At 52.9% G+C, this 53,507-nt stretch carries 48 protein-coding genes, 2 tRNA genes, 4 pseudogenes and 1 riboswitch (1 of these 55 only partly in view); of the genes and pseudogenes, 20 read left to right on the top strand and 34 right to left on the bottom strand.

The window, feature by feature from the left end; genetic code table 11:
• From A936_RS02605 to trpA, 4 genes and pseudogenes are all read left to right on the top strand, one after another.
• A pseudogene (locus A936_RS02605) lies at nt 1-217 on the top strand (bifunctional glutamine amidotransferase/anthranilate phosphoribosyltransferase); the annotation flags it as partial.
• Between the two features lie 4 nt (nt 218-221).
• Nucleotides 222-1,583 (top strand): bifunctional indole-3-glycerol-phosphate synthase TrpC/phosphoribosylanthranilate isomerase TrpF, encoded by a 1,362-nt coding sequence (trpCF, locus tag A936_RS02600; protein WP_008454294.1) that lies wholly within the window; start codon nt 222-224, stop codon nt 1,581-1,583.
• Nucleotides 1,584-1,595: 12 nt separating this feature from the next.
• Nucleotides 1,596-2,786: a tryptophan synthase subunit beta gene (gene trpB, locus A936_RS02595; protein ID WP_008454293.1), complete on the top strand. Its 1,191-nt coding sequence runs from the start codon at nt 1,596-1,598 to the stop codon at nt 2,784-2,786.
• Nucleotides 2,786-3,592, top strand: coding sequence for a tryptophan synthase subunit alpha (gene trpA, locus A936_RS02590; protein ID WP_008454291.1), 807 nt, complete (start codon nt 2,786-2,788; stop codon nt 3,590-3,592). Before trpB ends, trpA begins: the two co-directional genes overlap by 1 nt.
• Nucleotides 3,593-3,664: 72 nt before the next feature.
• On the opposite strand, the gene A936_RS02585 is transcribed toward trpA, so the two are convergent.
• Both A936_RS02585 and ompW read right to left on the bottom strand, forming a co-directional pair.
• Nucleotides 3,665-4,090 carry a PH domain-containing protein gene (locus tag A936_RS02585; RefSeq protein ID WP_008454289.1) on the bottom strand — a complete coding sequence of 142 codons (426 nt, stop codon included), beginning with the start codon at nt 4,088-4,090 and terminating at the stop codon, nt 3,665-3,667.
• Between the two features lie 128 nt (nt 4,091-4,218).
• The gene (gene ompW, locus A936_RS02580) at nt 4,219-4,851 is read right to left on the bottom strand and encodes an outer membrane protein OmpW (protein WP_008454288.1); all 633 of its coding nucleotides are present in this window, start codon (nt 4,849-4,851) and stop codon (nt 4,219-4,221) included.
• Nucleotides 4,852-5,136: 285 nt separating this feature from the next.
• On the opposite strand from ompW, the gene A936_RS02575 reads away from it, so the two are divergent.
• From A936_RS02575 to yciA, 4 genes are read left to right on the top strand one after another with little or no spacing between them, the layout of a single operon-like run.
• Nucleotides 5,137-5,547: a YkgJ family cysteine cluster protein gene (locus A936_RS02575; protein ID WP_008454286.1), complete on the top strand. Its 411-nt coding sequence runs from the start codon at nt 5,137-5,139 to the stop codon at nt 5,545-5,547.
• 28 nt (nt 5,548-5,575) lie between these two features.
• Complete coding sequence (locus A936_RS02570) at nt 5,576-6,319, top strand: YciC family protein (protein ID WP_008454284.1); 744 nt, start codon at nt 5,576-5,578, stop codon at nt 6,317-6,319.
• A 59-nt stretch (nt 6,320-6,378) separates the two neighbouring features.
• A complete protein-coding gene (locus A936_RS02565; protein WP_008454282.1) occupies nt 6,379-6,915 on the top strand; it encodes a septation protein A in 537 nt (178 codons plus the stop codon).
• On the top strand, nt 6,915-7,310 hold the full coding sequence (gene yciA, locus A936_RS02560; RefSeq protein WP_008454281.1) for an acyl-CoA thioester hydrolase YciA: 396 nt from the start codon (nt 6,915-6,917) through the stop codon (nt 7,308-7,310). The genes A936_RS02565 and yciA overlap by 1 nt, the downstream gene beginning before the upstream one ends.
• A gap of 38 nt (nt 7,311-7,348) precedes the next feature.
• On the opposite strand, the gene A936_RS02555 is transcribed toward yciA, so the two are convergent.
• Entirely contained in the window at nt 7,349-8,275 is a 927-nt protein-coding gene (locus A936_RS02555; protein WP_008454279.1) for a LysR family transcriptional regulator, read from the bottom strand.
• A gap of 78 nt (nt 8,276-8,353) precedes the next feature.
• Between A936_RS02555 and A936_RS02550 the strand changes: the two genes are divergently transcribed.
• Together A936_RS02550 and A936_RS02540 are read left to right on the top strand one after the other, a co-directional pair.
• A complete protein-coding gene (locus tag A936_RS02550) occupies nt 8,354-9,007 on the top strand; it encodes an SDR family oxidoreductase (protein WP_008454276.1) in 654 nt (217 codons plus the stop codon).
• 617 nt (nt 9,008-9,624) lie between these two features.
• A pseudogene (locus tag A936_RS02540) lies at nt 9,625-9,744 on the top strand (transposase); the annotation flags it as partial.
• A 329-nt stretch (nt 9,745-10,073) separates the two neighbouring features.
• Here the strand turns inward: A936_RS02540 and A936_RS02535 are convergent.
• A complete protein-coding gene (locus A936_RS02535) occupies nt 10,074-10,373 on the bottom strand; it encodes a hypothetical protein (protein ID WP_008454271.1) in 300 nt (99 codons plus the stop codon).
• A 285-nt stretch (nt 10,374-10,658) separates the two neighbouring features.
• Here A936_RS02535 and A936_RS23165 point away from each other — a divergent pair, with 285 nt between their 5' ends.
• A complete protein-coding gene (locus A936_RS23165) occupies nt 10,659-11,099 on the top strand; it encodes a SymE family type I addiction module toxin (protein WP_008454269.1) in 441 nt (146 codons plus the stop codon).
• Here the strand turns inward: A936_RS23165 and A936_RS23370 are convergent.
• The 5 genes and pseudogenes from A936_RS23370 to tonB form a co-directional block, all read right to left on the bottom strand.
• Nucleotides 11,050-11,514 (bottom strand): DUF6572 domain-containing protein, encoded by a 465-nt coding sequence (locus A936_RS23370; RefSeq protein WP_157141364.1) that lies wholly within the window; start codon nt 11,512-11,514, stop codon nt 11,050-11,052. The two genes, A936_RS23165 and A936_RS23370, sit on opposite strands and share 50 nt — an antisense overlap.
• Nucleotides 11,515-11,636: 122 nt before the next feature.
• Nucleotides 11,637-11,996: a hypothetical protein gene (locus A936_RS02525; protein WP_008454267.1), complete on the bottom strand. Its 360-nt coding sequence runs from the start codon at nt 11,994-11,996 to the stop codon at nt 11,637-11,639.
• A complete protein-coding gene (locus A936_RS02520; protein WP_008454265.1) occupies nt 11,996-18,820 on the bottom strand; it encodes a hemagglutinin repeat-containing protein in 6,825 nt (2,274 codons plus the stop codon). Before A936_RS02520 ends, A936_RS02525 begins: the two co-directional genes overlap by 1 nt.
• A pseudogene (locus tag A936_RS02515) lies at nt 18,793-19,575 on the bottom strand (ShlB/FhaC/HecB family hemolysin secretion/activation protein); the annotation flags it as partial. The gene A936_RS02520 and the pseudogene A936_RS02515, both read right to left, overlap by 28 nt.
• Nucleotides 19,576-19,860: 285 nt before the next feature.
• Complete coding sequence (gene tonB / locus A936_RS02510) at nt 19,861-20,595, bottom strand: TonB system transport protein TonB (protein ID WP_202801379.1); 735 nt, start codon at nt 20,593-20,595, stop codon at nt 19,861-19,863.
• 215 nt (nt 20,596-20,810) lie between these two features.
• Between tonB and A936_RS02505 the strand changes: the two genes are divergently transcribed.
• On the top strand, nt 20,811-21,107 hold the full coding sequence (locus tag A936_RS02505) for a YciI family protein (protein ID WP_008454262.1): 297 nt from the start codon (nt 20,811-20,813) through the stop codon (nt 21,105-21,107).
• A gap of 43 nt (nt 21,108-21,150) precedes the next feature.
• On the opposite strand, the gene A936_RS02500 is transcribed toward A936_RS02505, so the two are convergent.
• The 3 genes from A936_RS02500 to A936_RS02490 form a co-directional block, all read right to left on the bottom strand.
• Complete coding sequence (locus tag A936_RS02500; protein ID WP_008454261.1) at nt 21,151-21,912, bottom strand: EAL domain-containing protein; 762 nt, start codon at nt 21,910-21,912, stop codon at nt 21,151-21,153.
• A 26-nt stretch (nt 21,913-21,938) separates the two neighbouring features.
• On the bottom strand, nt 21,939-23,468 hold the full coding sequence (locus A936_RS02495) for a sensor domain-containing diguanylate cyclase (RefSeq protein ID WP_008454260.1): 1,530 nt from the start codon (nt 23,466-23,468) through the stop codon (nt 21,939-21,941).
• A 179-nt stretch (nt 23,469-23,647) separates the two neighbouring features.
• The gene (locus A936_RS02490; protein ID WP_008454259.1) at nt 23,648-23,827 is read right to left on the bottom strand and encodes a YciY family protein; all 180 of its coding nucleotides are present in this window, start codon (nt 23,825-23,827) and stop codon (nt 23,648-23,650) included.
• Between the two features lie 146 nt (nt 23,828-23,973).
• Here A936_RS02490 and cls point away from each other — a divergent pair, with 146 nt between their 5' ends.
• Together cls and A936_RS02480 are read left to right on the top strand one after the other, a co-directional pair.
• A complete protein-coding gene (gene cls / locus A936_RS02485) occupies nt 23,974-25,434 on the top strand; it encodes a cardiolipin synthase (protein WP_008454258.1) in 1,461 nt (486 codons plus the stop codon).
• 37 nt (nt 25,435-25,471) lie between these two features.
• Entirely contained in the window at nt 25,472-25,801 is a 330-nt protein-coding gene (locus tag A936_RS02480; RefSeq protein WP_008454257.1) for an HI1450 family dsDNA-mimic protein, read from the top strand.
• A 33-nt stretch (nt 25,802-25,834) separates the two neighbouring features.
• Here A936_RS02480 and A936_RS02475 read toward each other — a convergent pair whose 3' ends face one another.
• From A936_RS02475 to A936_RS02445, 7 genes are all read right to left on the bottom strand, one after another.
• The gene (locus A936_RS02475; protein ID WP_008454256.1) at nt 25,835-26,680 is read right to left on the bottom strand and encodes an ion transporter; all 846 of its coding nucleotides are present in this window, start codon (nt 26,678-26,680) and stop codon (nt 25,835-25,837) included.
• Nucleotides 26,681-26,731: 51 nt separating this feature from the next.
• Entirely contained in the window at nt 26,732-27,736 is a 1,005-nt protein-coding gene (gene oppF, locus A936_RS02470; RefSeq protein ID WP_008454255.1) for a murein tripeptide/oligopeptide ABC transporter ATP binding protein OppF, read from the bottom strand.
• A complete protein-coding gene (locus A936_RS02465) occupies nt 27,733-28,746 on the bottom strand; it encodes an ABC transporter ATP-binding protein (RefSeq protein WP_008454253.1) in 1,014 nt (337 codons plus the stop codon). Before A936_RS02465 ends, oppF begins: the two co-directional genes overlap by 4 nt.
• Nucleotides 28,747-28,757: 11 nt before the next feature.
• Nucleotides 28,758-29,666, bottom strand: coding sequence for an oligopeptide ABC transporter permease OppC (gene oppC, locus A936_RS02460; RefSeq protein ID WP_034807489.1), 909 nt, complete (start codon nt 29,664-29,666; stop codon nt 28,758-28,760).
• Nucleotides 29,667-29,678: 12 nt separating this feature from the next.
• Entirely contained in the window at nt 29,679-30,599 is a 921-nt protein-coding gene (gene oppB / locus A936_RS02455) for an oligopeptide ABC transporter permease OppB (protein WP_008454251.1), read from the bottom strand.
• 108 nt (nt 30,600-30,707) lie between these two features.
• Nucleotides 30,708-32,339, bottom strand: a complete 1,632-nt coding sequence (gene oppA, locus A936_RS02450; protein ID WP_008454249.1) for an oligopeptide ABC transporter substrate-binding protein OppA — start codon at nt 32,337-32,339, stop codon at nt 30,708-30,710.
• 802 nt (nt 32,340-33,141) lie between these two features.
• Entirely contained in the window at nt 33,142-33,789 is a 648-nt protein-coding gene (locus A936_RS02445; protein WP_008454247.1) for a YchE family NAAT transporter, read from the bottom strand.
• 476 nt (nt 33,790-34,265) lie between these two features.
• Between A936_RS02445 and adhE the strand changes: the two genes are divergently transcribed.
• Nucleotides 34,266-36,938 carry a bifunctional acetaldehyde-CoA/alcohol dehydrogenase gene (gene adhE / locus A936_RS02440; protein ID WP_008454246.1) on the top strand — a complete coding sequence of 891 codons (2,673 nt, stop codon included), beginning with the start codon at nt 34,266-34,268 and terminating at the stop codon, nt 36,936-36,938.
• Between the two features lie 120 nt (nt 36,939-37,058).
• Here adhE and tdk read toward each other — a convergent pair whose 3' ends face one another.
• Entirely contained in the window at nt 37,059-37,664 is a 606-nt protein-coding gene (tdk, locus tag A936_RS02435; protein WP_008454243.1) for a thymidine kinase, read from the bottom strand.
• 554 nt (nt 37,665-38,218) lie between these two features.
• On the opposite strand from tdk, the gene hns reads away from it, so the two are divergent.
• On the top strand, nt 38,219-38,626 hold the full coding sequence (hns, locus tag A936_RS02430) for a histone-like nucleoid-structuring protein H-NS (protein ID WP_008454242.1): 408 nt from the start codon (nt 38,219-38,221) through the stop codon (nt 38,624-38,626).
• Between the two features lie 754 nt (nt 38,627-39,380).
• On the opposite strand, the gene A936_RS02425 is transcribed toward hns, so the two are convergent.
• The 4 genes from A936_RS02425 to rssA form a co-directional block, all read right to left on the bottom strand.
• Nucleotides 39,381-40,721 carry a UDP-glucose dehydrogenase family protein gene (locus tag A936_RS02425; protein ID WP_008454239.1) on the bottom strand — a complete coding sequence of 447 codons (1,341 nt, stop codon included), beginning with the start codon at nt 40,719-40,721 and terminating at the stop codon, nt 39,381-39,383.
• Between the two features lie 24 nt (nt 40,722-40,745).
• Complete coding sequence (gene galU, locus A936_RS02420) at nt 40,746-41,654, bottom strand: UTP--glucose-1-phosphate uridylyltransferase GalU (protein ID WP_008454237.1); 909 nt, start codon at nt 41,652-41,654, stop codon at nt 40,746-40,748.
• Nucleotides 41,655-41,856: 202 nt separating this feature from the next.
• Nucleotides 41,857-42,870 carry a two-component system response regulator RssB gene (gene rssB, locus A936_RS02415; protein WP_008454235.1) on the bottom strand — a complete coding sequence of 338 codons (1,014 nt, stop codon included), beginning with the start codon at nt 42,868-42,870 and terminating at the stop codon, nt 41,857-41,859.
• Between the two features lie 81 nt (nt 42,871-42,951).
• Nucleotides 42,952-43,860, bottom strand: coding sequence for a patatin-like phospholipase RssA (rssA, locus tag A936_RS02410; protein ID WP_008454233.1), 909 nt, complete (start codon nt 43,858-43,860; stop codon nt 42,952-42,954).
• Between the two features lie 113 nt (nt 43,861-43,973).
• Here rssA and A936_RS02405 point away from each other — a divergent pair, with 113 nt between their 5' ends.
• From A936_RS02405 to A936_RS02390, 4 genes are all read left to right on the top strand, one after another.
• Nucleotides 43,974-44,429, top strand: coding sequence for a YchJ family protein (locus A936_RS02405; RefSeq protein WP_008454231.1), 456 nt, complete (start codon nt 43,974-43,976; stop codon nt 44,427-44,429).
• Between the two features lie 63 nt (nt 44,430-44,492).
• Nucleotides 44,493-45,335 carry a formyltetrahydrofolate deformylase gene (gene purU, locus A936_RS02400; protein ID WP_008454230.1) on the top strand — a complete coding sequence of 281 codons (843 nt, stop codon included), beginning with the start codon at nt 44,493-44,495 and terminating at the stop codon, nt 45,333-45,335.
• Between the two features lie 157 nt (nt 45,336-45,492).
• Nucleotides 45,493-45,577: transfer RNA gene (locus A936_RS02395), tRNA-Tyr, on the top strand.
• Between the two features lie 26 nt (nt 45,578-45,603).
• Nucleotides 45,604-45,688 (top strand) — tRNA-Tyr (locus A936_RS02390).
• A gap of 241 nt (nt 45,689-45,929) precedes the next feature.
• Here the strand turns inward: A936_RS02390 and crcB are convergent.
• The 10 genes and pseudogenes from crcB to A936_RS02340 all read right to left on the bottom strand — a co-directional run.
• Nucleotides 45,930-46,307: a fluoride efflux transporter CrcB gene (gene crcB, locus A936_RS02385; RefSeq protein ID WP_008454228.1), complete on the bottom strand. Its 378-nt coding sequence runs from the start codon at nt 46,305-46,307 to the stop codon at nt 45,930-45,932.
• Between the two features lie 54 nt (nt 46,308-46,361).
• Nucleotides 46,362-47,651, bottom strand: a complete 1,290-nt coding sequence (eno, locus tag A936_RS02380) for a phosphopyruvate hydratase (RefSeq protein ID WP_008454226.1) — start codon at nt 47,649-47,651, stop codon at nt 46,362-46,364.
• A gap of 10 nt (nt 47,652-47,661) precedes the next feature.
• Nucleotides 47,662-48,093, bottom strand: coding sequence for a universal stress protein (locus A936_RS02375; protein ID WP_008454225.1), 432 nt, complete (start codon nt 48,091-48,093; stop codon nt 47,662-47,664).
• Entirely contained in the window at nt 48,090-49,001 is a 912-nt protein-coding gene (locus A936_RS02370; RefSeq protein WP_008454223.1) for a DHH family phosphoesterase, read from the bottom strand. Before A936_RS02370 ends, A936_RS02375 begins: the two co-directional genes overlap by 4 nt.
• A gap of 80 nt (nt 49,002-49,081) precedes the next feature.
• Nucleotides 49,082-49,151, bottom strand: a riboswitch (Fluoride riboswitch).
• 36 nt (nt 49,152-49,187) lie between these two features.
• Nucleotides 49,188-49,466 (bottom strand): annotated as a pseudogene (locus A936_RS02365) (ArsC/Spx/MgsR family protein); the annotation flags it as partial.
• 97 nt (nt 49,467-49,563) lie between these two features.
• Nucleotides 49,564-49,905 (bottom strand): metalloregulator ArsR/SmtB family transcription factor, encoded by a 342-nt coding sequence (locus A936_RS02360; protein ID WP_008454220.1) that lies wholly within the window; start codon nt 49,903-49,905, stop codon nt 49,564-49,566.
• A 133-nt stretch (nt 49,906-50,038) separates the two neighbouring features.
• Nucleotides 50,039-50,716 carry a respiratory nitrate reductase subunit gamma gene (narI, locus tag A936_RS02355; RefSeq protein WP_008454218.1) on the bottom strand — a complete coding sequence of 226 codons (678 nt, stop codon included), beginning with the start codon at nt 50,714-50,716 and terminating at the stop codon, nt 50,039-50,041.
• Nucleotides 50,716-51,420, bottom strand: a complete 705-nt coding sequence (narJ, locus tag A936_RS02350) for a nitrate reductase molybdenum cofactor assembly chaperone (protein WP_008454216.1) — start codon at nt 51,418-51,420, stop codon at nt 50,716-50,718. Before narJ ends, narI begins: the two co-directional genes overlap by 1 nt.
• Nucleotides 51,417-52,955, bottom strand: a complete 1,539-nt coding sequence (gene narH / locus A936_RS02345) for a nitrate reductase subunit beta (protein ID WP_008454215.1) — start codon at nt 52,953-52,955, stop codon at nt 51,417-51,419. The genes narJ and narH overlap by 4 nt, the downstream gene beginning before the upstream one ends.
• Nucleotides 52,952-53,507, bottom strand: the 3' end of a protein-coding gene (locus tag A936_RS02340) for a nitrate reductase subunit alpha (protein ID WP_008454214.1). The gene runs 3,191 nt beyond the window's last position; 556 of the gene's 3,747 nt are visible here — the last part of the coding sequence; the start codon falls outside the window, past its right edge; the stop codon is at nt 52,952-52,954. The genes narH and A936_RS02340 overlap by 4 nt, the downstream gene beginning before the upstream one ends.

Here is a 53,507-nt window from a genome sequence, read left to right as displayed (position 1 = left end):
GGCGGGCGGCACGCCGCAAGAAAACCGTGACATTCTGACTCGCCTGCTACAAGGTAAAGGTGAGACCGCGCACGAGTCTGCCGTCGCGGCTAACGTTGCGATGCTGATGCGATTGCACGGCCATGAAGACTTGAAGGCTAACGCCAAAAAAGTGCTGGATGTATTGCGCAGCGGGGCCGCATATGACCGCGTCACCGCGCTCGCAGGAAGAGGATAAGGGAATGCAGGAGACCGTTTTAAACCGCATCGTGGCTGACAAAGCGCTGTGGGTCGAAGCCCGCAAACAGCAGCAGCCGCTGGCGAGCTTCCAGAATGACATTGTGCCCACCACGCGGAACTTCTATGACGCGCTGCAGGGGGCCCGCACCGTCTTTATTCTTGAATGCAAAAAGGCATCCCCGTCCAAAGGGACGATCCGCGATGACTTCGACCCGGCTCATATCGCCGGTGTTTATAAGCATTATGCCTCTGCCGTGTCGGTGCTGACCGACGAGAAATACTTCCAGGGCAGCTTCGATTTTCTGCCGATCGTCAGCGGCATTGTCAGCCAGCCGGTGCTGTGCAAAGACTTTATTATCGACGCCTACCAGATTCATCTGGCGCGCTTTTACCAGGCGGACGCCTGCCTGCTGATGCTTTCGGTGCTGGACGATGAACAGTATCGCCAGCTGGCCGCCGTGGCCCACAGCCTGAACATGGGCGTGCTGACCGAAGTCAGCAACGAAGAAGAGCTGGAGCGCGCCATCGCGCTCGGGGCCAAAGTGGTCGGCATCAACAACCGCGACCTGCGCGATCTGTCCATTGACCTGGACCGCACTCGCCAGCTGGCCCCGCGTCTGACCCACGGCGTCACGGTAATCAGCGAATCGGGCATTAATCATTACGCTCAGGTTCGCGAACTCAGCCACTTCGCCAACGGATTCCTGATTGGCTCGGCGTTGATGAGCGAGGATGACCTGAGCGCCGCGGTACGCCGCGTGTTGCTGGGTGAAAACAAAGTTTGCGGCCTGACGCGGGGGGAAGATGCTCGTGCGGCTCAGGAAGCCGGAGCTATTTACGGTGGCCTGATCTTCGTTCCGACTTCGCCGCGTTTTGTCAGCGATGAGAAAGCCGCCGCAGTCATTGCCTCCGCGCCGCTTCGCTACGTGGGTGTATTCAGAAATACGCCGATAACAGAAGTTGTGCAGAAAGTAGAGACGTTCTCACTGAGCGCAGTTCAGCTTCACGGCGCTGAAACCCAGGCATACATTACTGAGCTGCGAGCGCTGCTGCCGGAGAAAACACAAATCTGGAAAGCGTTGAGCGTAGCCGACACGCTTCCTGAGCGGAATCTGCAGCACGTTGACAAATACGTGTTCGATAACGGCCAGGGCGGCACCGGGCAAAGCTTTGACTGGCGACTGTTAGCCGGACAAAAGCTGGACAACGTGATTCTGGCGGGCGGCCTCGGAGCGGATAACTGCGTGGAAGCGGCTAAAGCCGGCTGCGCGGGACTGGATTTCAACTCTGGCGTGGAAAGTGCGCCGGGAATAAAAGATGCTAACAAGCTGGCTGCGGTCTTCCGGACCCTGCGGGCTTACTAAGGAAGAGATACCATGACTTTACTGAACCCTTATTTTGGTGAATTTGGCGGGATGTACGTGCCGCAGATCCTGATGCCTGCTTTGCGCCAGCTCGAAGAAGCTTTTGTGGCGGCGCAAAGTGACGCTGAGTTCCAGGCGGAGTTTACCGACCTGCTGAAGAACTACGCGGGCCGTCCAACGGCGCTGACTAAATGCAAAAATCTCACCGCAGGCACCAACACCACCCTGTACCTCAAGCGTGAAGATCTGCTTCACGGCGGCGCGCACAAAACTAACCAGGTGCTGGGCCAGGCGCTGCTTGCCAAGCGTATGGGCAAAACCGAAATCATCGCCGAAACCGGCGCGGGTCAGCACGGCGTAGCTTCTGCCCTCGCCAGCGCCCTGCTCGGCCTGAAATGCCGTATTTATATGGGAGCCAAAGACGTCGAGCGCCAGTCGCCAAACGTCTTCCGTATGCGCCTGATGGGGGCCGAAGTCATTCCGGTGCACAGCGGCTCATCCACCCTGAAAGATGCCTGTAACGAGGCGCTGCGCGACTGGTCTGCAAGCTATGAAACCGCGCACTACATGCTCGGCACCGCCGCAGGTCCGCACCCGTTCCCGACCATCGTGCGTGAATTCCAGCGCATGATCGGCGAAGAAACCAAAGCACAGATTCTGGAAAAAGAAGGTCGCCTGCCTGACGCGGTAATCGCCTGCGTGGGCGGTGGCTCTAACGCCATCGGCATGTTTGCCGACTTTATCGATGAAACCAGCGTGGGCCTGATTGGCGTTGAGCCAGCCGGGCACGGGATTGAAACCGGCGAACACGGGGCGCCGCTGAAACATGGCCGCGTGGGGATCTACTTCGGCATGAAGTCGCCGATGATGCAAACCGACGAAGGGCAAATCGAAGAGTCTTACTCTATTTCTGCCGGGCTGGACTTCCCGTCCGTGGGGCCGCAGCACGCGTACCTGAACAGCACCGGCCGCGCCGATTACGTCTCCATTACCGATGACGAAGCGCTGGATGCCTTTAAAGCACTGTGCCGCAGCGAAGGGATTATTCCCGCGCTGGAGTCCTCACACGCCCTCGCCCATGCCTTAAAAATGATGCGCGAGAACCCTGAAAAAGAGCAGCTGTTGGTAGTGAACCTCTCTGGCCGCGGCGACAAAGACATCTTCACCGTCCACGATATTCTGAAAGCACGAGGGGAAATGTAATGGAACGTTATCATCATCTGTTTGAACAGCTGCAGGCCCGCAAGGAAGGCGCATTCGTTCCCTTTGTGACGCTGGGCGACCCAACCCCTGAGCTTTCGCTGAAAATTATTGATGCGCTGGTTGAAGGCGGCGCGGATGCGCTCGAACTGGGCATTCCGTTCTCCGATCCGCTGGCGGATGGCCCAACCATCCAGGGCGCGGCGCTGCGGGCTTTCGCCTCTGACGTGACGCCAACCCAGTGCTTTGAAATGCTGGCGACGATCCGCCAAAAATACCCGGAGATCCCGATTGGTCTGCTGATGTATGCCAACCTGGTCTTTAACCGTGGCATCGACGAATTTTATGCGCTGTGCGCCAAAGTGGGCGTGGATTCTGTGCTGGTTGCCGACGTGCCGGTGGAAGAGTCCGCTGAATTCCGCCATGCCGCAATGCGCCACAACGTTGCGCCTATTTTCATCTGCCCGCCAAACGCCGACGAAACGCTGCTGCGCGAAATTTCGGCTCATGGCCGGGGTTACACTTACCTGCTTTCCCGTGCAGGCGTTACCGGCACCGAAACGCGCGCTCAGCTTCCGCTGCATCATTTAATTGAGAAACTGGGTGAGTATCAGGCCGCGCCGCCTCTGCAAGGCTTTGGTATTTCCGAACCGTCTCAGGTACGCGATGCCATTGCCGCCGGTGCTGCAGGCGCGATTTCAGGTTCTGCGGTGGTGAAAATCATCGAAAAGAACCTGGCACAGCCTGAAGTAATGCTCAGCGAACTGAAACAGTTCGTGCAGAACATGAAAGCCGCCACGCGGGGTTAAGGTAAACAAAAACGGCGGCCGACCGGTTTAGTCCCCCGACCTGCCGCCGTATTAACAGAAATTGTGGTTATGTTAACTGGCTGCTTTATTTTCCAGCTCTTCCTGATATTCAAAAAAGCGCTGTCTGAATCTCATTGGATCTTTAATAAAACGAATCGGCGCGTGACCAGCCCCGGAATCACTGATCACCAGAGAACCATAACCCAGCATGCGACCAATAATCCCTTGTCGAACCTGAAGGCTGGATATTTTCTTAATCGGGATTTCAACGGTATCACGCTTAATTAAGCCCGATTTAGCAATCAGTCGCTTATTGGTAATAGCCGCTTCATTGGAGCGTACAACAAAATACCCCAATGGAATCAGGATAAAACCAACGATGGTCATGAACCCTAAAATGATTCCCCAAAGGATCCAGGGCAGCCATGCCCACAGAGTCACCTGCCCACGATATAAAACTTCTTCATTGCCAATTAAGTTGGAGTCGATATATGCCATTTTTCTACCCATTAAAAGAAGACGGGGAATAATAGCATCTCGTTTCAGAATATGACTAATTGAAATTTAATGTACGCACTCAAAGAAACTGGCCATTAAACAGCCAGTTTCTTCCGATGAAGAGAGACTTAAAAACGGTAGCCCGCAGAGAACATAAACACCCACGGGTCGATGCGCGTCTTGATGCTCTGCTGGTCTTCCCCGGCTTTAAATTTCACCGTGGTGTCGATGTCCATATACCAGACGGACATGTTCAGCAGCCAGTCTTCGTTCACCAGATAATCCAGCCCGACCTGACCCGCAGCGCCCCACGAATCTTTCACTTTCAGATCGCTCAGGCCCGCGCTTTTGCCGGTGTCGTTGAAGCTTGCATCAAAGAAAGTGGTGTAGTTTACGCCGACGCCCACGTAAGGCCGCACTTTGCTACCCGCATCGCCAAAGTACCACTGCGCCATCAGCGTAGGTGGCAGCTGGTGCACGGTGGCAAGATCGCCGGTTGGCCCAAGCCCGACCTTGTGACGGAACGGCGTCGCCGCCAGCAGCTCAATCCCGATGTTATCGGTGACCATATAGTCGAAGGTCAGCCCCAGCTGCGTATTGTTATCAACTTTAAAGCCGCCCATTTTGAGCACGTCATCCGAGCCCGCGGTGGGTCGAACCGTCGCGGTACCCGCGCGCATAAAGAATTCCCCCGCCTGATGCGCCGACGCCGCACCGGACAGACATCCCATCGCCAGTAATGCCAGTGTGAGTTTTTTCATAGCCCTTCCCTTGTTATGGTTTTTAACAGCGGGCTGAATATACTCAGAAAGAAGTACAAAGTGATCTAACACCGATCACACTTTATCCTCTAATTTAACATTCAATGATCTGGATTAATTTTTGGTAGCGCGGTGAAAAACAACAAACCGAAACCAGATCAACTTTGTGAATAATCACATCCTGAAAATTCTTCCCCATCCGCCTCTTGCAAAAAGCCCTGCTCTGGCTAATTTGGGTGTTCTCCTCAACCGTTGAAACGTGAAATCAGAAGTTGCAGGTGCAAGATGAGCGATAACCCTTGTATGACTTGTGGTGCCTGTTGTGCTTACTTTCGTGTCTCTTTCTACTGGGCTGAAGCCGACGACGCCGGCGGCCTGGTCCCTTCGCATTTAACCGAGCCGGTTACCCCTTTTCTGCGCTGCATGAGCGGCACTAACCAGCGCAACAGCCGCTGCGTAGCGCTGGAGGGCGAGCCAGGTCAGCGGGTCAGATGCAGCATTTATGAAAATCGCCCTTCGCCGTGCCGCGAGTTTACGATGTCCGGGGAAGACGGCGTCACCCACGATGCCTGCAACCGGGCACGAGCCCGCTACGGCCTGGTGCCGCTGTACGGAACTGACGCTATTCAACCGCTTATAGAAAGTCTTTGTGGTGCCACGGCAGCCTCATCCAGGGTACAATTGCCCCCAGATTGATAACCGCTAGCAACATCAAGGAGAGTGCATGTCTATCACGGCAGGTTCCGTATACCGTGACACGGGGAATTTTTTGCGTAATCAGTTTGTTACCATATTGCTGATTGCGTTACTTTGCGCCTTAATTTCGGTGATTATTGGCCGCGCGTTCTCGCCCAGCGAAGAACAAATGGCGATTCTGAGTGAGGGAGATAACCTGGCGGGCAGCGTCGGGCTGTTTGATTTAGTGCAGAATATGTCGCTGGAACAGCAGCAAGTGTTACTGAAAGCGTCTGCGGCCTCCACGTTTTCGGGCCTGATTGGCAACGCTATTCTGGCGGCCAGCATGATGGTGCTGATGCAAATCGTTTCTGCAGGCCAGCGCGTAAGCGCCCTGCGCGCGATTGGTGCCTCTGCGCCCATGCTGCCCAAAATGTTCATTCTGATCTTCCTGACCACGCTGCTGGTGCAAATCGGCATTATGCTTGTGGTTGTGCCTGGCGTGCTGCTGGCTATCCTGCTTTCGCTTGCGCCAGTGATGCTGGTGCAGGATAAAATCGGGATTTTCCGCTCTATGCGCAGCAGCCTGCGCCTTGTATGGGCGAACATGCGCCTTGTTGCCCCCGCGGTCGTCGCCTGGCTGGCGGCCAAAACGGCGTTACTGCTGCTGGCATCCAGCTTTGCTGCGCTGTCGCCGGAAGCCGGGGCCGTGATTGCGAATACCATAAGCAACCTGATTTCAGCCGTGCTGCTGATCTACTTATTCCGCCTGTACATGTTGATACGTCAATAACCTTCCCCGACTCCTGACCGCGCGTTATAGTCAGGAGTCACCTCTTTACGGAACAGATTATGAAGCAGTTTCTCGACTTCCTGCCCCTGATTGTCTTCTTTGCTTTTTATAAGATGTACGACATTTTTGTCGGCACCTGGGCGCTGATCATCGCCACCGCCCTCGCCCTGGTTTATAGCTGGGTCAAGTACCGCAAGGTGGAAAAGACCACGCTGGTCACCTTCGTGATGGTTGCCGTCTTTGGCGGCCTGACCATTTACTTCCACAACGCGGAATTCATTAAGTGGAAAGTCACGCTGATTTACGGCCTGTTTGCGGCGGCGCTGCTGGTGATGCAGTTCGGCATGAACAAGCTGCTGATTCAGAGCATGCTGGGCAAAGAAATCACTTTGCCAACCGAAGTGTGGTTTCGCCTGAATATCGCCTGGGCGCTGTTCTTCATCGCCTGTGGTTTATTGAATATTTACGTGGCGTTCTGGCTCCCGGAAAGTGTCTGGATTAACTTTAAAGTGTTCGGGCTGACCGCCATCACTCTGGTCTTTACCCTGCTGAGCGGCGTCTACATCTACCGTCATATGCCAAAGGAAGAGCAGTAATGCCGAACGAATTACCGCAAGGTGAATTAGTGCTGCGCACTCTGGCGATGCCAGCGGACACCAACGCCAACGGCGATATTTTTGGCGGCTGGCTGATGTCGCAGATGGACATGGGCGGCGCCATTCAGGCCAAAGAAATCGCTCATGGCCGCGTCGTGACCGTGCGTGTGGACGGCATGACCTTCCTGAAGCCAGTGGCAGTGGGAGACGTAGTGTGCTGTTACGCCCGCTGCGTTAAGCGCGGGACAACGTCCATCACCATCAACGTGGAAGTCTGGGTGAAAAAGGTCTCTTCCGAGCCTATCGGCCAGCGCTACAAAGCCACCGAGGCGATATTTATCTATGTCGCCGTGGATAAAGAAGGCAAGCCTCGCGCGATACCTCAAGCCGAGTAACTCTCCTGCCCGGTTACGCCGGGCAGTTTATTTTCCCTTCACGCGACCGACCGCTTTTCCCCCATTTCCTGCAGAAGATAATCAATAAACAGGCGCGTTTTGGCCGGAATCAATCTACCCGGCGGCATAATGCCGTAGACGCCGCCCCGATCCTGGCCTTTCCAGGCCGGCAACACCCGAACCAGCTGCCCACAAGCAAGCTCGGTCGTGATAAGCCAGTCGGGCACCAGGGCAATCCCCACCCCATCCACCGCCGCCTGCAACAGAGCTTCTGAATTGTCCGTCTGCAGCGGGCCCTTAATTCTCACGGTGGCTTTGCTGTCGCCGTTCACCAGAATCCAGTCTGGCCAGCTGGCATGACTCACCAGCCCCAGGCAATGATGCTCGCTGAGGTCCGCGGGGGAAGCGATCTCGCGCTGTCCCAGCCAGGCCGGGGAAGCGACAAGCTGGTATTCAAACTGCCCCAGCGTGCGGGCAATCAACGCGCTGTCGGTCAGACGCCCGACGCGGATGGCCACATCGTAGCCCTCGGCCACCAGATCCACCAGCCTGTCGGTAAACCTGACGTCCAGGTGAATGCCGGGATACTGGGCTAAAAAGGCCGACAGTTTGGGGGTAATCCAGCGTCGGCCAAAGGTCAGCGGCAGAGAAATTTTAAGGTTTCCAACCGGGGCAGCCGTAAATTCACTGACTTCCAGCTGAGCATTGTGTAATTCATCCAGGATGCCCCGCACGCGGCGGTAAAAAAGCTCCCCGGCCTCGGTCAGCGCAACATGACGTGTGGAACGAGCCAGCAGCCGGGTACCCAACCGGGATTCAAGGTGCTGAATTCTTCTGGATATCACGGTAGCGTTACGGTCCAGCACGCGCGCGGCTCCGGCAAAACCGTTGTTTTCCACCACCGCGGCAAAGGCGGCCAGCTCGTCAATTTTAAGATGTTCGCTGAATTCCTGCATATTTTGCATTAAGCAATTGCTCCAGTGAGTGATTATCTACATTTATGCAGATGATACAGTGCTCGCGAACTTATTGAGGAGTAAATAATGAAAACTTTTCTTAGCATTGGGGCCGGGCCGGGGATCGGCTATGCCACGGCGGAACGCTTCGCCCGTGAAGGTTTTGTGGTGATTTTAGCCGCAAGGAATGCATCGAAACTTGGCGAACTTGCGGCGCGCCTCGCCAGCAAAGGCTTCCAGGCGCACGCTAAGGTTGTCGATGCCGCCGATGCCAATGCCGTTGCAGCTTTAATACAAGAGACTGAGACCGAATTCGGCACGCTCGACGTGGTGCACTACAACGCGGCGCATCTGCACCCGGGGTCAGTGCTCGACCAGCAGAGCGCCACCTTTAACACCGACCTTGCGGTCAATATCGGCGGAGCGCTGGCCGCCTCCCAGGGCGCATTGAAAACCATGTTTGCCCGAGGGCGCGGCGCCCTGTTGTTCACCGGCGGCGGCTGGGGAGTGCACCCCAACCCGGAATACATCTCGATCAGCATTGGCAAAGCAGGCGTTCGCGCCCTGACGCTGGGGCTCTTCCCATATGCCAGAGCGCATGGCGTACACGTAGGATCCGTCACGGTAGCAGCGCTGATTGAGCCGGACTCCGCCGAGGCCACCGGCGTGGCCGATACGTTCTGGGCGCTGTACCAGCAGCCCGAAGCCGAATGGGTGGCAGAGATGACGTTTAGCGGATGAAGTTTTAGCCGGGTTTCACATCCACGAAGCGATTTTTATCTGCGTGGATGTGAATAGCTTCGCCCGTTATCTTAAAGGGATTAATGCCAGAGAAGCCCCCGGCTAGCGGGTTTTCTCTGTCGGCCTGAGCGTATGTTACCCATTCAACTCTCACAGCCACAGCTTGCCCGTATGGCCTGTTGTTTCAGCGTATTAATTCAACTTTCCATATCATCATTGCTGATGGGCTCGCCTTCATCAACATCATAACGATTGAACGCCTGGACTATTTTTGAGTGTTAAATTTATCTATCAAATTGAAAACTATTGTAGCCGATGTAATCGCTATCCCTGCGATGAATCCAAAAACAATAGCTCTCTTTATCTGTCCATCAGGAATCAGAAAGTATCCATTCTTAATGTATATAAGGAACGATGTTCCAGCCCCTAAAAGAAAGCAAAAAAGTATACAAAAAATGCAAGAATAAATTAACAATTTGATATACGAAATCATTTTTCACGCTCTTTTTCTTTTTCAGGTTTTTTTGCACTGCCGGTTTGTAAGTATCCCGGCAAAACGGACCATTCATATTTAGAGATCTTCCGGCATACTGATTACGTCCCCGGAGGAGCTCACCATGCGCAAAGCACTATTCACCGAACACCAGATCATCGCCGTTCTGAAGTCCGTCGAAGCCGGACGCACCGTTAAGGATGTGTGCCGCGAGGCCGGGATCTCCGAAGCCTCGTACTACAACTGAAAAGCGAAGTTCGGCGGCATGGAAGCCTCTGATATCAAAAAGAGTTACAGCAGGCACTTCCCGGCAACGAGTTTTATGATCGGGAGCGGTACGAATATCTACCACTTCAGGGCAAGTGGATATCATTTCCAAGCATCTCCCCTTCTCTGAGTTGAGGACAAATATTACCCATTTTTCAAATAATAGGAAAACTCAAGCATATATCACTGCGTCCGTGATATCATAATCACTGTCTAAATCCTTTCATACAACACCCTTTTCAACAGCTACAAAGAATCATGGTGGAAATATTCATGTTGCATCATGAACTTGCATTGATATATCACCTAGCAAAGTGAAACATGACCGTAATCGTATCTGGACTGGATTATTCCCCTGCACTCAAATTCGCATACTCTGAAATCTTCAATGATTAATTTATCTTCACTCTCTAATATCGTGACTTCTCCGTTGAAGCGGAGAGCTAAATCATCAGTAAAATGAATGATAAACCCATCTTCCAGTTCTTTAACTTCATCAACATAATATTGATTATCAAATGGCCGTCCATAAGGGCCATTGGGTAAAAAAAAGCAAATGGAACATCTTTTTTTTAGCCATTCGTTAACTCGTTCAGTCTGTTTCATTTCTTAGTTATCCAGCTCTGCATAAAAATAAACTATCGTATTTCTAATCTGTAATGCAACGTTGCACTCTATCGTATTATTTTTAGAAGACACCTCGCAAGATTGTATATAGCCAGTGAATCAGGCTCTGTGTTTTTGTACAGCATGATATAATACCCAAGTGTTGAAGCGAATGGTTTACAGAAGAGAAGTATAACATAGGAAATTAATTATGAATTAGCGCGACATAAAGGTGTCTCACCACCTCCATGTCGCTGACCACATGCAACTAAAGAGGAGTTGAACATGGCTGCGAAGAATTTTAAGCCAGAAGTCACTATTTCCAAAACAAAATCAACCGCACCGGAAAATAACGCTGAATACTGCGATTCGGCACGCAATAAACCAGATAAGTGCTTGCCACCGGCCCCACCTTCACGCACTGAGTTTTACGATCGGGTTCGGTACGACTATCTGCCGCTTCAGGGCACGTGGATTTCACAGGCCGGGTTTACACCGGGTATGCCGATAAAAATCCGGGTGATGCCGGACTGCATTGTGATCACCACCCAGAACAGCCGCGAACTTTGGGGCTGTGCCGAGGGGTTAAGCGTCACACATTTCAACAAGAAGAAGATGCAGCAGTGGATCAAAAGCTTTCCTGGAGCATTGAACGATACCGGCGATATCCCGGTTATCAGACGGGAATCGCCCCGCTATGACGGCCTGAAGCGGGGTAAGAACTGAGACTTAACGTGAAAATCCCAACCGCGAGAGGTTGGGATTTTTGTAATTTCAATGTTTGATAACTTAATTCTATGTTGATTGATTGCAGAACATTCGACACCTGTTCTAAAAAAGAAATCGCCTCTCCTGCAGGATCATATTTGAAATAAATATCTATAATTTTAAGCTCTGTATCTTTTGATGCAGGAAATGCTTCATATATCTCTCCGCTTTCAATAAAATCAATATAAGCATTTATTTTTTCTTGAAGCTTATACAAATGTTCGCCAATAGAATCATCCCAAGTTAAATGATCCGATATACCCAGACTAACCGTGTTACGGTTATCGTTAGGTATACTAATCGAGTCAATTTTCTCACATCCTCTACTGACATATTTATCCCTTTGTCTTCTTCTCTGGTCTGATGATATCAATTTTTGTCGGTGGTTTAAGAGTATTCCATTGCCAAGCCATCTCCAATCACCGCAAAATTAGGCAAGTGACTGACTGGCATATAAACTAAAACATCAACAATGAAGGTATGCGATTTATTTTATTATGGGCCAATCCACGTTAATTTAGATTTCAAATCGCCAGGAACCATATTAAATAACTCTTTTATATACGTAATATGTTGATTGTAATTTGGCGATATATCTTCATTACATTTTTCAAAGTAAGCTTTTGCTTGGTGATTCAAAAACCATATGTCGTGATCCGTAAAGTTTTTATCTAGGATGGTAACCGTCAAATTATGAACAAGATCAGTTTCCAGATAGCAAGATAAATTCAGAATTTTTTCTTTCTTTTCCAGTTGTAGTAGGTTTCGTATGTAAGGCAGCGCAAGCCCTAGCATTCTCACGTATACTTCATTTTTATACACGCAGCCCCCTTCATTAATATTCATAAAATTCATCATTTTCTTGTCGGCATAGAAGAAGCGCCAGCCGGAGCATTTTTAGTCTGAGTCCATGAGCCATTTTGTATAAGTTTTTCTATATATGAAGCATCTCCTGTTTTTTTGTATATTTCCTGGGCAGCCACCATCCTATGGTTGCCTTCAGATATATAATAATTACCTTTGCTATCAACATATCCAGCAATACGCCCCTCGGGTGCAGTAAATCTGTAATTACCACTCGTCATATCTTTTTTAAGCTCATCCACATATTGTGGATTACGTAATCCAACTTGCATACTTTTTATTGCAAATGGTGCTCCGCCTTGGGATAAGTTGGTTATAGTAGCCTTTGTTAGTTGCACTAAACTTTTTGCCAGTAACCCACCCGAAACTAACATGGCCTGGTTTTCTGGATCTGAGGCAAATACCGCAAACTTCGTCCAGGTCGGGCTGTTAACATCAATATTAGCCAGATCCTGACCATTCCACTGCTGCACGTAAGCTTTAGCCTCATCACTGGTCATTACATCTGCACCAATGTTACTCAGCCAGCCTGGACGTTCTGCCATATCATAGCCGCCCTGAGCAACTTCCTTATCCATCACTCGGGCCGCTAGCGGATCGTCTTTCAGCTTCTGGTCTGTTTCGGCGCTTTGCTTGTCGCTAACCTGTTTCCACTTATCAATCACTGCCTGGCAGTCACTGCCGGATTTTCGGCAGTCCGACAGCTCTTTATCAAAGGTCAGTGCTTGAGTGCTACTTAACCCATTATTCTCAACAGCATTCTTCCCGGCCTGCGCGCCCGTGGTCGCCGCTGCGGTGCTATTCCCCACCACGCCGCCGGCGATCCCTGCCGCCATGGTGCCCAGCAAACTAACGAGCTGTTTCTGGTCCTGATTCAAATCCCCAGGTTTTGTATCCGGGAACATCTCGGCGGCGATATGCCTTGCGGCCAGCTCGCCGCTGAATGCGCCCGCCGCGCCTGCCGCTGCATTGCCGCCTGAAAGCTGCGCCGCCAGAGCGCCCCAGACCGCGTGCGCCATCAGATTGGCAGGTTCATTGACTTCGTCACCCCTGGTAGTGGCCCCTTTAATAACCTGCGCCATCACCGGGTTCAGGCCACCCGCCAGGGCTTTATTGAAATCGCCCCCGGCGGCGCCCGCCAGAATGCCGCTCACCGACTGCGCCACCATCTGGTATTTACCGCCGATGCCGTAGTCGCCAAAGGCTTTTTGGTAGTCTTCCGTATTACGCAGTTCTGCAGCGCTCATGCTGGCGTATTTGCTATCTTTGGCACGCACGGCATCCAGCGCCTGCAGATCGCCATAGGTGGCCACCACGCCGGTCATCTGGCCGCCGATCTCACCCACCAGCTGCGCCGTCTGCAGGCGTTTTTGCTCTTCCTCTTTGTTAAAGATCTGCCCGATGCTGCCGTTGGCATGTTCGGTGTCGCGACTCAGCGCAGCAACGTCCTGCTGCTGATTTGCCCTGTCACGAATTGTGATATTACCATCTGCCACGGCGGATTGCGTGGTGCCTTCGGCGTGGCCTTTCCCGTTAATCCCGGCCAGCAGCGTACCAACGTTCGCGAGGCCGTTAGCGGCCAGCATTGATCCAGGGGACATATTCGTGCCACCGGACAGGCTGATGCCGCTGTGGCTGACTTTATAGTCGGCTTTGTTGCCGATATCAGAGAAGCCCAGTGTCCCGGTATCGAGGCTGTTTTTATCCGCCCCGGCCCGGCTGGCGATCACCGCCCCGTTCAACTGAGTATGGTTGCCCACGGTAATGTTAAAGCCGCCGTTTCCGGCAAAAATACCGCTTTGCTCCAGCACCGAGTCATAGGTGCTCTTCATCTTGTCCTGGCTGAGGCTGATATAGCCAGAACCACCACCGCCTCCGAAGGTGTAGCTCCCGCCTGCAGCCATGCTGGTTTGCTTGCTGTCGTAGCTATTCGAGTCCTGCTGGCTGCCGATCAGCAGATCCCGGCCAATATCGGCGACAACTTTATCGCCGTTGACCTGGGCCCCGTTCAGAATGGCGTCCCGGCCGCTGGTGAGCGACACCGCGCCCCCGCTGTCGAGCGTGGTTTCCGTCCAGCTGGTGCCGTTCCCTTTGTCCTTACCGTTGGCGGCGTTGACGTTGGCAAAGACGCTGAGCCCCGCCGAGCCGCTGTTCACGCCGAAACCAACGCCAATACCTCCGCCGCTGCTGCTGTTTTTGCCGGTCGTCAGCTGCGTATTGGCCGCCCCGCCCAGGACAATATCCTGGCTCGCAGAAAGCGATGTATCGCCGCCCGCTTTAAGCTGGCTGCCGCCAATCAGGATATTGCCGCTGTCCGCACTGTTTCCTTTTCCGGTGGCGGTGATGCTCAGATCATTCCCGGCCGTCAGGGTCGAGCCTTTGACCACATCCGACTCGGCGTGCTGCTCTGATTTCGATTTTTGCGTGGTCAGGGAGACGCTTACCCGGATACCGTTATCAGGATCTTTTTCTGCCCCCGCTTTCTGGGCGTTCAGATACGCCTGGCCCCCGGCCAGCGCCGTTTTCGTGGCCTGCAGGGCAGCCAGTCTGCCGTCACTTTCATTTTTGGTTGTTTGCGCGGTCTCTACCGCGCTGTTGACAGCGTCGCCTACCGCCCCGGACAGCGCCACGGTCAGCCCGGTGCTCTTCTGCTCAAATTTCTCATCGCGGGTACGTTTGTCGTGCCCCGGCTCAATGAGAACACTATCGCCGGCGACCGACAGGTCCTTACTTGCGACCAGATCGGCACCGCCAATATGCGCCGTTCCCCCGGCGTTCACGCTGACGTTGCCGGCGGTAGATCCCACGGTACTGATGCTCTGGCTCTGGGTGGTGCCTTGTTCACGCAGGTCGTGGGTACTTTTGCTGCTGCCGATGGTAAAGCCGATGCCGCCGGTGCCCATCAGGCCGCTCTTTTTGGTCTCCTTAAAGTGCCAGGCGGTGTCCGTTTCCGTCGCGGCCACGATATCGACGTTATTACCCGCGTTCAGCGCGACATTGCCATCGCCCACCACGGATGAGCCCTTCACCAGCAGATCGTTGCCCGCTTTCAGCGTCACGTTGTCGCCGCTCAGCAGCGTTCCGGCTTCGCGAGTCGAACTGGTTTCATTGATGGTGTGCGTGGTTTTGCTGCTGAGGAAACCTTTTTTGGTTTTGGTTTCTTCGTCGTAGTGGTAGTCGCTCTCGGTGGCCGTGGCCAGGTTGATATCCCGCCCTGCGCCCACGCCGATATCCCCGTGGGCCGTTACCTGCGCGGCCTGGGTGTTCACATCGCGCCCGGCAATAATTGTGGTGTTCCCGCCGCTGGCGATCTCCGTGCCCTGCTGGCGCACGGATTCGTTGATATCGACTTTTTTCTTCGCGGTGTACTTATCGCTGTGAGTAGATTCCGCCGCATCTAAGTTAACGTCCCTGCCGGCCTGTAAGCCGACGTTATCTTCTGCTGCCAGTGCCGCGCCAATGCTGCTCAAGTCTCGCCCTGCCGCCAGGGAGAGATCCTTCCCGGCGCTAATGGTCGTGCGGGTATTGCTGGTATCAAGGATGTCCATATTGCTGGTCTGGCTATGGCGGCTGTTCTTCGCCACATCCAGCGTCAGGTCGTTCCCTGCCCATAGCGCGGCGCTGCCCCCGGCATTGAGGTTGCTGCCGGTGACGGTCAGATCGCGCCCGGCCTGCAGGCTCAAGTTCCCCCCACTGTTGACGTTACTGCCCTGGCTGGTGATGGATTCATTGATGTTGCGGCCACGCTGGTCGCGCTCCACAAGCTGGTTGCCCGTAAGGGAAATGTTATCCAGCGCCTTGAGCAGCATGTCGCCACCTGCGCTGAGATTGGCGCCGGTATTGAGGATATCTTTACCCGCGCTGAGGCTCAGGCCGTCGGCGGCGGTAATCGATGCCAGTGGGCCCAGGTCAGTTTGAGTGAAGGCTACATCCATCCCATTCCAGCCGCCGGTTTTGCCGGAGGCATTCCATTGGCTGGTCAGCGTCTGGTTAATAATGCTGCCGCCCACGCTCTCGAGGCTCACTTTCTGCCCGGCAATGGTGGAGCCTATGTTGTTGATATCGCCCAGGGCGCTGAGCTGCAGGCTGCCGCCCGAGTTAATGGCCCCGCCGTTAATATTGCTGATGGCGTTCTGGCTGCTGGCGCTCAGCAGCGCTTTGCCCTGCAATGTACTGCCGTCGTTGGTGATATTCCCGGCGTTAAGGATCGTCTGATTCCCGGCGATGACGCTGCCGTTATTCACCGCAACATCCTTCGGCGAGATATACAGTTTAGGCACGAGGACGTTTTGCCCGTCGATTACCGCGTTTTCCCACCACAGGATGCTGGAGTCCAGGGCCGCGACCTGATCGGCAGACAGGCTGACGCCCAGTTTAAGACCCAGTTTGTCACGAGCCTGAGCGGCATGGTCAATCAGGTACTGCATCTGCTCCAGATCAGAGCCGACGCCGTTCACGTAGCGGTTGCCGGTCTGATTCAGGATCTGATTACTGACATAGCGGGTATCAAAAGCCGCATCCCCGAGGAAGCGGTAGTCATAGTCCGGGCGCAGGTTCAGTCGAGCCAGGAAATAATCCGAGCCCAGGAATTTATTGGTATCGGTATAAGTGGCGCGCGTTTCCTGCGGTGCGGTTGGTCCGGCCATCCCGGCAAGCTTATAGATATCGTTAAACAGGCTGTTGTCCAGCTGTCCAAGACTATCCAGCTTGGGATTGGTGACGATCAGATACGGGCTTTTGGGATCTTTATTCGTAACAAAATAGCCGTTATCGCTGGCAGGCAGCGGATAATCGCTGAGCTTAACTGGCGACCCGCTGGCCGTCAGCTTCGAGGTAATATCCGAGATGTTCGTCAGTTCAATGGGGCGATAATCATAGCCCGGCGGAGGCGGTGTTTTCCCCCCGCTGGATTGCGCTATCACCTGAGCGGCAGCGGCGGCAATATCATCATTTTTATGACGAGAGGGCTCGCCCGATTGCTGTTTGGTCAGCTCAACGGTCTCACCGTTTACAGGCGTTAGATTGCCACCATTCGCCTTCGAATCCGCCAGTCCCGTCGCGTTGCCCGCTAAATCAATATCAGGCCCGCCCTGCTGGCCTAGGTTGACATCGGCGATCTTACCGCCGGCCTGACCATAGTCCGCGCCATTCTGCGGCCGACTATTCACGGCGGCTAATCCGCCGCTTCCGATTGGGTTTTCGATGTTACCAATCCCGGTTCCAGACAAATTGATCGTTGCCTGCGGTGCGGTCACAGTATTATTGGTGCCCGTCTTTAGATCGGTGGCCTGCGCGCCGCCAGTTACACCAGGACCACCGGCTAAATTAAGCCCCGGAGCACTTAGTCCTGGGGTATAGCCGGGGGTATTGGCTGAGACAGAGGTATTGCTGATATTGTTGCTAAAGTTGGCGACGACTGCGCCTCCGGCCTGAATGACCGAACGATAAATTTCACCCGGCTCATACTGAGTATCATGCCCAGTGAGGTTAAATTGCGCACCATTACCCTTTATTTCGGCGCCAAGCGGAGCCTCTTTAATATTCGCAAATCGAGGCTTACGCGTACCAGGATCGGCGTATTGGTAAACTAAAAAGTCGTAGTTTGTGCCTGCCTGCCAGCTTTGGTTATTTAACTGTGTTCCGGTGAATATAATATTGCTACCCGCAAGAATATTACTCGCCTGGTTTTCGAGATTATCAATACTACCGTTAATGCTACCCGCAGCAGCAATCCTGCCGCTTCCACCATTTGTAGCAACAGTTATATTTGTTTGTGAAACTGCGAATTTTTGCGTAGCAAAATCTTTGAAGGGGGCATAATGGTAATATGTGTGGTGCACGTAATTACACGCCCCGTGGCCATTACATGAACCAACTTGAACAACCTCATCAGTGGTAAAATACCCCATTGCGCCGCCAGGTAATTGCTCTGGTTTAACAAAAATGGAAGCACTCCCAATACCCGCCACAGTCGAATTATTTGTTGTAGTTTGCTGAATACTAAGGCCATTGCGGGTATTCAATAAATGCAAGGTGCGAATAGAAATATCACCATTCTGCGTTTCAATACTTCCGGAGGTGTTCATCACTTCGGCGTTGGCATTGCCCGCCGCATCACGCTGCATCCACAGGCTGTTGCCCGCCAGAATATCGCCGCGATAGTTGCGAATGCTGTTGGCAAACAGACTCATGTTATTGCCCGCATACAGCAGGGCGCTGTTGAGCAGCGTCCCGCCCGCGCTGGCAATTAAATCACCGGCGGTGCCGACGAAGCCCGCGTTGTTGATGCCGTTCTGGCTGGTCAGGCGCAGCGTCCCACCCGCCTGCACGCTACCTGCGCCGTTCAGATTCAGCTGCCCGGCATTGAGGTGGCTTTCGCCGTAGCCCGCCCGGACCTGCCCGTTATTATTCAACGTGCCTGCGGCAGAGAGCTGCACGCCTTGGCCCTGCAGCAGGCCATTGACGTTAATATCGCCCTGACTGCTGACCGCCAGCGTATTGCCAGCCGCCAGCGTGGTCAGCTGGTTGTAGCTGCCCTGACTGTTAAGCGACAGGTTGCCCAGCGCCGCCACCTGCCCCTGCAGGCTGGTATTCCCGGCGTTGATCCCCATGTTGCCCTGGCTAAGCAGCCGCGCCCCGGCAGCGCTGTTAACCTGGCTGGCCGTGATGCCCAGGCTCTGTGTGGCGTACACGGTGCCGTTGTTATCCAGTTGCCCTGGGTTAACGGTTAAATTGCCCCCCTGCAGCATGCCGTTATTCAGGATATAGCTGCCGCCGATCGTTCCCTGCTGCTGTGCCCGCCGCTGATAAACCATTTATCAGCCAGCCCAAGCGGATTATTGGCGGTCAGCGAGGCGGTGATCTGCCCGGTGCCGGTGCTTTTTTGCCCGCTGTTATCAAACCCGACTGCTGCGGAAAATGGAAATTCAGGCGTGGCCGTGAGATTGACAATCGATTCCCCGGCCTTCTCGCCCGGTAATATTTCAATTTGTACCGGCGTGGTGCGTAACCGGTTTATTTGCTCCATCCCCTGCTCAATATCGCGCAGGTTAAGTATTTTCCCTTCCAGTCCCGGAAACGCCATTTTTAGCTGGCGTGAAGGAGCCCCTTCAATACGAATAGCCTGCAGCCTGCCCTCCAGCACGGCAATATGCAGCGTTCCCCCAGAAAGATCCTGCTCGGTCAAAAATGCCCGGCTGGTGATATATCCGCGGCTAATATACCAGTCAGATATATCCCGGGTTAGCTGATTGATCTTCGCCATGCCGAGGCAACGATCAATATAGGGCGTAATTAGGCGATTCCGGGCCGGGTCGGAAAGCAGCGTGGCATTTTCAATATCAATATGGCGAATGGTGAAGCAGGGTCCCAGGTCAGGTTGGGCCACAGGGCTTGCCAGTCGGGGCTGGAGGCTACGCTGGATCTCCTCTCGCTGCTGCCTGTTCTGCAACAGCAAATCCTGCTGCTGCTGGAGAATAGTGTCCCGGTCGGCAGGCGTCAGCGGCGCAGCATAGTTTAAGTCGGAGTAAAAAAGCACGCACAAAAAGGCGGCCTTATAATAATGTCGCATAAAGGAAGAGTCTATTTTTGTCATTTCCTTTTAGTATGCCAGCGCAGCAATAAATAAGAAAAGTCTTAAATAAACACCCTATTAATATTAGTAGTTAATTTACCTTAAGTTTGATTATTGAATTTAGGATAAGGAATGAAATAACTCATTTATTATTTTTCTGGAATCGTTTAACTGATGAATATTTAAACAATGATTGTCCTGCAACATTAGGCAAAACAGGTCACGAAATAAAAAAGCCACGTATTCTCATACGTGGCTTTTTTAAAAGGTGGGTGATGATTATTAATCCATGCTTGCGCCGCCGCTAATGCGGAATTTGATGTTGACGGTAATGCCCTGCCCTGGCTTCCCGCTCTCATAGCGCCACTTCTTCATCGCCTGCTTAACTTCACGTTCAAACATGTTTGCAGGCTGGGCGGAGAGGATCTCAACGTTATTCACCCGGCCATCGTCATCGACATCAAACTTCACGCGAACGTTGCCGTCCATACGCAATGCAAAAGCTCGCGTTGGGTACTGCGGCCTGTCGCGGCTGATCGCTCGCGGCCCGGTGTTCACCGATGGTGCAGGCGATGCAGGAGCTGGTTTCGCCGCTGCCGTTGGCGCAGGCTGCACGGGCGCATTGTTTTCAAACGGAGAAGTCTGACGAGGCTCAACCGGCTTAACGTCTCGCTTCGGCTGCTCAACCTTTTTCACCGGTTTAGGCTTCGGTTTTGGCTTAGGCTCAGGCTTGTGAATAACAACGGGCGCCTCTTTCGGCGGCTCGGGTATCGGCTCTGGCTCCGGTTCGGGTTCCGCGACCGGCTGTGGCGGAGGCTGAACAACCTGAGGCTGAGGAGGCTCAAGATCAGCAGGCGCAACCATCGTGACGCTGATCGGCTGCGAAGGTGCTGGGGACTCAATAACCTGATGTACCGAGGTGTAGAGCAACCCGGCCACAACGGCACCATGAATCCCGACGGAGAGAAGAGTCGGCCACGGAAAGCGGCGAGGTAATTCCAGGGTCATTGACGTCATAATGGTTTCAGTGTCTTTCAAGAGACGACAATTTTAAATGCAAATAACAATCATATTCAACAACGCATTGCCCAAAGGTGCACTTTTTCCTGCTGTCTGCGCGAGTTTCCCGCTATTTTCTCAAGGATTTAACATCCTGTTTATCTTTCAATTGCAGTCTGCCCGAGGTTCACTTACCGTGGTTTACAACCCAACATCAAGAAGGAAGTGTGCCCGTGCTGTACGTCATTTATGCCCAAGATATTGCCGATTCACTGGAAAAGCGCCTGTCCGTTCGCCCTGCCCACCTGGCTCGCCTTCAGGTGCTGCGTGACGAAGGTCGTCTGCTGACCGCAGGCCCGATGCCGGCGGTTGACAGCAACGATCCTGGCAGCGCCGGCTTTACCGGTTCCACGGTGATTGCCGAGTTTGCGTCTCTGGAAGAAGCGAAAGCCTGGGCTGATGCAGACCCGTATATCGCCGCAGGCGTGTACGCTAAAGTTGAAGTAAAACCGTACAAGAAAGTATTCTGATTTGCCTTCAGACGAGCCTGCAGGCTGCAGGCTCATTAGCGTGTTACTCTGTCAGCTGTAAATGCTTCTGGCGAAAACTGTCCTGGTTCAGGGGCCGTGAGAAAAGATAACCTTGCGCCAGCCTGACATTGCTATTGAACAGCACTTGCATCTGCGAAAAGGTTTCTACCCCTTCCGCAATAACATCCACCTCTTTCTCCTGAGCACCGCGTATAATATTGAGCGTTTCTTCGCCGGATGTGGCCCTAAAGCAGGCACGGTCGAGCTTTACGAAGTCTGTTTCTACCTGAGCCAGTCTGCTTTGAAGCTGTTCAACGCTGTGAATATCATCCCACGCCAGTAAAAAACCGGCGTCACGAAGGCGAGTGGCGTTTTCGCGCCCGGTATCATCTAGCAGAATGTTGTTGTCGGTTATCTCAAAGACAATGCGTTGCACTGGCACAGGACGCTGAGCCACCAGCTCGACTATCCGATCGGCAAAACCAGCATCATTCAATTGAACTGGCGAAAGATTGAGGTGCAATAAATAACTCCCGTTATGCGGCACGATGACGTCCGTCATATAGCTAAATGCCGAGGAGATAACATGTTCGCCCAGCGACACAATCCCTCCGTTTTCTTCCAGCCGATTAATAAACACGTCTGGGGAGACGAGTGCCCGCCGATGCACGCCTCGAATGAGCATCTCGGCGCCGACACAGGTAAAACCTGATGTGTCGAAAATCGGCTGCAGTAACGACTCAAAAGCCATGCCGAAGTTATTCTTCATCACCCGATTAACGATAAACTCAGCGCTTTTCTCCATGTAACTACTCCTTTTGGCAGGCTTCCTTAGCTGGTCAAGATCACGACTTTATTTTTTCCGCTGGATTTCGCCTTGTAGAGCAACCTGTCGGCTTTCTCAATCAGCGCTTCATAATCCTCACCTCGCCATGGGCAAACACCGCCGCTAAAGGTGACGACTAATCCTTGTTCACGCCAGAGTTTACTTTCGACCGCTTTACGCCAGCCTTCCATAATTTCCATAGCTTTAACCTGATTGTCGGAAAAATAAATAAAGGCAATTTCCTCTCCACCGTAGCGATAAAGCTTGGCGCGATCGTCCAGTAAACCCATGCCCATATCGGCAATGACCTTTAGCACCGTGTCACCGACCAGATGCCCGTAGTCATCGTTTATTTTTTTAAAGTTATCAATATCAATGATGCCAAGACTAAAAGGTGCTTCCCGGGCTAATAGGTAATTAATGTCATTATCAAAGCTACGGCGATTAAGCAACCCTGTGAGACCATCCGTTAGCGAAGCATTTTTTGCACTTTTTATTTGCTGACTGCTTGCGTTTATTTCATGCATAATTTGTTTATCGACGCCGCCTTTCATATCCAGACGGCCAAAACGCATCATCGAAATAATATCAATCACCATCGACTTTATCGATTGATGCATAAAGAACCATAATAATAGATAAATTGTCAGGCAAAAAACGAATCCGCCCAAAATGATCCAGATATAATATAAAACGGCATCATCAATGATTCTGTCTTTTACAGCATAAACAACAAACCAGTCCGGGTTTGAAAAGGAGTAGTAGTAATACTGCCTGTGACTTGCTTTATCGTGAAATGAACCCAGGCCATTTGTCATACATTGCACCACCGCCGGCGAGACAACCTCCGTGCCGATGGCATCGCTGTCTGCGTCAAGCACCGCTCTTCCCTGACGGTCAACAATCGAGAAGTGCCCTGGATTCGGACTCTCCAACTGTCGTAGCGGATAGCTCATATTGATCAAATTCAGATCCATGGCGAACATCCCGTACCGCTCGCCTTTATCGTCGTGCAGCAGTTTGGCAATGGTCACTACCGGTGATTTATCAACTGTATTAGCATAAATATTCGAATAGTTCACAAAAGAACTTTTTACGCTGAGGCTTTCGTACCAGTTTCGTCCTGACAGGTCCAGACGATTATCAACATAGGAATTTGGTATGCTATTATACTTTCCATCACGTGTGGCAATGATATAACCTGAAACAGCTGGCAACACCGCAATAGATGTTGTGAGCTGTTTCTCCAAAACTTCATTTTCAGCATTAACCAGAGTATCAACGTTTTTATTATTTAATAGGGTAGCGCTTTGCCACAATGCATTCTCTAAAGTTTTCAGCAGCTGCTCGATATAGAACATCGCAATATTATGAACAAAACCTTCGTTTTCATCATCCAACGTGTTTTTTTGATGATTATAGTTTATCCAGGCCAGCACCGAGCTAAACATCACCAGCACGGCAAGAATAATGACAAACAGAAAATTTATTCTCCTGGTATAAGAAAAATCCTTTTTAATTAAATCGCTAATCACTTATTGCGGCACCCTGTCAAGGTAAGAAAATTCCGTGAATTATGCCGTCCATTTTAATTAAAATGATGATCGCGATCATTTTAAAAACAAACTTCCGCCCTTTGGAAATATAAATTCAGGGTAAAGGGAAGGTTTATTTCCTAATGGATTTAATGGGCACCGCACGCGGTGCCCGGATCTTATGCCCAGCGATCGTGGATGGCAAACAGCAATGAATTACGCTGCTGGTTAACCAGGCACTTACGAATAGCATGAATGCGCATATTGCGCCGTGACTGGCTTTCCAGCCAACGCGCCCTGCGCTTCTGCGTTTGACGCTGCATACGCCAACGCCCAACTTCCGTTCTGCTACGTCTCATGTCTACGACTCAATTTCCTAAAAAAGACGCGCCATTATAGAACCTTCTGCCGGGCAAACCATCCGTTTTGCGTATACTTTTAGTGTTAAGCAGTGAAAGTTCTGCGTACACTCTCAACTCTTCGGTTTCAAAAGGATTTTTAAGGCATGACAACCTTCTATACCGTGGTGAGCTGGCTGGTCATTCTCGGCTACTGGCTGCTTATCGCCGGCGTTACGCTGCGTATATTGATGAAACGCCGCGCCGTCCCTTCGGCAATGGCCTGGCTATTGATCATCTATATTCTGCCGCTGGTCGGGATTATTGCCTATCTCTCCGTGGGAGAACTGCATCTCGGTAAACGCCGGGCAGAGCGCGCGCGCGCCATGTGGCCTTCTACCGCTAAGTGGCTTAAAGAGCTGAAAAACTGTAAGCATATTTTTGCCTCAGAAACCAGCGAGGTTGCCAGCTCGCTGTTCCAGCTTTGCGAGCGCCGCCAGGGGATTGCCGGCGTGAAGGGCAATCAGCTCCAGCTGCTAACCAGTTCGGATGACACCATGCAGGCGCTGATCCGCGATATCCAACTGGCACGCCATAACATCGAGATGGTGTTTTATATCTGGCAACCCGGCGGCATGGCCGACCAGGTGGCAGAATCATTGATGGCGGCAGCGCGACGCGGCATTCATTGCCGTTTGATGCTCGACTCCGCGGGTAGCGTCGCCTTCTTCCGCAGCCCGTGGGCCAATATGATGCGTAACGCGGGCATCGAAGTAGTCGAAGCACTGAAGGTTAACCTGATGCGTGTTTTCCTGCGTCGAATGGACCTGCGCCAGCACCGTAAGATGGTGATGATCGATAACTATATTGCCTATACCGGTAGCATGAACATGGTTGACCCCCGTTTCTTCAAGCAGGATGCGAATGTGGGTCAGTGGGTCGATTTGATGGCGCGTATGGAAGGCCCGGTCGCCACCGCAATGGGCATCGTATACTCCTGCGACTGGGAGATAGAGACCGGGAAACGTATTCTTCCGCCGCCGCCGGATGAGAATATCATGCCGTTCGAAGAGGCCAGCGGCCACACCATTCATACTATCGCTTCAGGGCCAGGGTTCCCGGAAGATCTGATTCATCAGGCGTTGCTGACCTCCGTTTATGCCGCACGTGAATACCTGATCATGACGACCCCCTACTTCGTACCGAGCGATGATTTGCTCCACGCCATTTGCACGGCAGCGCAGCGCGGCGTGGACGTGAGTATCATCGTGCCGCGTAAAAACGATTCTTTACTGGTGGGCTGGGCAAGCCGCGCGTTCTTCACTGAACTGCTTGCCGCTGGCGTGAAAATTTACCAGTTTGAAGGCGGGCTGCTGCACACCAAAAGCGTGCTGGTCGATGGGCAACTCAGCCTGGTCGGCACGGTTAACCTGGACATGCGCAGCCTGTGGCTGAATTTTGAGATTACGCTGGTCATCGATGATGAAGGTTTTGCCGGTGATTTAGCTGCGGTGCAGGACGACTATATCTCACGCTCGCGGCTGCTGGACGCGCATTTATGGTTAAAACGCCCGCTCTGGCAGCGAATGACCGAGCGACTGTTTTACTTCTTTAGTCCGTTGCTGTAAAACGTGGCGCATCAGCACTCGATAAGTGGATGTAGAGATGGAAATGGATCTGAATAACCGCCTGACCGAAGACGAGACTTTAGAACAGGCGTACGATATTTTTCTCGAGCTGGCGGGCGATAATCTCGATCCTGCTGACATTATTCTTTTCAATCTGCAGTTCGAGGAGCGCGGCGGTGCGGAGCTGTTTGACCCGGCCGAAGACTGGCAGGAGCACGTCGATTTCGACCTGAACCCTGACTTCTTTGCAGAAGTCGTTATCGGGCTGGCGGATACCGACGGCGGCGAGCTGAACGATATCTTCGCTCGCGTCCTGCTGTGCCGCGAGAAAGACCACAAGCTGTGCCACATCCTGTGGCGTGAGTAATCCTCCCTGCGCGGCCCTCAGGCCGCGCTGTGACTACTTCTCATTGGGCGGGAGATGCTCCCCGCAGGTTTTGCAGTAATGCGCGTTGCTGGCATGATCCTGCTGATGACAGCGCGTACATTCCCTTACTGACCGCCTTCTTTGCATATCCTGCGACATTTGCGCCGTTAAAATCCCGGTGGGGATGGCTATCACCGAATAACCAATCAGGATCAGCAGCGAGGCCACGAAACGCCCCAGCGCAGTATGCGGCACAATGTCGCCATAGCCGACAGTGGTGACAGTTACAACCGCCCAGTAAACCGCTACGCCAAGGCTGGTAAAGCCGTTGGCCTTCCCTTCTATGCCGTACATCAGCGCTCCCGCCGCGACCATTACGATGGCAATAAACGAATAGAACAGGATCAGCTGATTGCTGGCGTTAATCAGGCTGCGCCACAGACTTTTAAGCGCGGGCATGTAGCGCAGAAGTTTGAGGATACGCAGCACGCGAATGGCGCGCATTGCCCGCCAGGCAAAATAGTAGTGAATAGCAAACTCAGGCCAAAGCCACAGGACATACAGCGGCAGCATGGTCGCCAGGTCAATAATGCCCCAGAAGCTAAACACGTAGCGGATGGGCTGCGGCCACGTTAGCACTCGCAGCAGATATTCACAGGTGAACAGCAGCGTGAAGATGATTTCCAGCCAGATAAACAGCTGCCATTCGCCGTAGGTTAGCCGGGGATCGCTCCCGACGCTGGATTCGGTAAAAACAACGGCCACGCTGAGCAGCGCCAGCAGGCCGCAAAACGCCTCGAACCGGCGCCCTGAGCGGGTATTTTGATCGAACAGAAAGCGGTAAAGCAGCGCACGAAGTGATGAAATGTTGCCTGGCACGGTGATCCTCGCAAAAAGAAAGGGCCAGCGCGGTGCTGGCCCCAGGCGAGATTATAGCGGGTCAACCTTCAGACAGGAAACCGCATGGCGGAAACTGCCTTCCAGCACCGGACGCGTTTTGGCGCATTCCGGGCCGGCAATCGGGCAGCGGGTGCGGAACACGCAGCCTGATGGCGGATTGATGGGCGACGGCAGCTCCCCTTCCAGCAGCTGGATAGTTTTGTTCTTCTCCAGATCCGGATCGGGGATCGGCACCGCCGACATCAGCGCTTTGGTATAAGGGTGCAGAGGATTGTGGTACACCTCATCGTAGGTGCCCAGCTCCACTGCATGGCCCAGATACATGACCAGCACGCGATCGGAGATGTGCTTCACCACCGCGAGATCGTGGGCGATGAAGATTAACGACAGCCCCATTTCGCGCTGCAGTTTCTGTAGCAGGTTAACCACCTGCGCCTGAATGGACACGTCCAGCGCGGAGACCGGCTCATCACAGATGATGAGTTTTGGCTCAAGAATCAGCGCGCGTGCGATACCGATACGCTGGCACTGGCCGCCGGAGAACTCATGCGGGTAGCGGTTGACCAGGTTTGGCAGCAGGCCGACCTTCATCATCATCGCCTTCACGCGGTCGCGAACTTCCTGCTTAGGCATTTTTGGATGATAGGTCAGCAGCGGCTCGGCGATGATATCGCCGATGTTCATACGCGGGTTCAGCGATGCCAGAGGATCCTGGAAAATCATCTGAATATCGCTGCGCACATCGCGCCACTCTTCCTGTTTCATGCCCAGAAGATCTTTCCCCAGCCACGCTACTCGGCCATCGGTCGCTTTCACCAGGCCAATGATGGCGCGGGCAAAGGTCGATTTACCGCAGCCGGACTCGCCCACCACGCCGAGGGTTTCCCCTTCGTACAGGCGCAGCGTCACGCCATCCACGGCTTTCAGGGTTTTGGAAGGCTGCCAGAACCACTGTTTGCCATCTTTGATGTCAAAATGCACCTTCAGGTCAGCGATTTCTAACAGAACTTTTCTCTCTTCTGCAACGGTGCTCATGCTAATTCCTCCACCGGTCTAAAGCAGGCACGCAGGCGGCCATCACCAAACTGCTCCAGTGGCGGAGCACTATTACACGCTTCCATCGCAAACTGGCAGCGAGGCTGGAACGGGCACTCCTGCGGCAGGCGCAGCAGGTTCGGCGGGTTGCCTGGAATGGTCAGCAGAGATTCACCTTCCGCATCCAGACGCGGCACCGCGTTCAACAGGCCAATGGAGTAAGGGTGTACCGGCTTGTAGAAGACGTCGCGCGCGTTGCCGTATTCCATCGTACGCCCGGCGTACATCACCAGCACTTTGTCGCAGATCCCGGCCACAACGCCCAGGTCGTGGGTGATCATGATGATCGCCGTGTTGAACTCACGCTTCAGCTCGTTCAGCAGCGTCATGATCTGCGCCTGAACGGTAACGTCCAGTGCGGTAGTCGGTTCGTCAGCAATCAGCAGTTTTGGCCGACACAGCAGCGCCATGGCAATCATCACGCGCTGGCGCATCCCGCCGGAGAACTCGTGCGGGAACATGCGCATACGCTTCCGCGCTTCAGGCATTTTTACCGCATCCAGCATCCGCACAGACTCTTCAAACGCTTCCGCCTTACCGAGTTTTTTGTGCAGCATCAGCACTTCCATCAGCTGATCGCCCACACGCATGTACGGGTTCAGCGAGGTCATCGGATCCTGGAAAATCATCGAGATTTGCTCGGCGCGCAGGCGGTTAAGCTGCGACTCCGGCAGGTTCAGGATCTCTTTGCCGTTGAATTTTGCAGAGCCGCCGATACGACCATTGGCCGCCAGCAGGCCCATCAGCGCGAAGGCCGTTTGGGATTTGCCCGAGCCGGACTCACCGACAATGCCAAGGGTTTCACCGGCACGCAGGCTAAAGTTGAGGTCGTTTACTGCCGTGACGTCGCCGTCGGGTGTGCCAAAGGTCACACGCAGGTCTTTAACGTCCAGCAGGACCTCAGATTTGTTCAGTGGAGCGGCCACCGGAGAGGTTTCAATAGTACTCATGGAGGGACTCCTTAACGATCTTTCGGGTCGAGGGCATCACGCAGGCCATCGCCGATAAAGTTAAAACAGAACAGCGTAACCACCAGGAAGCCTGCCGGGAACAGCAGAAGCCACGGTGATACCTCCATGGAGTTTGCACCGTCGCTTAACAGCGCTCCCCAGCTGCTCAGAGGCTCCTGCGTGCCTAGGCCCAGGAAACTCAGGAAAGATTCGAACAGGATCATGCTAGGTACCAGCAGTGAGGCGTAAACCACCACCACGCCCAACACGTTCGGCACTATATGGCGCAGAACGATGTTAATGGTCGAAACACCGCCTACGTGTGCCGCTTCGATGAACTCTTTGCGTTTCAGGCTCAGGGTCTGGCCGCGCACGATACGCGCCATGTCCAGCCAGGACACCATGCCGATAGCCACGAAGATCAGCAGGATGTTTTGCCCGAAGAAGGTCACCAGCAGGATCACGAAGAACATGAACGGGAAGGAGTTCAGGATCTCCAGCAAACGCATCATCACGGAGTCGATTTTGCCGCCGAGATAGCCGGCCAGGCAGCCGTACAGCGTCCCGACAATAACCGCCACCAGCGCAGCAGAAATACCTACCATAAGGGAGATACGTCCCCCAATGGCAACACGCACCAGCAGATCGCGACCTGACGAATCGGTCCCGAAATAGTGACCGGATGCCATATCAGGGGCCGCCGACATCATGCCCCAGTCGGTATCAAAGTAGGTAAACTGCGACAGAACTGGCGCAAAAGCCACGAACAGCGCAATCAGAGCCAGGACAAACAGGCTGGTGATCGCCGCGCGGTTATGGATAAAACGGCGACGCGCATCCTGCCACAGGCTGCGACCTTCAACTTCCAGTTTTTCACTGAAGTTTTCCAGCGCCTCGCTGTTTTTCTTAGTCAACATTATGGCCACTCCAGCTTAGTAACGGATTTTCGGGTCGATAACGGCATACAGCACGTCAACTACCGCGTTGAACAGAATCGTCAGCGCGCCGACCAAAATGGTCAGGCTGAGAACCAGTGAGTAGTCACGGTTCAGCGCCCCGTTAACAAACAGCTGACCGATGCCCGGCAGGCCATAAATTGTTTCAATCACCATGGAGCCCGTGATGATGCCCACAAACGCTGGTCCGAGGTATGACAGGACCGGCAGCAGCGCAGGCTTCAGGGCATGGCGCAGCACGATACGACGCATCGGCAGGCCTTTGGCACGTGCGGTGCGGATAAAGTTAGAGTGCAGGACTTCAATCATTGAGCCGCGGGTAATACGCGCGATGCTCGCGATGTACGCCAAAGACAGGGCTATCATCGGCAGTATCATGTACTTCGGCGCCCCCCCGTTCCAGCCGCCACCGGGCAGCCATTTAAGGGTGATAGCGAAGATCAGTACCAGCAACGGCGCCACCACGAAGCTGGGGATAACCACCCCCGTCATGGCAAAGCCCATTACCGTGTAATCCCATTTGGTGTTTTGATTCAGCGCCGCAACCACGCCCGCCGTCACACCCAGCACAATGGCAAAGATGAAAGCCGCTGCACCTAATTTTGCGGATACCGGGAAGCTGGAGGCCACCAGGTCATTGACCGAATAGTCTTTGTATTTAAACGACGGCCCAAAATCCCCATGCGCCAGCTGTTTTAAATAGCTGAAATACTGCGTGGTGATCGGATCGTTAAGGTGATACTTCGCTTCGATGTTCGCCATGACTTCTGGCGGCAGCGTACGTTCGCCGGTAAAAGGACTCCCCGGTGCGAGACGCATCATAAAGAAGGAAATAGTGATAAGAATAAAGAGTGTCGGAATTGCTTCCAGACAACGACGTAGAATAAATTTCAACATTGCCCGTACCTTCTGGCCTGTGCCTTTGCAGTGCGATGTAAATAAGACACGATGGGGCAGAATCTATCCACCGGCCGAAACCAGTGGGTCCTGCCCCACGAATTGCCATTAATGTTTGATAATGTACAAGTCTCTTACGTAGACATTATCCATCGGGTCTTTACCGGTGTAACCACCCACCCACGGCTTAACCAGACGGGCGTTAACGTAGTAGTAAACCGGGACGATGGCTGAGTCTTTATCAAGCTGCTGCTCAGCTTTCTCATACAGCGCGGTACGCTGGGCTTCGTCGGTCACTTTCAGGGTGTCGGCAATAATCTTGTCGAACGCCGGGCTCTTATAGTGCGCGGTGTTGTTAGAGCTGTCGGACAGCATGGTGTTCAGGAAGGAAGTCGGTTCGTTATAGTCCGCACACCAGCCCGCACGCGCCACGTCGAAGGTCCCCTGATGACGGGTATCCAGGAAGGTTTTCCACTCCTGGTTCTCCAGCTTGACGTTCACGCCCAGGTTTTTCTGCCAGATAGACGCCACGGCGATAGCCAGCTTCTTGTGCAGATCGGAGGTGTTGTACAGCAGGTTGAAGGTCAGCGGCTTGTCTTTGGTGTAACCTGCTTCAGCCAGCAGTTTTTTGGCTTCTTCGTTACGCTTGTCCTGAGACCAGGTGAACCACTCTGGCGGGGTCAGTTTCGCGCCATCGGTATACGGCGGGGTATAACCATAAGCCGGCAGATCGCCCTGGTTTTTCACTTTGTTCACGATGATGTCGCGATCCAGGCCCAGTTTCAGCGCCGCACGAACGCGAGGATCGGTAAATGGTGCTTTCTGGTTGTTGATCTCGTAGTAATAAGTACACAGGTACGGATCGGCGTGAACTTCAGTTGGAATTTCTTTTTTCAGTTTCTGGAACAGCTCAATCGGCAGGTTGTTATACGTCATGTCGATTTCACCGCTGCGGTAGCGGTTAACGTCTGTTACTTCAGAAGAGATTGGCAGGTAGGTCACCTGGTTAATCACGGTTTTCGCGTTATTCCAGTAGTTGGTGTTACGCACCAGAACGATACGCTCGTTCACCACCCAATCTTTTAATTTGTAAGCACCGTTGGTCACGATGTTGGCAGGCTGGGTCCACTTGTCGCCGAATTTCTCAACGGTCGCTTTCGGTACCGGAGAAACGGATGGGTGAACCAGCAGCTTGTAGAAGTACGGCACCGGCTCGCTCAGGGTGACTTCCAGAGTGTGGTCATCGATGGCTTTCACGCCCAGATCGCTGGTCGGCTTTTTACCGGCAATGATATCGTCGATATTGGTCAGGTGACCGTATTGCAGGTAGCTGGAATAAGGAGAGGCGGTTTTCGGGTCAGCCAGGCGCTGCCAGCTGTAAACAAAGTCCTGCGCGGTGACAGGTTCGCCGTTGGACCATTTCGCGTCTTTACGCAGGTGGAAAGTCCAGACTTTAAAATCTTTATTGTCCCAGGACTCTGCGACACCCGGAGACGGGTGGCCCTGCAGATCGCTTACCAGCAGACCTTCGAACAGGTCACGGCTGATATTGGACTCTGGCACGCCTTCGATTTTGTGCGGATCAAGAGATTGAGGTTCTGAGCCGTTGTTACGAACCAGATCTTGTTTCTCTGCCAATTGCACACCCGCCGGAACATCTGCCGCCATCGCGACATTGCCAGCAATCAGCGCAGTTAAAATGCCCGCTGCAATCAGGCTTTTTTTAGTGATATTTGTCATTGTGTTGGTACTCCACTCATTATAATTACCGACCCGAAAGTCGGCCTCTTCCCCTCAGGGGTCCCTTACAGCGCAGGAGCGTTAAACGTCCGTACGGGATACTGCTTTCCTTACTACTTCGCTATCACCGACTTTATTTTCGGGCCGCTCGATCGGCGACCTCATTACGTCGATTCTTTCTACCGCCGATTGCGTGGTCGACGGCCATGATTTAGTGGTTCGCAGGACATGATTACGCTGCGAAATCATTCTCATCTAGAAAAGAAACATTTTTCAGCGAATTGTTTTGCCCGGAAAGTATCAAAAGCTTCAGATACCCGCCAATACAATTTGCAAATTTGTTAACCATTTCTCTTTTATGGAGAGATTGTGGGGAGCGTCATGCAGGAAGGATGTTTATAAAAACCCAATCATAATCTTTATTATCATGGGGTTAGTATACTATCACTGCATTAGAGAGGAGGTCGGTTTATCGCCTGCTTCATCACTCACAAAAAATTAACAATTGATTATTTTTTAGCACATTCCTCTGCGGGAAGGCATGAATTACTAATATCATCTCAATAAACCCGCAGCAAGCCTGATTGCATAACGGATGCTAAATATCATTTCGATCGCCACTTTTCTGTACAGCTTGTTACAACGTCAACCTCTAATACACGGTTTTCCAAAGCATTTTCTTATGAAAGATTCGCATTTACTTTTGCAATAATGAGGATAGCGGGCAGGTAAAATTTTCTTCTACGGAAAGAAAAAAAGCAGAATAGAGATTCTGCTTTTTCATTTGAAAGCGGCAGCGGAATTAACTTGTCAGGCCCGGGAAGATAGCCCTGACCCCGGTGACAATAAATTCGATCCCCAGAGACATCAGAAGCAGGCCCATAATACGGGTAATCACGTTGATCCCGGTTTGCCCCAGTATGCGCACCAGCCACGGTGCAATGCGGAACAGCAGCCAACAGCAAAATGCAAACAGCGCAATGGCCAGGGAGAATCCCAGCAGGTGCCCCCAGCTGTGATAGCGACTTCCCCAGACAATCGTTGAACTGATGGCACCCGGCCCCGCCATCAACGGCAATGCCAAGGGAACAACCCCCACGCTTTCGCGTATCGCGCTCTCCGATTTCTCTTGCTTATTCTGTTTATCTTCACCCAGCTTGCCGCTGATCATTGACATAGCAATGGTCACCACAAGAATGCCGCCGGCAATGCGGAATGAATCAATTGAAATACCAAAAACTTGCAGAATACCGTCACCCAAAAAAAGTGAGGTCCAGAGAATAATCGCCACCGAGAGGTTGGCCGTGAGGTTGGTTTTATTTCTTGCGGCGGCACTCTGGTAACTGGTCATACTAATAAATACGGGAATGATCCCTACCGGGTTGACCAGAGCAAACATCCCGATAAAAAACTTAATATAGGTTGGCAGGTCGAAAAAGGATTGAGCCACACAAAACTCCGCAAATGAACAAAGCAAAAGCAGGCGTAATGTAATGGAAAAACACCCCTGCCGCTACGCTATTTCCCTGCTTAATCGATGCCTGCAACAACTTATTTTAGCATCATGACGAACTGTTACCCGAATGTTGAATTTGTGATACTTTGTTTTGACATTGCTGTGACTAAATTTTTAAAGATTTATCAATCACCTGGATAGCGCCTGCTGAATGGTGTCAGCATCGATTAGTTGTGATTTAGATCACGAAAAACCTACTCAGAAGTGAGTACTCTTGGACACATCTGAAAAGCAGGTTTCTCCACTAACACGGCTTATTCAGATGAGGCTCTTTTAGTAAATCAGCGCATGAATCCAGGTCATTTTTATGACAGTTTTTTGTCTTAAACACGCATTCGGTGGCTGCTGACTATACTGTCGACTCGCGCAGCTTATTTACTAAAAGAGTTTAACATTATCAGGAGAGCATTATGGCTGTAACTAATGTCGCGGAACTGAACGCCCTCGTAGAGCGCGTAAAGAAAGCCCAGCGTGAATATGCCAACTTTACTCAAGAGCAAGTCGATAAGATTTTCCGTGCTGCCGCCCTGGCCGCTGCCGACGCTCGAATCCCCCTGGCTAAATTAGCCGTCGCTGAATCCGGTATGGGTATCGTCGAAGATAAAGTGATTAAAAACCACTTCGCTTCTGAATATATCTATAACGCTTATAAAGATGAGAAAACCTGCGGTGTGCTGTCTGAAGACGACACCTTCGGTACCATCACGATTGCCGAACCTGTCGGTATCATCTGCGGTATCGTGCCAACCACTAACCCAACTTCAACCGCCATTTTCAAATCGCTGATCAGCCTGAAAACCCGTAACGCGATCATCTTCTCCCCGCACCCACGCGCTAAAGATGCAACCAACAAAGCAGCAGACATTGTTCTGCAGGCTGCAATCGCGGCGGGCGCACCAAAAGATCTGATCGGCTGGATTGATCAACCTTCCGTCGAGCTGTCTAACGCCCTGATGCACCACCCGGACATCAACATGATTCTGGCGACCGGTGGCCCTGGCATGGTTAAAGCGGCTTACAGCTCCGGTAAACCGGCTATCGGCGTAGGCGCAGGTAACACACCTGTAGTGGTAGACGAAACTGCCGACGTTAAACGTGCTGTCGCGTCTATTTTGATGTCAAAAACCTTCGACAACGGCGTTATCTGTGCGTCTGAACAGTCCGTCATCGTTGTTGATTCTGTATACAACGCCGTTCGCGAACGTTTCGCCAGCCACGGCGGTTACCTGCTGCAGGGCAAAGAGCTGAAAGCCGTTCAGGACATCATCCTGAAGAATGGCGCGCTTAACGCCGCGATTGTGGGCCAGCCGGCAGCCAAAATTGCAGAACTTGCAGGCTTCACCGTACCAGCAGACACCAAAATCCTGATCGGTGAAGTGTCTGCAGTCGATGAGTCCGAGCCGTTTGCTCATGAAAAACTGTCCCCTACTCTTGCCATGTATCGCGCTAAAAACTTTGAAGACGCGGTAGTAAAAGCGGAGAAACTGGTTGAGATGGGCGGTATCGGCCATACCTCTTGCCTTTATACCGACCAGGACAACCAGCCTGCGCGCGTTAAGTTCTTCGGCGATAAAATGAAGACCGCACGTATCCTGATTAACACTCCGGCTTCTCAGGGGGGTATCGGTGACCTGTATAACTTCAAACTTGCGCCGTCTCTGACGCTGGGTTGTGGTTCATGGGGCGGTAACTCCATCTCCGAAAACGTGGGTCCTAAGCACCTGATCAACAAGAAAACCGTTGCTAAGCGAGCTGAGAACATGCTGTGGCATAAACTTCCGAAATCTATCTACTTCCGCCGTGGCTCTCTGCCAATTGCGCTGGATGAAGTGATTACTGATGGCCACAAACGTGCGCTGATTGTGACCGACCGTTTCCTGTTCAATAATGGCTATGCCGATCAGATCACCTCCGTGCTGAAAGCCGCTGGCGTAGAAACCGAAGTCTTCTTCGAAGTTGAAGCTGACCCTACGCTAACCGTTGTTCGCAAGGGTGCTGAACTGGCAAACTCCTTCAAACCAGACGTGATCATTGCGCTGGGCGGCGGCTCCCCAATGGATGCAGCCAAAATCATGTGGGTCATGTACGAACACCCAGAAACCCACTTCGAAGAACTGGCGCTGCGCTTTATGGATATCCGTAAACGTATCTACAAGTTCCCGAAAATGGGCGTGAAAGCGAAGATGATTGCGGTCACTACCACGTCCGGTACCGGTTCTGAAGTTACACCGTTTGCGGTTGTTACCGACGATGCAACCGGCCAGAAATACCCGCTGGCTGACTACGCGCTGACCCCGGACATGGCAATTGTTGATGCTAACCTGGTGATGGATATGCCTAAGTCGCTCTGCGCCTTTGGTGGTCTGGATGCCGTGACCCACGCGCTAGAAGCTTACGTTTCCGTCCTGGCAAGCGAATTCTCTGACGGCCAGGCTCTGCAGGCACTCAAACTGCTGAAAGAAAACCTGCCAGCTTCCTATAATGAAGGGTCTAAAAATCCGGTTGCACGTGAACGTGTTCACAACGCAGCGACTATCGCCGGTATCGCGTTTGCTAACGCCTTCCTGGGCGTGTGCCACTCCATGGCTCACAAACTGGGTTCTCAGTTCCACATTCCTCACGGTCTGGCGAACGCCCTGCTTATCTCCAACGTTATTCGCTATAACGCGAACGACAACCCAACCAAGCAGACGGCTTTCAGCCAGTACGACCGCCCACAGGCTCGTCGCCGCTACGCTGAAATCGCCGACCACCTGGGTCTGACCGCAGCGGGCGACCGTACCGCGGCTAAGATTGAGAAACTGCTGGCATGGCTGGAATCAATCAAAGCTGAACTGGGTATTCCTAAGTCCATCCGCGAAGCAGGCGTGCAGGAAGCAGACTTCCTGGCCCACGTGGATAAACTGTCCGAAGATGCCTTTGATGACCAGTGCACCGGCGCTAACCCACGCTATCCGCTGATTTCTGAACTGAAACAGATTCTGCTGGATACCTACTACGGCCGTCCGTTTGTTGAAGGTGCTGCGGCTAAAGAAGCGGCACCAGCGGCAAAAGCTGACAAAAAAGCCAAGAAAACGGCTTAATCGGTAGCCCTTAAAATGCAAAACCCGCCTTTTGGCGGGTTTTTTTATGTCTGAATACGTCACTCAGGCCTGCACAGCATGTTTAATGTAGAAACGTTACAGGAAGTTATGGTCGGTGAATCAGTTGCCCTGAATGGCCTGTAGAGAGCCTTTAAGCAAGGCTTCTTTGTAATGCTTACGGCAGACCGAAACATAGCGCTCATTCCCGCCTATCACCACCTGTTCACCCTCATTATAAGGCCGACCTTCCTGATCGAGACGCAGTACCATACTGGCTTTACGGCCACAGAAACAAATCGTTTTCAGCTCAACCAATTTGTCTGACAGCGCCAACAGGTACTGACTTCCGCTGAATAACTCCCCGCGAAAATCCGTTCGCAGCCCGTAGCATAAAACAGGAATATCCAGCTCATCGACAACATCAGATAAAGCATAAACCTGCTCTTTAGATAAAAATTGGCTCTCGTCCACCAGAACGCAGTGTATCGGGGCAGATTTCTGTTCGGCGCGGATGTCGGCCAGCAGGTCCGTTGTCGGATTATAAAGCCGGGCCGGGGAAGACAGACCAATACGCGAACTGACCTTACCCACACCAAAGCGATTATCAATTTCGGCGGTGTAGACCAGCGTACGCATCCCTCTTTCCTGGTAATTCCAGGATGACTGAAGTAGCGCCGTCGATTTTCCCGCATTCATTGCTGAGTAGTAAAAATAGAGTTGAGCCATTGCACCCGTTGCCTGAATCAAAAGTGTAAATTATGTTTCGGCGGATTGTACCACACTGTAACGTGCGGTGGATGGCGGATTACCTCGCTAAACATCAAGGTTAATTGTATCCGATATATTAATAAATCACGCTTATACATTGAGTAATAGCGGTATGCCGGATACATGAAACGGCTATGACGGATCGCCGATCCAGACGGGATATCGCCTCTAATGAAATGCTTCACCTGCTCAATTATTATAAATTGTAAACGACCGCTATCCATCCTATGCCTAAATACCCGCGCTTGATATTTGATGATTAATGCGAAATTTTTATCTTTCCCTCATCATGACAAACCCTTTTGATGGCAGGGTTGTTGTCTAAAAATTGAGTCTTGAAGTGCCATTTCACGTGGTTTAGCGGCCAGGAATTAAGTTAACAGTATTTAAACTGCCACTTATATATCAGCAAATTTTGAATTACTTACATTCACGGCTATTGCAGAACCTAATATAACGCTCTATTATTAGCTCAAACGTCACCCCCCAATAATAAGTTTGAGATTACTACAATGAGCGAAGCACTTAAAATTCTGAACAACATCCGTACTCTTCGTGCCCAGGCAAGAGAATGCACCCTGGAAACTCTGGAAGAGATGCTGGAGAAATTAGAAGTTGTCGTTAACGAACGTCGTGAAGAAGAAAACGCGGCGGCGGCTGAAGTTGAAGAGCGCACTCGTAAACTGCAGCAATACCGTGAAATGCTGATTGCTGACGGCATCGACCCTAACGAACTGCTGAACAGCATTGCTGCTGTTAAATCTGCAGGTAAAGCGAAGCGCGCTGCGCGTCCTGCTAAATACCAGTACATCGACGAAAACGGCGAAACTAAAACCTGGACTGGCCAGGGCCGTACGCCAGCAGTTATCAAGAAAGCAATGGATGAGCAAGGTAAGAAACTGGAAGACTTCCTGCTGTAATCCCCTCAGTGCTGCTTATTAAGATCCCGCTCCGGCGGGATTTTTTATTTGTGACGCACTTCATTTTAATGCCCCCGGCATGAACCACTTTAGTAAAACAATCCTATAACAGCTTACGTTTCTTTATTAATGAATCGTATTTAATATCTTTAGATACAATACCTGTCCTTTAGTACAGTTAATTTCTCCCGCTAATCATCAGGTTAAGCCTGACGCAGATTTATCTGGCGTTAAGGTAATCCATTTCTCGGTTGATATACTCCATAAGCGTTATCAACTAAAAATGTGGCGTTACTACATAGAGTTGAATCCTTGCCTGAACAAAGTGGGGAATCCTGCCTGAAGATCTCATGCCGAGAGATTATTGAGTATCCCATACGTTGCATTTATCTCGCTGACGCCGAGACTGGTTCGCCCCACATACGCGCCGTGAAGTATATTACTGCCACTTTTATCGCTCATATTTACACGGCCCATTGTTATCAGCGTTTAGTCGCTCGCTTATCTTTCTGCTTCAGATGCACCCTAATGTTCAAATAACGAACACAACCCTTTACCTTAACCCCTATAAAGGTTTTGTCCGTCGAGCACGGCAGAATATTGCAGGAACACGGCTGAAAAGCCCTGTAGGAGCCTAATAGCGGGGATTTAAAATCTTAGGGTGGTGCGAAGAAGGAGAACGTGACCGGCAGCGTACAGGCTCTCTGGTGCGCTGTCGTGCCGGTCACGATAAATAACAACAGACGGGCGTTATTTAAACAATATTAATGGAAGCACCGCGGCCGATTGCGTAATAAACAAAACCACGCTTATTCAGTCTTTCTGGATCATACAGATTACGACCATCGAAGATGACCGGCTGCTTCAGGGATTTCTTCATCAGATCGAAATCCGGAGCCTTAAAGCTCTGCCACTCGGTACAAACCACAAGCGCATCAGCGCCCTGCAGGGCCGCTTCTTTGGTTCCCATCAGCCTTAAATCACTGCGGTGGCCGTAAATACGCTGAGTTTCATCCATGGCTTCTGGATCGAAAGCCTGAATCTCTGCGCCTCGTTTCCACAGTGCCTCAATCAGCACCCGACTGGAGGCTTCACGCATATCGTCTGTATTAGGCTTGAAAGACAGTCCCCAAAGCGCAAAGGTTTTGCCTTTCAGATCCTGGCCAAAGTGGCGGGTCACGAATTCAGGCAGTTTTTGCTTCTGAGCATAGTTAACCTCTTCGACCGCCTGCAGAATTTTTGGCGTGTAGCCAATCTGCTCTGCGGTGCGAATCAGCGCCTGAACATCTTTCGGGAAGCAGGAGCCACCGTAGCCGCAGCCTGGATAGATGAAACTGTAGCCAATCCGGGAATCAGACCCGATACCCATTCGCACTTTCTCGATGTCAGCCCCGAGACGTTCGGCCAGGTTAGCAATCTCGTTCATGAAGCTGATTTTGGTCGCCAGCATGCAGTTAGCGGCGTATTTAGTCAGCTCGGCGCTGCGGATATCCATCAGAATCATGCGATCGTGATTACGGTTGAACGGCTCGTACAGCTCACGAAGCAGGTCAATAACCTCTTCGTTATCCGTCCCGATGACGATACGCTCAGGGCGCATGCAGTCGGTAACCGCGGCACCTTCTTTCAGGAACTCGGGGTTAGAAACCACATCAAAGTTAATCTCCAGACCGCGAGATTTCAGGGTTTCTTCCATCACCGCACGGACTTTATCTGCCGTGCCAACGGGTACCGTTGACTTGTCGATGACGACTTTATGTGAATCCATGTACTGCGCAATGGTACGCGCAACGGAAGTCACGTATTTCAGGTCAGCGGAACCGTCTTCATCCGGCGGAGTCCCCACGGCGATATAGTGCATTTCGCCATGGTTGACGCCCTCTTCAGCATTGGTGCTGAACTGCAGGCGCCCTTCTTCATAATTTTTCTTCACCAACGGCGCAAGGCCTGGCTCAAAGATAGGGATTTCACCTTTTTTCAGGTTTTCCACTTTCTTTGCGTCTACGTCGATGCACATGACGTCATGCCCAACATCAGCGAGCACAGCGGCCTGGACTAAACCAACGTAGCCAATACCAAATACGGTAACTTTCATCTTACCATCCTGCGTTGAATTAACTTATTTCTTCGCGCCAACGGTGGCTTCAAGCCAGGTTTTAAAGTCTGCACCCAGCGTGTTATGACGAATACCGTACTCAACAAACGCCTGCATATAGCCCAGCTTGTTGCCGCAGTCGTGGCTCACGCCTTTCATGTGGTAGGCTTCAACGGTCTCTTTTTCCATCAGCATGGCGATAGAATCGGTGAGCTGAATTTCATCCCCGGCACCTGGAGGGGTTTTCGCCAGCAGCGGCCAGATATCCGCGCTCAGCACATAGCGTCCGACAACGGCCAGATTGGATGGCGCAACGTCAGCTTTAGGTTTCTCAACAATCCCGACCATTGGCACGCTGTCGCCCGCAGAAAGCGCAGCGCCTTTGCAGTCAACCACGCCATAAGCGGTTACATCCGCAACAGGTTCAACCATGATTTGGCTGTGTCCGGTTTCGTCAAAGCGGCGGATCATTTCGGCCAAGTTGTCCTGAGAAAGGTCGGATTCGAACTCATCCAGAATCACGTCCGGCAGGATCACCGCAACCGGCTCATCACCGACGACAGGATGCGCGCACATCACGGCGTGGCCCAGCCCTTTCGCCAGCCCCTGACGCACCTGCATAATGGTGACGTGCGGCGGGCAAATAGACTGCACTTCTTCCAGAAGCTGACGCTTAACGCGCTTCTCAAGCATGGCTTCCAGTTCAAAACTGGTGTCGAAGTGGTTCTCGATGGAATTTTTAGAAGAGTGGGTAACCAGCACAATCTCGGTAATACCGGCAGCGATACACTCATTAACGACATACTGAATCAGCGGTTTATCAACCAGCGGCAGCATCTCTTTTGGAATTGCCTTTGTTGCCGGCAACATACGCGTTCCCAACCCCGCAACCGGGATAACAGCTTTTCTTACTTTAGAATTAATGGCAGCCATTGAAAAAACCTCCAGGACTGTTCAAGTTTCACACTTGTCGTCAATTTAAAAACGCGGTTGAGTATATCAGCTTAAAAACGAAAACCGCCCCCCGTTTACTCCGGCAGCGGCTAATTTAAGACAAATACGATTAGGTTGGTCGCGATATTACCACCGCCCGAGTTCCAGGAAAAAAGCTAAATGTAATCAGTTGTTCCGTTGTTTATTCTGCAGACAACATCAGCCGTAAACGCCCACCGGAGCCCCACACCTGGCATTGCCAGGCTTCGCACCGCTGGCTGATTTGATTGAGGTAGGCATTGCCCAGCGTCCCCAACGGCACGCCGTTGCTGACCTGGATTTGGTGCTCGCCGGTATTTAATGTGGCATTAAGCCCGGCGGAGACCAGAATGAGGTTTTTTAATCCGCTGTGATAATAACCCACAATGAGCGGAAATTGTCCGTTCAGGTTTGCCTGACGCAATAGTTGATTGACCTGTTTTAGTAAATTACCCAGTTCAGGTAAACGCTGGCCCTGATGCGAAAGTTGTTCCTGTAATAATCCGTTGAATAACGCTCTGAGCAACAGCGCGGCTAATACACCGTTATCGCCAGCACGGGTAACGTCTAAACAATAAAAAGCCAGATCATTATCTGAAAGTGGCGCAATATCGAGCACCAGACCAGGCTGATCGACGGCAATTAACTGGCGATAATTTATTCGGCAGCGCGACATAACCTGCTGGACCGGCGGCTGCAGTTCTTGCAGCAGCTTGGATGCAGCCTGAGGATCCCGTGCCAGCGCATCCCAATCCTGAAACAGCCGCTCCTCCTCTTCTACCCGGGAATTAAACATTGTGGGGTAGATACAGGACAATACGGTCTCTTTTAATCGATTAAGATCTTTAATGGGTTTCAGCAACACATCCTGCACACCGAGCCGTAAAGCCTGGGCTATGTCAGACATATTTTCCGTCGCTGAAATAACTAAAATGGGCGTTTGATTACCTTCGTTACGGATATGCTCCACCAGTTCAAGACCATTCATTCGTGGCATCGCCAGGTCACAAATCAGCAGATCCGGCGTAAATTGCCCCAGCTTCTCAAGCGCATCCATGCCGTCCCAGGCAAGCAGCGTGCCCGCGCCAAGCGACGTCAAATAGCTGTCCAGCAGAGAGCGGAAAACGGGCTCGTCTTCAACAATGAGGATCTGCTTTCCTTCCAGCGGGTAACTCATGCGCTTTCCTCTGCCTGGCAATATTTCAATAGTGGCACGGTATCGCAACGAGCGCCTGTCAGAAACGGGTTAAGTATTAACTTAATCATGAGTACGAACCAGCGGCAGTAGCTCATCCATTTTTTTCTCAACCGCAAGGTAGCCTGCCGCGATAGCTTCGGACGCACGATGAAAGTCGAGGGTGGAAATTTGCGGGCAAAAGGGCTGCAGAAGAATATCGGGAGGATCGCCCGCCATGCGGTTACGCTTGAGGCGGTTTTCCAGCACCTGAATCGAGGTCGTCATAATTTCCATCGCCGTCGGCGTAACAGTGGCCCGGCGGTGGGTCATTTTTCCCAAACGCTCCCGTAAACGACTGCGCCAGGACGCAGGCTGCGCCAGATTCTCCTCCCCGGCAGGCGTCATATTCACCGACAGCAGATCCTGCTGCATCAGGTGCGCATCGTGCTGCAAGTCGACCGCAATGACGATATCCGCCCCCAGCGCACGAGTGAGCGAGATCGGCACCGGATTGACAATTGCGCCATCCACCAGCCAGTAGCCGTTGTGTGCAACGGGAGACAGCAGCCCCGGCATGCTGCAGGAAGCGCGAATAGCCTGATGGAGGTCGCCGTCGGTAAACCACAGCTCTCGCCCGGTACTCAGGTTGGTGGCCACGGCACCAAATCTCATGCCACAGCCCTCAATAGCGGTTTCTGGAATGATTTTGCGAATATTGTTAAACACGCGTTCACCGCGGAGCAGCCCGCCGCGACGCCAGGAAAGATCCATCAGACGCAGGACATCCCAGTAGCTGAATGATCGCACCCATCGCTCCATCACCGGCAACCGCTGGCTGGCATAGGCGGCACCGACCAGCGCGCCGACGGAACACCCTGCCACGATATCAATCTGAATCCCTGCTTTTTTTAACGCATTGATAACGCCAATGTGCGCCCATCCTTTGGCCGCACCCGACCCTAATGCCAGGCCGATCTTTACCTGTCTCATCACGCCTCGGTCAATCTTCCCCGGTAATCACTCCGTGACGCCAACGCCACCGCTCAGTTAACATAAGTGCTGCCGTCGTATTATTGGCGTCGTTTATTTTTCCTGGAGATATTATGTTGCAACTTTGTCCCTGTGGCAGCGGTTTGGAGTATAGCTTATGTTGCCAGCCTTACCTAAGCGCGGCCCAGCATCCGCAACGCCCGTCACAGCTTATGCGCTCTCGTTACACCGCTTTTGTGAAGCAGGATGCGGATTATCTTGTTGCAAGCTGGCATGAGAGCTGCCGCCGTCCGTCGTTAAAATCAGAAATATCCAGCGGCTTCGGCGACACGGAATGGCTCGGCCTGACGATATATGAAGAAGCCGAAGGCAAAGATGTCAACGAAGGATTTGTCAGCTTTGTGGCCCGTTTTCAGGAAAACGGCAAGCAAAGCGCGATACTCGAACGCTCTCGTTTCGTCAGGGAAAGCGGTCAATGGTACTATATCGACGGCCTCCGCTCGCAGTTCGGTCGTAATGACCCCTGCCCTTGCGGTTCTGGAAAAAAATATAAAAAATGCTGCGGATGATAGCCTTCGCCGCATAACAGCATTATTGTTTCGCAAACACCGTTCAACAGGATTTATCTCTTCATGCAGGCATTACAACGTAAAGTTCTCCGCACAATCTGCCCCGATCAGAAGGGTCTCATCGCGCGAATCACTAACATTTGCTACAAACACGAACTCAATATTGTTCAGAACAACGAATTTGTCGATCATCGTACCGGCCGCTTCTTTATGCGTACCGAGCTTGAAGGCATTTTTAACGACACCACGCTGATGGCCGACCTGGACAGCGCGCTGCCGGAGGGCTCAATTCGTGAATTGACGCCTGCGGGCCGCCGTCGCATTGTTATTCTGGTCACCAAAGAAGCCCATTGCCTCGGCGATTTGCTGATGAAATCCACCTATGGCGGCCTGGACGTAGAAATCGCTGCCGTCATCGGCAATCACGAAACCCTACGTACCTTAGTGGAGCGTTTCGACATTCCGTTCCAGTTAGTCAGCCACGAAGGGATGACGCGCGAAGAGCACGACATGCAAATGGCCGATGCTATCGAAGCACATAAACCAGACTACGTCGTGCTGGCCAAATACATGCGCGTATTGACGCCTGAGTTTGTCGCCCGCTTCCCGAACCAGATAATCAACATCCACCACTCGTTCCTGCCGGCGTTTATCGGCGCACGCCCTTACCACCAGGCCTACGAACGCGGCGTGAAGATTATCGGCGCCACCGCGCATTATGTTAATGATAATCTGGACGAAGGCCCGATCATCATGCAGGACGTGATCCACGTCGATCACACCTACACCGCCGACGATATGATGCGTGCCGGGCGTGACGTAGAGAAAAATGTGCTAAGCCGGGCGCTCTACGAAGTGCTGGCCCAGCGAGTCTTCGTTTACGGCAACCGTACGATTATTCTCTAATCACTCAGAAAATGAATTGGTTAGCTTTGCGGCGCTCAGCGTAAAAAAACGGCAAACGATTCATTTTCCTCAAGTGAATGCTTTACAGCGGCGCTTCATTTGATATGATGCGCCCCGCTTCCACAGCGAAGCAGGCCAGTAACAAGCATTACCCCGTGGTGGGGTTCCCGAGCGGCCAAAGGGAGCAGACTGTAAATCTGCCGTCATCGACTTCGAAGGTTCGAATCCTTCCCCCACCACCATCTCAAAATTCAAAGCATTAACCCCTGGCGGGGTTCCCGAGCGGCCAAAGGGAGCAGACTGTAAATCTGCCGTCATCGACTTCGAAGGTTCGAATCCTTCCCCCGCCACCATCTTCCTGAATAAATCCCAACTTCAGAACTCGCACAATCATCCAGATTCCCGTTGGGGAAGGACGAGACGCTTCGATTAAGGTTCGACTCACGTCAGTGAGAACGCGCTTGTGCGGTCATCCTTCCCCCGCCTCCCTATTCCTGGCACTCGGGCTAATACTCTTATAAAACGCCTTTCGCTGTTGTTCTCTAAGAATAAAAAAGGCGAGCCAAACTCAGGCCCGCCGGTTGCACAGCCCTATTACATCACTGCATTTATGACAAAGAAACCGACCGCGGTCATTAACAGTGAACCCAGTACGTGAGCGAAAACGGACGCCATCGCCCAGGCATAATTCCCCCCCTGCAGCAGCGAAAACAGCTCAACAGAGAACGTTGAAAAAGTACTCATGCCGCCGCACAGGCCGGTGGTAATCAACAACTTCCAGCCGGGATCGAGCTGCGGCTGACGCAGAAAGAAAGCCATTGCGCCACCGATAATCAACCCGGCCAACAGGTTGACCGCCAGCGTACCGAGGGGCAAATGAGGGAAAAGGCCATTCAGACGTAACGCAAGGAGCCAGCGAATAACACACCCAGCCGAGCCGCCAACAATAACTGCAAACAGTGGTTTAACCATATTTCCCTCAAAAAGATCTAAACGATACGGTGTTGTTAAATAAGAACTTTGCTTTTAGCTTTTATGAATAAAAGCGCTACGTCCGGCAAAATGTGCATCTGCGCCTAGCGCCTGTTCAATTCGCATCAACTGATTATATTTTTCTACCCTTTCGCCCCGACAAGGCGCGCCGGTTTTCAGGTGTCCCGCACGCAGGGCAACCGTCATGTCCGCAATAAAGCTGTCCGTCGTTTCACCGCTGCGGTGCGAAATAAACGTTCCCCAGCCGTGCTGCTGGCAAAGTGCCACCGCGTCGAAGGTTTCGCTCAGGGTGCCTATCTGGTTCAGCTTGATCAGCGCCGCGTTAGCCAGGTTCTCTTCTATGCCACGTCGGATGTATTTCACGTTAGTCACGAAGAGATCGTCGCCCACCAGCTCGACCCTGTTGCCCAATTTTTGGTTCAGGTGCTTCCAGCCTGCCCAGTCATTCTCGGCCAGCCCATCTTCAAGCAGCACAATAGGAAACTGGCCCAGCAGATCGGCATAATAGCCCGTCATCTCTTCGGCGCTAAGCGTGCTTTTTTCCGTTCTTAGGTGGTATTTACCCTCGGTATAGAATTCGCTGGAAGCGGGATCGATACAGATGCTGATATCTTCCCCTGGCCGGTAGCCCGCTTTCTCAATCGCCTGCACGATAAACTGCAAAGGTTGTTTATTAGAGGACACCACCGGGGCAAATCCGCCTTCATCACCCACGGCTGTAGAAAGATTGTTATCCAGCAGGATCTGGCGAAGCGCCTGGTAGACTTCGCTCCCCTGGCGCACGGCTTCGGTCAGGCTGGCCGCACCATGTGGCGCAATCATAAACTCCTGAAAATCCGCTCCCTGCCCCCGGGCATGCACCCCGCCGTTAACAATATTCATGCAGGGAACCGGCAGCAGGTTCGCCCTCAGCCCACCGAGATAGCGAAACAGCGGCTGGCCGGCTACCTGAGCAGCAAGCCGCGCGACGGCCAAAGAAACACCGAGAATGGCGTTAGACCCCAACCGTGCCTTGTTTTCCGTGCCGTCCAGCGCCAGCAGAATATCATCCACCCGCCGCTGTTCACGGGCATCAACGCCCACAAGTGCCTGATGAATCTCGGTATTGATCGAATGCACTGCGTTCTGCACCCCCTTACCGTTGTAGCGCTGTTTATCGCCATCCCGTCGCTCTATGGCCTCCCTTGAACCCGTGCTGGCACCGGACGGAACCGAGGCCCGGGCCATAACCCCCTCTGTGGTATAAGCATCAACTTCAACGGTTGGGTTCCCACGAGAATCCAAAATTTCACGAGCAACTATTTTATCCAGCGTAAAATTCATGGTGATTACCTCATTGTTTGCCATCGATATGTTTAATCAGCACGTCAACATTCAGATGATTAACGTATTCCATCGAGTCAGAAGCAATCTGCCCCAGCCAGCGGTTGCGGTGCCCGGCCAGCACCAGGTCCACATCCAGTGAAGAAATGCATTTTTCAACGTCTTCAAATCGGTTCAACGTCACCAGCTCCCGCGTTTTTACCGGCACGTTGACCGAGCGCACCAGCTCGCTAAACAACGCTTTCGCCTGAATCAGGTCGGCAGAAACGTTGTCATCCATTCGCGCATCGGAGACGTAATTCATCTCCCGGTAGTCTTCGCTGATGTGGACGAGGGTGATTTGGACGGGCAGCGCCCCGGCAAGGCGAGCGGCATGTTGAATCAGCACCTGTCCGTCGGTCTTGCCCTGAATAAGTACGAGAACGTGGGAGTAGAGGTTCATAGCGGGCTCCTTGCGGGATTGAGCTGGCTTTGCAGCCAGGGGAGAAGCTGTTTTTTGCGACTCATCATGCCCGGCATCACGCAGGGCTGCGCCCCAGGCATCAATGAAGAGGTGGAGAAATAGAGTTCAGATGCACAAGCATTAATATCGGTCACCATCAACACGACAAGATCGACATCGGCGTCGGCCGCATGCAGATTCATTTCTTCCAGCAGAGCATCCAGTTGAGGAGCAAGTTGCGTTAGAGAGTAGAGTTCCAGCTGCGCAATTTTTAGCCGAACACCGTTGATGTCAAAACGCTTGAGATCTTTGTGCAGCAGCTCCCTCGCGCTCAGCCCGGCCACAGAGGTCTTAGCCGTGAGCAGGTCGGCAATAAACTCTTCATAATCGATACCGATGCGCCCGGCCAGCTCATCCGCCGCCAGCCTATCCTCAGGTGTGGTCGTGGGCGAACGCAGCGCGACGGTGTCACTGAGCAGCGCGCCCAGGAGCAAAATAGCCTCGCTGGCAGAGATCCCGGCCCGAAGTCGGGCGTCCATAAGCTGCCAGATCACCGTGGCCGTGCTGCCTACGGGTTTGATGCACACCTCCGGCGGCAACCGGGTAATCAGCCCGCCCAAACGGTGATGATCGATGATCCCAACAATATTGCCGGTGATAAGCGAGTCTGGCCCTTGCCCCGGCTCGTTAAAATCCACCAGCCAGATGTCTTTGTTGCTCAGAGAAGACGAGAGAAGCCCGGGCAGAGGAAGAGCGGCACGGGAGAAAATTAGTTCAGTTTCACGGTTAACCTCGCCGCAGCGCCACGCCTGTGCCGTGCGGCCCCGCAGCGTTAACCAGCGAGCAACCATCACGGCGCTGCAAACGGCATCGCTGTCGGGATGAAGGTGACCAATAACATGTATCATGGCTCGAGCCCCGTTAAGGGAAGCATTCAGAGCCGGTGGGTAAACGTTGACCAGCCTGACATGCCTCTTGGATTAAAAGAGTCATACCAGGCGTCATCAGCCTCTGAACGAGGCGGTTGGGGAAGGTGGAACGCCATCACCTTGCGAAGTATTCTGACCCCTTCCTCTCAGGGTTTCAAGCGGGTTTTACGGTTTCAAGCGCTGGCCCTGCTCATCCACAACCGGCTCGCCGTCCTCTTTACTGAACGCGCCCTGCTGCGCTTCAGGCAGGATATCCAGCACGCGTTCCGAAGGGCGGCAAAGTCTCGTCCCCCGCTCAGTCACCATAATCGGGCGGTTAATTAGCAGCGGGTACTGCACCATCAACTCAATGAGTTGCTCCTCGCTGAATTGCCCTTTCTCCAGCCCTAAAACTTCATAAGGCTCAACGTTTTTGCGCAGCAGTTCACGGGCGCTGATTGCCATGAAGAAATAGCGTTCCTGCTAAAAACATGCTCACTCCCGCTTCAGTAAAACCAAGCCATCATATGTGATAAAACGAATATATTTAGTTAAATTTTTTTTACTGGCAAAGCGCCATAGCCCCACTCGCCTCGATGCGTTTCAAACGCTCTAGCACTTCATGGCCCTGGCTTTGCCAGGCCTGCTCAATGACCGCCGCCGCCCACGCGGGCATGTGGGGTGAAAGGCGATAATAAACCCATTTCCCCTCTCTTCTGTCCTGCAGCAAACCACCCTCGCGCAGCATCGCCAAATGCCGGGAGACCTTAGGCTGCGGCAGGTCCAGCACAGCAGTTAGTTCGCAGACGCAAAGCTCGCTTTTCGCTCTTAGCAGCAGAGTGATAGCCAGCCGGGTTTCTTCCGACAAATGTTTAAAAAGCTGTAAAGGCGTCAGGGCAGTCATGGTGAGATCTCTTGAATAGACGCTGCCATAGTAAAGCTCACGGCGTTAAAGTCAACTTTCATATCCGAAAAAACGAATTTGTTTATTGTGTAAAAAGCCCGGCATATACCGGGCTTGTGATCGTTCATGCAGACTAGCGGCGAGCGCGAACAATCTGGTATTTGCGTGTCAGGTATTCCACCGGCGCGCTCCAGATATGCACGAGGCGCGAGAACGGGAACAGCAGGAACAGCGTCATGCCCAGCACCAGATGAACGCGGAAAATAAACGCCACGCCGTCGAGGTAGTCAGATGCGCCACCGCGGAAGGTGACCACGTGCTGCGCCCAGTTCACCAGCTTCATCATTTCGCTGCCGTCCATATGCTGGGCGGAGAACGGAATAGTGCCGAGGCCCAGCGCACACTGGAGCATCAGCAGGCTAAGGATCAGGATATCGGCCCCAGTGGTGGTGGCGCGCACGCGTGGGCTGAACAGGCGACGCTTCAGCAGCAGCAGGCCGCCCACCAGCGTCATCACGCCGCTGGCTCCCCCGGCAAACATGGCCATTTTCTGTTTAATTTCTAGCGGCAAAAACGCCTCGTACATCCAGTGCGGCGTCAGCATGCCAAGGAAGTGCCCGGCAAAGATCCCAAGAATACCGAAATGAAACAGGTTTGAGGCCAGGTTCATGCCCTTGCGATCCAGCATCTGGCTGGACGCTGCGCGCCAGGTGTACTGCCCGTAGTCATAGCGCAGCCAGCTGCCAATCAGGAACACGGCACCGCAAAGGTACGGGTAGATATCAAAGAAGAAGACGTTGAGAAAATGCATTATTTCCCTCCTGCTATATTCAGGTACTGCGGAGCCACCGCCCCGGCAAAACGGCGCTGGTGTGCGGTAATGTCGGTCTCTCCGCAGCTGTCATCAGCCATGAATTTCACCTGCTCCTCTTCCCACACCGCATCCAGCGCCTGAGGCGTGTCGTCGCGCGCTTCGTTGGCAATTTGCTGGCGGACCGTTTCGACGCTGACGTCGCTTTCAGCCAGAGCAATCAGCAGGTCGAAGAGTAGCGCATAGTCGCTCTCACGCTGTTTCAGACGCGCGCTGAGCAAAGCCAGGATCGGCGCGATGTCCTGCAGCCCGCCCTGCGCTTCTGCCCGCGTGCGCTGGGACAGGTATTCCAGATAAAGCGGCAGATGGTCCGGCAGCTCGCGGCTGTCAATTTCCAGCCCGGCCTGTTGATACTGGTTCATCAGGTTAACCATCGCCTGGCCCCGATCGCGCGATTCACCGTGAACGTGCTCGAAGAGCAACAGCGAAGTGGCTCTGCCCCGGTCGAATAGCTCGCTGTAGCTGGATTGCGCGTCCAGCAGCTCCCGCTGGCAGAGTGAGTCGATAAACCCATCCAGACTGGCGCGCTGCATTTTCGTCAATGTCTCGCTTTGGGCCAGCGCCTCATGCAGCTCCTGATGATGCTGCCACAGGGCTGCATCCGGGTACTCCAGCAGGCGGGAGATAATCAGTAGTTCAATCATGGATGCGGCTCCGTTTTGCTCGAGACGTCGATAGCGTCAATCCGACGGCTGTTAAACAGATTGAATTTGGTGTCGCTGCCGTGACAGCCGTCGCCAAAGCTAAAGCCGCAGCCGCTGTGCTCAGGGAAAGAGTTCTCAGCCAGTTCGCGATGGCTGGTCGGCACCACAAAACGATCTTCGTAGTTAGCGATAGCCAGGTAGCGGTACATCTCCTGCGCCTGAGCTTCGGTTAGCCCCACCTCTTCCAGCGCGCGCGTGTCGATCACGCCTTCAACAGTTTCAGCACGTTTGTAGTGACGCATCGCCATCATGCGCTTCAGTGCCCGCAGCACCGGCGCGGTGTCCCCGGCGGTCAGCAGGTTGGCCAGGTACTCCACCGGAATACGCAGGCTTTCGACATCAGGCAGAATACCGGTGTGCGGCAGCTGGCCCGCATCGCTCGCGGATTGAATCGGCGACAGCGGCGGCACGTACCAGACCATCGGCAGAGTGCGATATTCCGGGTGCAGCGGCAGAGCCAGCTTCCAGTCCATCGCCATTTTGTACACCGGCGACTGCTGAGCCGCCGTAATCACTCCCTGCGGGATACCGTCTTTCAGCGCTTGCGCAATGACCGCCGGATCGTTCGGATCCAGGAATACGTCCAGCTGGCGCTGATACAGATCTTTCTCGTTTTCCGTGCTGGCCGCCTGCTCAATCGCATCGGCGTCATACAGCAGCACGCCGAGGTAGCGAATACGTCCTACGCAGGTTTCTGAGCAGACCGTCGGCATCCCCGCTTCAATGCGCGGGTAGCAGAAGATGCACTTCTCGGACTTTCCGCTTTTCCAGTTGAAGTAGATTTTTTTGTACGGGCAGCCGGTGATGCACATCCGCCAGCCGCGGCATTTATCCTGATCAATCAGCACAATGCCGTCTTCTTCGCGCTTGTAGATGGCCCCGCTCGGACAGGTGGCGACGCAGGCCGGGTTCAGGCAGTGCTCGCACAGGCGCGGCAGGTACATCATGAAGGTGTTTTCGAACTGGCCGTACATCGCCTTTTGCATATTGACGAAGTTCTGGTCCTGCGCGCGTTTTTCAAATTCGCCGCCAAGCAGCTCTTCCCAGTTCGGGCCAGCTTCGATTTTGTTCATCCGCTGGCCGGTAATCAGCGAGCGAGGCCGGGCCACGGGCTGCGCTTTGCTGCCCTCCGGCGCGGTGTGCAGGTTCTGGTAGTCGTAGTCAAACGGCTCGTAATAATCATCGATCCCCGGTAAATGCGGATTAGCGAAGATTTTACCCAGCAGCATCGCGCGGTTGCCCATGCGGGGCTGCAGCTTGCCGTTGATTTTGCGGATCCAGCCCCCCTTCCATTTGTCCTGGTTTTCCCAGTCGTTTGGGTAGCCCAGGCCAGGCTTGGTTTCCACGTTGTTAAACCACGCGTATTCCGTTCCTTCGCGGCTGGTCCAGACGTTTTTGCAGGTCACCGAGCAGGTATGGCAGCCGATGCATTTGTCCAGATTCAGCACCATGCCAATTTGTGAACGAATTTTCATTTTACGCTCTCCTGTACCTGGTCATTGCCTTCGCCGTCTAACCAGTTAATCTCTTTCATTTTGCGAACCACCACGAACTCATCGCGGTTAGAGCCGACCGTGCCGTAATAGTTAAAGCTGTAGGCCAGCTGGGCGTAGCCGCCAATCATGTGGGTTGGCTTCAGCGTGATGCGGGTCACCGAGTTATGAATGCCGCCGCGCTGGCCGGTGATTTCAGAGCCCGGCAGGTTCATGATGCGTTCCTGCGCGTGGTACATCATCGTCATCCCGGCCGGAACGCGCTGGCTCACTACCGCGCGCGCCGTCAGCGCCCCGTTTTTGTTAAACACTTCAACCCAGTCGTTATCGGCGATGCCGATTTCTTTGGCGTCTGCTTCACACAGCCAGATAATTGGCCCCCCGCGCCCCAGCGTCAGCATCAACAGGTTGTCGCTGTAGGTGGAGTGGATGCCCCACTTCTGATGCGGGGTCAGGAAGTTAAGCGCTTTTTCCGGGTTGCCGTTAGACTTGTGGCCCATCATGCCGTCCACGGAACGGGTATCAATCGGCGGA

This window comes from Enterobacter sp. Ag1 (genome assembly GCA_000277545.1).
GTDB lineage: Bacteria > Pseudomonadota > Gammaproteobacteria > Enterobacterales > Enterobacteriaceae > Cedecea.
This window is presented reverse-complemented; position numbering and strand designations above follow the sequence as displayed.

Excerpts from the sequence above, each read along its gene's own strand:
- narI (WP_008454218.1), bottom strand. The coding sequence starts at position 50,716 with ATGCATTTTCTCAACGTCTTCTTCTTTGATATCTACCCGTACCTTTGC.
- purU (WP_008454230.1), top strand. The coding sequence starts at position 44,493 with ATGCAGGCATTACAACGTAAAGTTCTCCGCACAATCTGCCCCGATCAG.
- rssB (WP_008454235.1), bottom strand. The coding sequence starts at position 42,870 with ATGAGTTACCCGCTGGAAGGAAAGCAGATCCTCATTGTTGAAGACGAG.
- oppB (WP_008454251.1), bottom strand. The coding sequence starts at position 30,599 with ATGTTGAAATTTATTCTACGTCGTTGTCTGGAAGCAATTCCGACACTC.
- A936_RS02405 (WP_008454231.1), top strand. The coding sequence starts at position 43,974 with ATGTTGCAACTTTGTCCCTGTGGCAGCGGTTTGGAGTATAGCTTATGT.
- trpCF (WP_008454294.1), top strand. The coding sequence starts at position 222 with ATGCAGGAGACCGTTTTAAACCGCATCGTGGCTGACAAAGCGCTGTGG.
- A936_RS02555 (WP_008454279.1), bottom strand. The coding sequence starts at position 8,275 with ATGCAAAATATGCAGGAATTCAGCGAACATCTTAAAATTGACGAGCTG.
- rssA (WP_008454233.1), bottom strand. The coding sequence starts at position 43,860 with ATGAGACAGGTAAAGATCGGCCTGGCATTAGGGTCGGGTGCGGCCAAA.
- trpA (WP_008454291.1), top strand. The coding sequence starts at position 2,786 with ATGGAACGTTATCATCATCTGTTTGAACAGCTGCAGGCCCGCAAGGAA.
- narJ (WP_008454216.1), bottom strand. The coding sequence starts at position 51,420 with ATGATTGAACTACTGATTATCTCCCGCCTGCTGGAGTACCCGGATGCA.
- eno (WP_008454226.1), bottom strand. The coding sequence starts at position 47,651 with ATGAATTTTACGCTGGATAAAATAGTTGCTCGTGAAATTTTGGATTCT.
- tdk (WP_008454243.1), bottom strand. The coding sequence starts at position 37,664 with ATGGCTCAACTCTATTTTTACTACTCAGCAATGAATGCGGGAAAATCG.
- galU (WP_008454237.1), bottom strand. The coding sequence starts at position 41,654 with ATGGCTGCCATTAATTCTAAAGTAAGAAAAGCTGTTATCCCGGTTGCG.
- A936_RS02525 (WP_008454267.1), bottom strand. The coding sequence starts at position 11,996 with ATGAATTTTATGAATATTAATGAAGGGGGCTGCGTGTATAAAAATGAA.
- A936_RS02520 (WP_008454265.1), bottom strand. The coding sequence starts at position 18,820 with ATGGTTTATCAGCGGCGGGCACAGCAGCAGGGAACGATCGGCGGCAGC.
- A936_RS02425 (WP_008454239.1), bottom strand. The coding sequence starts at position 40,721 with ATGAAAGTTACCGTATTTGGTATTGGCTACGTTGGTTTAGTCCAGGCC.
- narH (WP_008454215.1), bottom strand. The coding sequence starts at position 52,955 with ATGAAAATTCGTTCACAAATTGGCATGGTGCTGAATCTGGACAAATGC.
- trpB (WP_008454293.1), top strand. The coding sequence starts at position 1,596 with ATGACTTTACTGAACCCTTATTTTGGTGAATTTGGCGGGATGTACGTG.
- A936_RS02375 (WP_008454225.1), bottom strand. The coding sequence starts at position 48,093 with ATGAACCTCTACTCCCACGTTCTCGTACTTATTCAGGGCAAGACCGAC.
- ompW (WP_008454288.1), bottom strand. The coding sequence starts at position 4,851 with ATGAAAAAACTCACACTGGCATTACTGGCGATGGGATGTCTGTCCGGT.
- A936_RS23165 (WP_008454269.1), top strand. The coding sequence starts at position 10,659 with ATGGCTGCGAAGAATTTTAAGCCAGAAGTCACTATTTCCAAAACAAAA.
- A936_RS02490 (WP_008454259.1), bottom strand. The coding sequence starts at position 23,827 with ATGAGACGTAGCAGAACGGAAGTTGGGCGTTGGCGTATGCAGCGTCAA.
- A936_RS02465 (WP_008454253.1), bottom strand. The coding sequence starts at position 28,746 with ATGAGTACTATTGAAACCTCTCCGGTGGCCGCTCCACTGAACAAATCT.
- A936_RS02370 (WP_008454223.1), bottom strand. The coding sequence starts at position 49,001 with ATGATACATGTTATTGGTCACCTTCATCCCGACAGCGATGCCGTTTGC.
- A936_RS02565 (WP_008454282.1), top strand. The coding sequence starts at position 6,379 with ATGAAGCAGTTTCTCGACTTCCTGCCCCTGATTGTCTTCTTTGCTTTT.
- adhE (WP_008454246.1), top strand. The coding sequence starts at position 34,266 with ATGGCTGTAACTAATGTCGCGGAACTGAACGCCCTCGTAGAGCGCGTA.
- oppF (WP_008454255.1), bottom strand. The coding sequence starts at position 27,736 with ATGAGCACCGTTGCAGAAGAGAGAAAAGTTCTGTTAGAAATCGCTGAC.
- A936_RS02480 (WP_008454257.1), top strand. The coding sequence starts at position 25,472 with ATGGAAATGGATCTGAATAACCGCCTGACCGAAGACGAGACTTTAGAA.
- A936_RS02360 (WP_008454220.1), bottom strand. The coding sequence starts at position 49,905 with ATGACTGCCCTGACGCCTTTACAGCTTTTTAAACATTTGTCGGAAGAA.
- tonB (WP_202801379.1), bottom strand. The coding sequence starts at position 20,595 with ATGACGTCAATGACCCTGGAATTACCTCGCCGCTTTCCGTGGCCGACT.
- A936_RS02550 (WP_008454276.1), top strand. The coding sequence starts at position 8,354 with ATGAAAACTTTTCTTAGCATTGGGGCCGGGCCGGGGATCGGCTATGCC.
- A936_RS02570 (WP_008454284.1), top strand. The coding sequence starts at position 5,576 with ATGTCTATCACGGCAGGTTCCGTATACCGTGACACGGGGAATTTTTTG.
- crcB (WP_008454228.1), bottom strand. The coding sequence starts at position 46,307 with ATGGTTAAACCACTGTTTGCAGTTATTGTTGGCGGCTCGGCTGGGTGT.
- hns (WP_008454242.1), top strand. The coding sequence starts at position 38,219 with ATGAGCGAAGCACTTAAAATTCTGAACAACATCCGTACTCTTCGTGCC.
- A936_RS02535 (WP_008454271.1), bottom strand. The coding sequence starts at position 10,373 with ATGAAACAGACTGAACGAGTTAACGAATGGCTAAAAAAAAGATGTTCC.
- oppA (WP_008454249.1), bottom strand. The coding sequence starts at position 32,339 with ATGACAAATATCACTAAAAAAAGCCTGATTGCAGCGGGCATTTTAACT.
- cls (WP_008454258.1), top strand. The coding sequence starts at position 23,974 with ATGACAACCTTCTATACCGTGGTGAGCTGGCTGGTCATTCTCGGCTAC.
- A936_RS02500 (WP_008454261.1), bottom strand. The coding sequence starts at position 21,912 with ATGGAGAAAAGCGCTGAGTTTATCGTTAATCGGGTGATGAAGAATAAC.
- A936_RS02585 (WP_008454289.1), bottom strand. The coding sequence starts at position 4,090 with ATGGCATATATCGACTCCAACTTAATTGGCAATGAAGAAGTTTTATAT.
- A936_RS02575 (WP_008454286.1), top strand. The coding sequence starts at position 5,137 with ATGAGCGATAACCCTTGTATGACTTGTGGTGCCTGTTGTGCTTACTTT.
- yciA (WP_008454281.1), top strand. The coding sequence starts at position 6,915 with ATGCCGAACGAATTACCGCAAGGTGAATTAGTGCTGCGCACTCTGGCG.